Origin of the sequence: Pseudobacteriovorax antillogorgiicola (assembly GCF_900177345.1) — a bacterium.
GTDB classification, from domain to species: Bacteria; Bdellovibrionota_B; Oligoflexia; order Oligoflexales; family Oligoflexaceae; genus Pseudobacteriovorax; species Pseudobacteriovorax antillogorgiicola.
This window is the reverse complement of the sequence record NZ_FWZT01000034.1, coordinates 1-56003: the sequence shown is the minus strand read 5'-3', so window position 1 is coordinate 56003 and position 56003 is coordinate 1. Positions and strand designations below refer to the sequence as shown.

Sequence of the window (56003 nt, the reverse complement as noted above, 5' to 3'; positions counted from 1 at the left end):
TATATCAAGCTTTGAAATATCTCGTATCCTGCTGCAATTATGTATTTACTAGGCTATGGTTTTAAAATCGTTGAAAACAATAGTTCTCATAGTAACAAGATAGTCCTCGTGCTCATAGAAGCAAACCCGGTCGGGTATGGGCTTTAATTCTCGGCTGATGGCATCCCCTAGTTTGGCTTCTATTGCTTGGGCTTCAGCCTCTATATTCTTCGTGTAGCTAGCGCTGATAAGAACTTGGGATTGAATGTCAGCAAGGGTTTGAGTGGTTTGAATACTAAATCGATAGTGATGCAAGCTGCTACTAACGGGTAGATTCCCTATAATTGTAGCGGTCGTATTACTAGAAGGTATTACAGACCACTCTGCGGAAGCAGCCCGACTAAGATCCAACTGCCCTTGCTCGTCGGCGATCTGGCAACCGATGTCACTGTTATTGGCTGCGTCTGTTGAGATGATTTGGCAAGCGAGATAGGAGCCTGTTACATTTTGAGGAGGTTGTATTGCTTCGGCCTGTTCGGCATCCAGCTCGATTTCTATACTGGCTTCCGCACCATGATCAACACTGGCTTCGATTTGCTCATCTTTATCTTGCTTCTGCGTCCAGCTACCTGCGCTATTGCATGACACAGTAAACGGTGCAAATGCTAGTGCCCAGAAAAGGTTTTGTATGAATTGATTCATGGTCATGGCCTCCTGTTTTCCGGATCGGTTACGGCGCTGTAATAGTTGAAAAATGTTGTTAAATAGCTTGAATGCCTTTGGAAATACTCCGTTGATATCTCTGTTTCAACACTTGAAAGGAAATATTTTCTAGTCTTCAATTATGATCTGGCGTAATGATCAGCCTCCTAAAATCGCTCTAAAAAATAAGTCTTCCCTGCTAAATAGAAAGCATTAGCGATTGTAAGCGTTCAACTCCACCGCTGAAATTCGAATTAGAAACTAGAAGTCGAGAAAGAAATCTGCTGAGCCGATCAGAAATAAGGACATCGTTCAATCGAATTTGGGGCGCAGAATGAGGCAGTCGTACTTTATATTAATGGTGATCATAACTTTGGTAACGGCCTGTAACGAAAGCAGTCAGCTTTCTGGTGACATCAAGAGCCAACCAGGTGATTCCAGCTCGGCTGACCAAGCGGGAGTCACGGAGCCTGTGATGGTTGGAGGAGCCTTTCTCAGCTGTGTGTATGGAGAATCAGATAGTCCTGCCGATACCATGCGAGTTCAGTGTTTGGCTGCCAATGATGAAACAGAAATTTTAGACCTAGACGCAAAGTTCGTGGCAAACCAAGGTGGGGTTTCACAGGAGCTTTCATTTTATGTCGATCGTGATCAGGGATTGCCATATCAGCTCGAACTGTCGAGTCGAAACTTTGATAAGGGAAAGCCTATATTGGTAGCGATGAAGCTTGAAAAGGACCTTGTTTTAGAATATGTCTTGCCAGCTTATATGCCAAACTACGAGGCTGATCTTAGCGCTGTCGGTGCAGATGCTGATTCAAGCCTTGAGTTAGCCAGTACTGCCATGCTTAATACTAATGCTGCTTTTGGCGATGGCGGTAATTTTAATGCCGCTGCTAATGCAAACTGTAGCCAAGCTCAATTGCAGATCCTTTCTACTGCTGTTGGCACAACGTCAATCGCCACTGTGAAGGCAACCCGACCAACATTTATCAACCAAATCAAGCTCGTTAATATCTGCGGTCTATCAGCTTCCAGTGCCGGTCCTCTCAATCGTGTGGAAATTAGGATAGACGGTGAACTTGTTCGAACGGTCACGATTCCACCGTCCGCGACAGAGTTTATGGCTATGGAAGCGATAGAACTCGATCAACAAGAGCTTGAAATTCAAGTTGTGGCTGGAATGCCTTCTGGAAATAGCATTGATAATTTCTTGATTGGGGCGATCCAGGTTACATCTAACTATGATCTGGAGGTTGTAAGTCCTTGATCACCTCATCAGGTGTTCATGACCTGAGCACCTGTTCACGTAGCTTTCAATAGCCTGGCCGACTCATCCAGCTCCAGACACTAAAATATGAATGAAATTAGGGTATTTAGGGTAGAAATTCCTTTGGGTAAGGTTTTGCAATTTGGTTCATGACGACCGCTGATTACCCGGAGTTGCGCTGATGTTACGCTATCTATTTCTAGCCATTTTGATTATCTCTTGTTCTCCAGAAAAGACTAAACAAGACTTACAAAATACAAGTGAAGTTGTGGAAGATCTCAACTCACTCGATACTGGGACTGTTGAAGATCCTATCGATAAAGGTGTTATTGAAGAACCCGACCTAATAATTGATGACCAGCTAGGAGATGAGCAAGGGCAAGAGCAAGACCTTTCTAACGATGACGATGCTGACCTCAACGAAGATCCATATGAGGATGTTGATGATCAAGATCCCACCCAAGGCAATGATCCGGGGCAGAATGGAATCATGAATGGAGTAAGCATAGATTCTATCACCTTTGAAGGCGATGGCTGTCCAGCAGGGAGCACACTCGTAAATCTTGCAGAGGATGGCATGGCTTTCGATGTGGTATATTCCGAGTTTATCGTTGAGAAAGTACAAGGTGAACAAGGCCAATTACGGGACTGTGAAGTTTCCCTAACCTTAAAATATCCTCAGGGATGGTCGTTTACGCTTCTGAATACGGCTTATCGAGGAGCAGTGTTTCTAGAGGAAGGTGTATCTGCTCAGATATTAGCGAGCTATGGGACTAACGGTAGTAACTTTGGATCAGCAGAGCTTGTTATCCCAGGACCAATCGATGAGTCGTATACTGCACCTTTTGATTGGCAAGATTCTTTTAAATCATCTTGCGACGGCACTGAAGAACTGGTGATTCATACCGAGATTGGACTCAATGGCGGGTTGGATCGAGAAGGCTTTTTTACCGTTGATTCACTCACTGGGCAACTGGAAAGTACCACAGAGATTCTGTGGAGTCGCTGTGATGATAGCTCTCAATCAGACTAAATCAAGATATGCTTCCGGTTTAGAAGGATAAAAAGGGGACTCCTACAGAAAGTCCCCACATCTGAGCACTACGCTCGTCAAATTTCCAACCGATCCAATTCAGCTCCCAAAAGATCTTTCTTCCAAAACGAAGCCAGATATTCTCATAGCTCACCGTTGAGGACGTCGACAAAAACATACCATAGATCAAGTGATAGTTCTTCATGTCAAATGCATGGCGATACACCACTTCACCTCCTTGAGGGAAGATTCCCTGATGGAGCAGCTTTCCCTGTTCTCGATATCGAAACGAAATCTCTTGGAAGCCAAGTAAGGGTACGAAGCTAAGGCGACGATTGTTGGTGGAGCCTAACTCATAAGCGAAGTAAGCACCGAAATTGTTGAATACAGGGCCGGAATTAAGAAGGGCATCAAAGAAGCGAATCGATGTGGTGGGTGTTAGGTCATAGCGCCCATAGATCATGTACGCTGCGGTAAGGTGCTCAGGGACATCCTCATCGCCGTCCTGGGCCTTAAAATAATATGGTCCAAATCCCAGGGCTGTCTTCAGTTTAGCAACGTAAGTTGGTACTTTTGCCTTAAGCTTTACCTTAAAAGGCTTTTTATAGCGGAGTAGATTTATGTCGGTTTCACCCTGACCAGTGAGCTGTAACTGATAGGGTGGGGGGCTGCGATCAGGCAGTCGACTTTCTGCGGGTAGGTAGAAAACATCCAAGACTCCCCGCCTTGTGTGATTGGGGTAGAAATGGCAGCTGATCGATGTAAACAAATCTAGGGTATGATCCAGCTCCAATTGAAAAGGCGAACATGAATGATCGATATAGACATAACGCTGGGTGAAGAACTCAATGTCAGGGGAAACTTTGATCTCTCCGATTTTCCGCCCCTCTTGTACAATATCAACGGCATCTAAAGAAAAAACATCAACGGTGATGTAAATATGGTGGCTCTCTTTTTTCTCAGGGATAAACGATCGGCCCTGATAAACAAAATGTGTGGCTTCAGATTCTTCCATATGAATTGAAATGATGAGTTGTGGCAATTTATTGCCATCATCGAGTTTCTTCCAGGTTAATGAGCCTTGGGAGATCGAAATAAACATCGGAATGGTGTCTGGTCCTAGCCACTGAATATCGATGGAGAACTGATCGAGGGGAATCGCGAACTTGGATTCGTCTGACCTAAGGACCAAGTTTTTAGCTGATGCGCCGGATGACCAGGCTAATAGCAGTAATAGCCCAACAAGGTATTGCATGGATCGGCTTTCGCTGGGTGGAGGTTCACTTCAAGTAATTTTAGCATGGCTTAACTAGGCAGGAAATTCCCGATGAGATTGGAGCTTCCTAGAAAGTGGCAAGTTCGATTTTTAAAATGCGAATGAGGGGAGTTCGCATATTCTGCTCCCACAAGAGCCTTGACTTGGCCAGTTAATGTAGTAATAACAATAGCATATTAGTCTTGCTTGGTTTTCTTTTGATCAGAGAATCTCATAGAATATTTCTAAAAATAGATAAATTTTCTATGAAAGCGGAAAATAAACTTGAAAATGATAACGATATTCATTATTGAATACCTGTTCAACTTGACTAGGGGTATCCATGAATCGAGTTCGGAGTTCTGCGATTAAAATTCATCGTGGATTAGGGTTATTTGTTGCTCTTAATATGCTGGTTATGATCTTAACCGGCACTGTCTTGGTGTTTCGATCAGAGATTGAAGGCCAAGCTGCGAGCCCTAGCCAAGCACCTCAACTACAGCCAGAGCATTTGGAACACGCCTTGGCCCTAGGTCATGAGACCTTTCCAAAAGGCAATGCTCTAGCTGTTTTCTTAGATGACCATGACCCAGATCGCCTGTCCCTACGCTTGGGGAAGGATGGCTCTACAAAGTTTCGCGGTGCCCATCGAGTCGCGTACAGTCTAAGCCAGGAGACGCTTTTGTCCAGTACCTCATCCCAGGAGGACAGTAGCTGGTTGACTTGGGTCCTGGATCTTCATCGCAATTTTCTTATGGGCTCTACTGGCGAGCTGTATGTTTCCCTGATCGGAATTCTATACTTAATCGTTTTAGTCCTGGGTTTTGTCATTTATGGCCCGTATGCGCGGCGCTTGGGCTTTGGACATCTACGGAGCATTCCCAGCAAACCGAAAGTTTGGTGGCTGGATTTTCATAAGTTTTTAGGAACATCGATTTTCGCCTGGTCAGTCCTGATTGGCTTCACCGGTGTTTGCTTGGGTCTTGGGGATCAACTCATCAAATACTATCAGGTAACGGAGCTGCAAAGCTTAGAAGAAAGGCATCAAGAAAGCTACCCTCAAGATGTAGCAGACGTATCCGTGGGAGAAGCCTTTGCCAAAGCTAGAGAAGCAACGAACGGCAGGCTCAGCTTTCTAGCTTGGCCAGGCACACAATTCGCGATCCAGGGTCACTTCTTAATCCTTATGGAAACCCAAGATGGTTGGGCAGCAGATGTAAAGTTGGTTTTGATCGACCGAAAAAATGGCGAGGTAGACGAGGTCCGCTCCTTACCCTGGTTTCTAAGGGTTTTAGTGATCGCAGAGCCACTTCACTTTGGAAACTATGGGGGAACGGCCCTGAAAGTTGTATGGGCTATTCTAGGCTTGTCGTCCCTACTTGCGCCACTCAGTGGGCTCTTGTTCTGGTATTTGAAGCGTCGACCAAGAACTCGCTTACATCCCAGAGAACATGGTGTCCAAAAGGGATTTTTGATTGGCCGTGCAGCATACTTGATTCCCACAGTGCTTTTGGCATTGGGATTACTGGGAGTTTTCTTAACGTATCTATCGAGCGGGATGATGCAGGGCTTGGGTCTTACCCTTGTTGCTAGTCCGTTCGTCTTCATTTTGTATTCACTAGGAATGTCTTTACGTAGCAGAGGTTAGAATGAGTCCACTTACCACACGTCTTACATATTCAGCCCTGGCGGCTTTAATCCCTTCAGCGTCATTGGCTGCGGATACCGATCGCATGGTCATCACGGGTTCTCGGCAATTGGAATCTATCGATCGGATTCCGGCAAATATTCAGGTCCTTGGTGGCGATGAAATCAAGCAAATTTGGGGACCAGGAGATAACCTTAGCACGGTCCTTGGAAAGTTGGTTCCCGGTCTAGGTGCGCCCACCAACAGCGTTTCTAACTTCGGTCAAACCCTACGGGGCCGGAAGATCCTTCTAGTTATCGACGGAGTTCCTCAAACCGAGAATCGCCAGGTTTCTCGGCAGCTTAATAGTTTGCAAACTAAGGCCATCGAACGTATTGAAGTTGTTTCCGGTGCTAACGCTGTTTATGGTCCAGAAGCAACCGGTGGTATCATCCATGTGATTACCCGAAGCCCCGAAGCCGGCCTAGAGAGCATCAGTAGCATCGGTGCTTCTGCTTCGGAACAGAATGTAGGTGATTCAGCAGCTTATTCTGCAAGCCAAACCATAAGCGGAAAGGCTGCCCGGACTGCCTACCTGATCGACTTTAACTACGAGCAGCGCCAGAAAAACTTCGACGGCAATGGTGATCCCATTGCTCCTGAGCCGGCTCAAGTTGGGCGCCTCGATACCCGCTCCATTGATGCTAGCTTAAAACTTAGCTATGATTTAAGCACCGAAACCACTCTGAGCTTGGCAGCCAGAGCGTTTGACGAACAGCAAGACACCGATCAAGTTGTTCAGTCTCAACCGTATCGCTCAGAGGGTGGATTGGACTTAGACGATCAACCCTTTTCAAAATCGATTCAAGGGTCTGTTCGACTCGAAAGCGTTTTGCTAGGTCAGGAACTTGATCTGAATCTGTATACTCGTAGCCGCGAGTATCGCTTCTATCCTTTTAATTTTAACGTGCTCGGCCTTTTTGATCTAACCAACCAGTCGACTTCAAAGTCAGATGTTCTGGGCGCTAAGTTGACAGTACATAGTCCTGTGAGTGACAGTGCCTCACTGACCTGGGGTTTGGATTGGGAGCAAGAGCAGGGAGAGCAAACCGCCGTGGCCTATGATTCTCAAGCTTACGCGCAATCAGGCGGAAGGGCTTTTGAAGGCCAGACAGGCACTTATGACTACGGCCCGGCAGTAGAAACTGAAAAGGCCGCTGCTTTCTTACAAGGGCAATGGAGTCCACGCAGCGATCTGCATGTGAGGGCTGGTGCTCGGTATGAAACTATCACTCAAAAGGTAGACGATTTTGTTAGCCCGTATGAATCAGCATTCTCTCGAAATTGGGGCAATATTTTAGCGGTAGCGCAACAGTTGGAAGATGCAAATCGCATTCCGGCTGGAACAACGAACTTGCTGCCTGAAAGCTACAAAATAAGCGGACAATCGGGGGACACGCTTCAGTATGATGGCAATGCATTTAATCTTGGCTTTGTATTTGATATCAATCCTACACAACAGATCTACGTTAACGGCACCCAAGGATACGAACTGGCTGATACGGCTCGTATCCTTCGGGATAGCCTTGCAGAAGATAGCCAGGCACTCACCTTAGCGCGCTTATTCGGTGCAGAACTTACCAGTACTGGAACCGATGACTTGGACCTAGAGGTGATCAAGACCAACAGCCTAGAGCTTGGCTGGCGAGGCCGTGGGAATGGCTTGAGCTACGGTATCAATGGTTTCTACAATGAGTCAGATAAAACCTACCAGTTTAATCCAGACTTTTCCGTAAGCCTGCTATCTTCCACCAAGCGCATCTATGGTGGTGATCTTTTCATCGATGGTCAGATTGTGGATCGTGTCCAAGGGGGACTGAGCCTTTCTTATACTAGGGGTGAAGTCGAGCAAGAAGAGGCGGAAGGCAATGGTTGGGATACTGTGAGCCCCATAGAAGCTACACCACCGAAGGTGCTAGCCTATTCTGCCTATCGTTATCTTCCAAATCACCAAGTGCGAGCCCAAGTCATGCACCTATTTGCATCTGATAAAGTCGCAGACAATGAGTTTGTAAGTGAGGCCTACACTCTTCTCGATCTCTTCTTTAGAAGCGATATCAGCCCAGCTCAAAGCCTCTCACTTGGCATTCACAATGCAGCCAATACTCAGTATCAGAGTTTGTTCAATCAATGGGCGGAAGCTACTTACGGTGAAGCATCAGGTGCTCCTGGCCATGGGCGACGCTTTAGCCTTAATTATACCTTGAGCCTTTAGGGTAAGATCATCGTGATTCAGTTTATCAAGGCAGCACTGATTTTGTTCGGAACGGCGCAAGCCGTTCAGTTCATTCTCTATCCAGCTCTTGCTGAAGCGTTGCAATTGTCTATCAGCCAAGTAATTGGGGCTTATGCACTAGGGTCGTTCTGCTTTCTGTTTGGGGGACCATTCTGGGCCCTAAAGAGCAAGCAATGGGGCCGCCTAGTGGCCATAAGAATTGGTCTTGTAGGCCAAGTTCTAAGCCTTGGTGCCACACTTTGGCTAATGCTCCGGGGCAATGCTGATAGCAATGGGTTGCTACTGCTCGCTATCAGGATCTTCTATGGTCTTACTGCTTCTGCGATTGTTCCGGTGAGCCAGGCAATCTTGGCTGATTTAAGCGGTCAAGGCAAGCAGCGTCTCAGGGCGATGACGACTCATAGTCTTATGCTAAACATAGGGCGGCTAATCGGTCCGCTTCTTGTTTGGGGTTTGCTAAGCATTCAACTCGAACTCTTTTTTGGTTTGTTAGCCATACTAAATTTGGCCGTCCTTGGAGTCTCCTTGAGATTTAGCTGGGAGTCTGGTGTAGCTGAATTGAACAGCCGAGGGTTGTCCATCGATGCTCAACGGTTTCTCGGAATACCGATCTTGGCACTTCTACTAACCACAGTGGTTGGCATTGTTCAGTCGAGTTTGGGGGGGCTGTTAGAATTACGATTCGGTTTGAGTCCTCAAGAATCTAGTCATCTGCTTGCGCAGATGATCGTGGCTAGTAGTTTGATCATGATTGTCAACCAGCTCGCGCTCGGTCGCTGGGCTAAAAAGGCTGAAGGTTGGCCACTCTTTGGTGGGGTTTGCGGTCTTCTGCTAGCAACGGGCTTCTTACTCGTTGCACAAAATCTAATTCTGGTGTTCGCCAGTATTGTACTGCTAGGCTCTAGTGTTGCAATATTGGTCCCTGCTTATACTGCCCTCCATAGCCAAAGGATTGATGCGGATCAGGGAGGTGCAGCGGCGTCACTCAGTGTAAGTCATACTTTAGGCTATGGTCTAGGTGGGCTAATTGCTGCCATAGCCTTCGATTGGCTTCCTGTTGCGAGCTACTGGTCCGCTTTACTAGTGAGTCTCATTGGTCTCTTGTACCTTCTGTTTCTCGATAAATCATTCAGTTCTCAAGGAGCGGAGCATGAACTCCCCGACATCTCATAAATACTTAAACGACCTTGCATCAAAGGCTGGACTTACCTGTTTCATAAACTCCCTTTTGCGAGAGTATCGTGGATGGTCAGTAGGGATCTGGCAAGAAAAAGAGGCTGTGCTAATTGATTTAGCGCCGGATGTACAGGCAGTTCTGCCCCTGAGCCATCACTCACAACTAGGGCTGTTCCAGTATCAAGGTGAATATGTTCTCAAGAAAGGCAAAGTCTTAAGAGCCTTGTCTGCTTTAGAACTCATGGATCAAATCCTACGATATGCCCCTTGGTCTAAGCCATTGGCTGAAAGAGACCGAGAAGAACTGCTAGCAAGGATAGAAAATAGCAATCGCATTATGTTTCTCGCACTGCGGGAGCAGCAAGAAACATGTGGCAACCTTGAAATGAAACCAGAAAATTTTGTTCAGGGAGAACAATCCCTATGGATGGGCCATAACTTTCATCCTGCCCCCAAAAGCCGAGAGGGTTGGGAAGACCATGAGCTTGCGCTCTACAGCCCCGAGTTGAATGGGAAGTTCGCCTTGTTATGGCTTGAGGTCCATCCGTCGATTCTTGTTCGAAAGACTTCTAAAAGCTTCAGTGATCATGAGTGGTTGGTTCACATGCTAGCTTCCGAAGGGGCAAGTGGTGAAACAATCCTTGAAAAACGAGATCCTAACTTTTCTCTGCTGCCGTTTCACCCATGGCAGTGGCAAGCAATCAAAAAACAGGTAGACATTGCTTCGTATGTCGATGATGGCCTTATTCGGGAGATTGGTGAAACTGATTCTCCGTGGTTTCCAACCAGTTCCGTGCGAACGCTATATAATCCGAAGCATAAGTACATGCTAAAGTATTCTCTTAATATCATGCTGACAAACTCAGTTCGAAAGCTATACGAGCACGAGGTTGATCGGGGACTTCAGGTTGACGATGTTCTGCAATCGGACGTTGGAAAAAAGTGGTTATCGGAATATCCGGCGGCTAGTGTCATGGGAGAACCCTGTTATTTGGCTATAAAAGATCACAATGGCGACTTGATCCCAGACACCATTCTATCTGTTCGCTATAATCCCTTCTCAGAAGGCTCTGATGAGCGGTGCTTCGTGCTTGGTGCTCTGACCCAAGCAGACAGCGATGAAAAAGGCTCTCTTCTTAAGCGAATGATTGATCGTTTGAGCAAGTCTCGTAGTTTAACATTACAGTCTGCCGCTCAAGAATGGTTCGCTCACTATCTTGATGTGGTCGTTCAGCCGTTACTGATGGCACAAGCAGATTTCGGCATTTTGATGGGTGCTCACCAACAGAATATTGTGGTTAAAATCGATCCTACTGGAATCCCTGAGAAGCTATACTTTCGAGATTGCCAAGGAACCGGCTATAGCAAACTTGGCTATGACCTGCTGAGTCCGACGATCAAAAGTCTTGATATTGAAAACGGTAATATCCTACAGAACAATGAAGGAAATATTCTACTTAGCTACTACCTCATGATCAATGCTAGTTTTGCTGTGATAAATCGACTTGGAGTGGATTGCGGTCTCGGTGAAGAGCCGCTGATTCAACAGCTGCGGGACTATCTTTTAGAATTGCGCGAAAGAGGGGTACAGGATAGCTCCTGTCTTGATTATCTGATTGATTCAGCTGAGCTACTGAACAAGGGTAATTTCATCTGTACTGTAGAGCAATTTAACGAGAATACCTTGGAGAACCCACTGGCTATATATCAAGCCATTCCTAACCCTATCTATCAATTGGGAGTTCAAAAATGAGCCAACAAACGGTTGCCTATCGAAACTTATTTGAAAACCAGCACGTCCACGTCTACCTTGATGGCCCTGTATTAACGGCGTCTTGTGGTGGTCACAGGTTTGTCCTTAGCTATACTTTAGAGAATCAGGTGATTCGGATCGGCTCGCCGGAAGCTGAGATGCCTAAGGTGGTAGTTTTAACAGCCATGGAGCATCTTTTCGGCCACTTCAATGATGTGGGAAGCATTGAGCTACACCATGATTTCAAAAGCGTTTTGATAGGGTCGATGGAGTATTTTCGAGAGGGAAGCCGCCTAGTTTGTTATAAACACGAATTTATGCAGAACCCCTACCTTTGGCATCATCGCGGTCGCTACAGTGTTCGACCCGAATCGTGGGTAGAAGGGCCTCATGGTAGTCACCCCGAAAGACCTAGGGTCGGAGACGGAGAACTCTACCGACGATACATGCCAAAGATTGCAAAGACGATCAGCTTTCAGACCCTTTCCCCGGAAAAGCACTTGGATGTCTTCTACGAATGGCATCATCAAGATCGGGTGGCTAAGTTTTGGGAACTCGATAAAACAAAAGACGAACTAAAAGCTTACATCAATTCACTCCGTGAAGACCCGCGCACTGATCCTGTATTGCTGTCGTTTGATGATGTGCCGGCAGGGTATCTAGAGTTCTACTGGGTTTCAGAAGATCGATTGGCGCCTTACTATGACTGGTGTGAAGCCTACGATCGTGGAATCCATCTGCTGATTGGCAATGAGGATTGCCTTGGCACAGAAAACACTATGGCGGTTCTTGAATCGTTGACTCATTTTACATTTCTCGATGAAGCACGATGCCGTCGGCTCATGGGAGAACCTCGGGCCGATAATAAGAGAATGCTGCGTTATGTAGAGTCGCTCGGCTACTGGCAGTCACATTATGAGTTCGATTTTCCTCATAAGCGAGCTGCTTTGCTAGAAGCCACAAGGCAGAAGTTCTTTAGCCAGGAGACGTGGACGTGAGACACGAATTCGATCTTGTAAATCGTGAACTTGTTGCCAAGGCCATTGGAGAGTTGTGTTTCGAGCAGGTCCTGGTAGCTCGACCAAGGGACAAAAAAGCCGGGCAAGACAGTCGGGTCTTAGAACTGTCTTCTGGAGTTCACTATCGCTTCAACTCAGAGCAGGGCATTTGGGACTTCTTTGTAGTAGAGCCTGAAAGCTTAGAGCGCTTCGCTGATGGTCAATGGCGGCGCGACATCAATGCAGCTCAATTTTTTATAGACTGCCAAAGGGAATGCGATATCTCAGATATCAATTTAAGTAATTTTATTTCAGAACTAAAACTCAATCTCTATTCTGATCTTAAACTGCTTCAAGATCGCAAAGCTGGCGGCAAGGATCACTTCGATCTAGATCATCTCGCGAGTCAGAATCGGATCAATGGCCATCCGAAACTTCTAGTCAATAAAGGCAGGATAGGCTGGGAACCGGCAGATCTGAGCTTATATGCACCTGAATTCAACCCTTGCTTTCAACTGTTTTGGATTGCCGTGAGTCATGATTTGATCAAGTCTCATATGAGTCCTTGCTGGAGTCAGGACAAAGTGATCTCTAGCAGTATGGATCATGAGGAAGCACAGCGCTTTCATCAAGTTTGTCGGGAAAAGACTTTGAGTAGCGAAGAGTTTTTCTTTCTACCTGTTCATCCATGGCAATGGCAAAATGTTCTTCAGACAGAACTCATTGACTGGATTTGGGAAGGGCAAGTTTTCCCATTAGGGGTATTTGGAGATGACTATCGACCACAAGTGTCCATACGAACGGTGTCCAATATCACGCGCCCTGAGTGCCCAGATATCAAACTAGCTCTATCGATTATGAATACGTCTTGCTATCGGGGAATCCCGGCGAAATATATTGATATAGCACCCGAACTATCTCAATGGCTACAATCTGTCGTAGACTCGGATTCCTTACTCAGGGGGCGTGTCGCTGTTTTAAAAGAACCAGCGGCTTGTTCCTTTCAACACCCGCAATACGAAACTCTACCAGATGGAGCCTACCGGCTTAAAGAGCAACTGGGTTGTATCTGGAGAGATAGCGTCGCTAGTACTATCGATGATGATGAGGAGGCGATTCTCACCGCCTGCCTATCTCATATTCGCGATGATCGCCAGTGTCTCGGCAGCCATCTCATTGAATCGTCCGGCTTGAGCCCCGCTGAATGGATGCGATTGTATTTTGAGGTTGTGGTTCTTCCCTTGTATCACCTCCAGGTAAGCTATGGCGTTGGTCTTGTAGCTCACGGCCAAAATACGATTTTAGTGCTTAAGGAGAATCGACCTCATCGGCTCTTGCTGAAGGATTTGCAGGGTGATTTACGGTTTATTCAGGATGAGATCCCAGAGTTGGATAGAGTCAGTGGGACTATCAAGTCAACTGTTACCAGGCTTCCTCCAGAATATTTAATTCATGACCTAATCACGGGCCACTTTATCTCTGTCCTACGATTTCTTTCCTTGGATTTAAAGAGAGATATCGGTTTTGCAGAAGGAAGATTCTACAAAATATTGGCAGATGTCGTGAGAAACTATGTGGCAGGGCATTCGTATCCAGAAAGAATTAAAAGAATGGACTTGCTTCGCCCAAAAATTGAGCGAGTCTTAGTAAACAAAGTAAAATTTAAATTAGGGTATGGAGATCTTCAAGAGCGACCAGTTCCAGCCCTTGGTGATGATCTAGCTAATCCACTAGGTGGGGAGTGAACAATGGAAAGATATGAATTTTTAGGCATTGGCATTGGGCCATTTAATTTGAGTATCGCAGCCCTTGCAAGCCAGGTTCCCCACTATAAAACCTTATTTCTCGACAGCAAGGACTCATTTTCTTGGCATCCAGACCTTATGTTTGAAGATGCTTTTATGCAGACCTCTTGGTTGAAGGATCTCGTGACTCCGGTCGATCCAACCAATCCCAATAGCTTCCTAAACTACCTCGTCGAGAATAAAAAGTTTTATGCTTTCTTGAATACCAGCCGTTCAACGATCAAACGGATTGAGTTCGAACACTACTGTCGTTGGGTAGCAGACCGTCTAAGTAACACCAAATTCAATAGTCACGTGCTTGGTGTTCAAAAAGTTGACGATGGCTTTGTCGTGAGAACTGAAGACAATATTTATCATACCAAAAAACTCTGTTTAGGCACTGGGCTTCAGCCGAACATTCCTGCGGAAGCACAGGCTTTTCTTGGGTCTGATTGCTTTTTCGCGAGATCTCCGCATCTGAAAGCAATGGACTTGGAAGGCAAGCGGCTTGCTATCGTCGGTGGCGGGCAAACTGGAATTGAAATTCTCCTCAATGGCCTCCGTGGTCAGTGGGGTCAAGCGAAAGCAATTAACGTTTTCTCAAGACGTGATAATTTAGAGCCTCTGGATGAAAGCCCCTTCGTCAATGAGTATTTTATCCCTCATTACGTCAAGGAGTTTGCAAAGTTACCAAAACGTCGCAAGGGGGCTATTGTCGATTATCAGAAACTTGCTAGTGATGGTATCACTCCAGCATATTTGGAGGAGCTCTATCAAGAGTTATATGACCAAAGATATCTTCACGGCAGGGAAGGTCATGTTCATCTCTATCCCAATCGAGATTTTCGAAAATTATCGAAGAGCAGTGATTGCTACCGCTTAGAGATCAGTAATCGACACACAGAACAGACCGAAAGCTATGAGGCTGATGTGGTGATCTTCGCAACTGGCTTTCGGCAAGCTCTCCCTGATTTTGCTGAGGCCTTGATTGGTGATGCGGTCAAGGATAGCTATGGGCGCATTGATATTGACGAGAACTTTCAGATTCGCAGTGCTTCAGAGTCGGACTCCTCCCTTTATGGGCTTAATCTTGGCCGCCACTGTGTGGGAATTTCCGAGCCTCAAGTGAGTTTAATGGCTTGGCGAGCTGGGACCATTTTGAATCACGCCCTCGGTGAACAGAGATTTCGTTCCTTGGATGGGGATCAGAGCTTTTTGTCGATTGTAGGTTAAATGAAGATTCGAAGCGCGCTCCCCCAGGAGAATGCGTTTCGTATCTCAATTACCAGCCTAGGTTCGGAGACCTAACTGACCATAACCATAATTTCTACGTATAGAGCCCTCTGAGGGACATAGACACCGAAAACCAAGCCAAAAAGATCCAAATTTAGCTAGCCAAAGTGATGGATTCAGTGTTCCTTTAGCCCAAAATAAGATATACAGGAGCAGTTCGGTAGTTGAACCTACAAGGAAAGACATAAATGCCCGTAGATCTTAATAAAAAGAAAGCCAAAGCAGTTCTTGCTGGCCTCCACCTTCCCCACGAAAGCGAATTTGAGCACCGGTCCTCAATGGATGAGCTGGAGCGTCTAGTCACCACATTGGGATTTGAAACTCTGGGACGGGTGACCCAAAAGCGGCAGCGACCCTCGGTTGCCGGTGTTTTCGGTAAAGGAAAACTTGCAGAACTGGCATCATGGACCGGTGGTACGGGTGTCATTCATGGCTTTGGTAAGGGTTCTGATGATGAAGACTACGAGGATGATTTTATCGAATCGGATGTAGACGATGATGATCTTGAGAGAGATCAAGCAACCATCGTCATCTTTGATAGTGAGCTCAGCCCAACTCAGTTGAGTAATTTAGAAGAAGCTCTGGGAGTTGAAGTACTCGATCGAACCGGAGTCATTCTTGAGATCTTCAGTCGCCATGCGCAAAGTCGTGAAGCACGATTGCAGGTGGAGATTGCTAAGCTTGCCTATATGGCTCCCAGATTGCGACTGTCCCATGTTGGTGGAGATCGACAAGGTGGGGGCATTGGCGCGAAGGGAGCTGGAGAGTCAGCCCATGAGTTGGATCGCCGCCGGATTCGCGATCGCATTGCCGAGCTTAAAAACCAGCTGAAAGCGATCCAGGTAGAACAAGATAACCGACGCTCCCATCGCAAAGATGTGCCTCTAGTGGCACTTATCGGCTATACCAATGCTGGCAAGTCGTCCCTGATGCGTAAGCTGACCAAGACTGAAGTGGAAGGGGAAAATAAGCTGTTTGCGACCCTAGATACCACCATCAGAACCATGCAGCCAGAGACAACGCCGAGAATTTTAATCTCTGATACTGTGGGTTTCATAAAAAAGCTGCCCCACGACCTAGTCGCATCGTTTCGATCGACACTAGACGAAGCGTTAAATGCTTCGCTGTTGCTCTATGTTGTTGATGGCTCAGATCCCAACTTCAAATCTCAGTATGAAGTAACTCGTAAAGTGATGGCAGAGATAGGGGCTGAGGATCATCCTAGCCGGTTGATTGTTAACAAATCAGACCTTCTGTCCGAAATCGACCGAGCCAGAATTCAGCGCGATCTGCCGGATTCACACCTGGTATCGTCTCGCTCGAAAGATGATCTCAATCGTCTTCGTGACATCATTCTTCAGGTGTTTGAAGATGAGATGAACGATTTTGAAGTGCTTGTTCCCTACGAGAAAGGTGGAGTGATCGGGAAAATCCGGGCTCGGGCTAGAGTTCTGCAAGAGTCATACGATGAGGTGGGAACCACGCTAATGCTTCGAGCAAAGCCAGAAACCCAAGCCTGGATAGAAAAGCAATTGTCCTAGTACTTGACTTCTTGGCTTTATATTGAGGTGCGGATCAGCAGTGTTCAAACTTGGCTTTGGAACTGTATAGTAAGGGCGTCGACTACTTTGTTTTGGCGTTCTTGTGAAGTACCCAATCGCTTCATTACTGTGTGTTAGTAAAGTCCTTATGACTCAGAAAGCAGATGATTTTTTGGCTATGCCAATTGAAGAGCTATTAAAGCTGAAAGTGGATGTAGCTGGGCATTCAACATCGAGTTTCGACCTTGGTAATATGCCGGAGGGTGAAAATCCCTTTCGTACTCAGGTTTCTCAGCTACCTTTCAGTTCCTATCTATTACTAACCATAACCATGTATTTATTAGTATGATTCAAGAGGCTTTTTAGAACAAGAAAGAGTACTAAGCCATTTAAGAGATGCCATATAAAGTGGGTGCCTAGAGTAAAATACTCACAAACGATCGTATCAACTGTCCTAAAGAACAGTGACACCGGAAAAACCAGTGCTGCATACCATATGTATGGCTTAGATGTCTCCTGAAGACGATCAAGGTAGCCTAGGAATAGCAAAGAAAATAGAATTCCCATATAACCGTGAGAACCGTTGAGAGGGAGCCCTTTAAGAACACTTACAAATAAAGCCGTGGATAAACCCAACGCTAGGAAAAAGCCAGCAGCCCACAGACGGCTTTTTTGGGCGATCCTTAGAATCCAAACAGCCTTTGCGAATACCACAAAGATCAAAATAGATATGACATCAGCGGCACCTGACCATCGGTTTGCAAGGCTATGAAACAAACCCGAACAAATTCCTACGGAAATATCCAACACCGCAGCCGTAACCCAAGTCCAATGCCATGGAATCTGGCGCTTTCTAGCTTCATGAAAAATCCATAACCCACCAACTATGAAGGACAAGTTGGATAGAAAGTTCACGGGTTCCGCCCAAAAGCTAGGATCTAACCGCTCACAGTACGAATCTATTTTCTCTAACCAGTTCATTGCCTCTCCCTTTTTTGGACTTCTATTGTGAACTCAATCGAGCAACCCCGAGTGTCGGGATTATTAACTCTAAACCCATAGCTTAAACCGAATGCTAGCTCTGAAGCGAGTGCCGTCATAGAGTGAGCGACCTAAAGTTTTTGGCAGGTCTGGCGAAGACAAGCTTCGTGATGTGTTGTAAAATTACATATAAGATGCAATTAACTCGGTTAAGATGAAATAAAATTACATTATTGATTAGACACAAGCGTTTCGTTGATTCATAAAAACCTTGGAAACAGAGATTTAGGATGAGGAGGAGATAGGGATGTCACGTTTCATATTAGTTATCTTAGGAGTATTTTGGACCACTTCCGTCAGCTTTGGGGCAAATGAAGTTCGCCTCTTGAAAGCGTTTAGTTCAGTAGGTGCCAAGTACGGCGTTGCTTGGCAGAACGCTTACCTTGAAATTCTCGTTAAAGATATTGCTTATGACAAGGCCGTTGGCGTTCGTCTGAAGGATTGCGAGGGGCAATGGCGCGATGTGCCCGCAGCATATGATCGCAGTGTGGGGAATCAGATGGAGATCTGGCGCATCAATGGACTGACGGCAGATTTTCCAATTGATGAGCAAGCTGCGAACGATCATCAAAAGCAGATATGCGATCTGGAGTTTGCACTATACTATCGTGTCAACGAGCTGGCATTCTGGGATAATAATCGGGGGCAGAACTACACACTGTTCAAAAGCGAGGGAATGATGATGGGTCCCGATCTTTTGAGTGACGGTGCTCAGCTTTATGCATCTCTCCATGGAGACTCAGCATTTTTCTCGGGTCGGATTCACCTTCGCAATCTTGCGCCTCACAAATCCGTAAAAGTCATATACTCCCGAGACGGCTGGCAAAGCCAAGATGAAGTAAAGGCCACCTATCAATATCAACAGCATTACGGCTATTCAAACGTTCCGAGCCCCAATGTCTATGGTGTCGAGTTCTGGTCATTTGACCTGAGGGTTCCACCTTGTTCGCAGCTTGAGTATTACCTGATCTACGAAGTCGATGGGCAAGAGATAGTTGACGACAACTGGGGCAATCGCTACCAGGTTGCTGTTCAATAGCCCCTAAATTTTTTGGGAAGCCAGTGGTCGCTGCGCTTCTCAAAGCATTACTTCTCTTCTCGAAAGCTCAGAGCCAATGAATTGATGCAGTAGCGTAGGCCAGATGGGGGTGGCCCATCGTTAAATACGTGCCCAAGATGGGATTGGCAGTTATGGCAAAGAACTTCTGTGCGGACCATTCCGTGGCTACGATCCTCCTTCTCATCAATTTTTGAATTTAGCGACTCGCTGAACGAAGGCCAACCACAGCTCGACTCGAATTTTTGGCTGCCATCAAACAATTCGGCACCGCAGGCCCTGCAAAGCCATTTACCAGCTTTGAAATTGTCGAGATGCTCGCCAGTGAACGGGCGTTCTGTGCCCTTATCTCTTAAAACATAATATTCTTCAGGACTTAGTTCTTCTCGCCACATCTCTTCAGTCATGGTATTCGGATCGCGCTTTTGCATTAATATCTCCAGGTTATCTCAGAAGTTTACCAGCACCAGTGTTGCGGCCTAAGCACCAATTTCAGTTTGAGGCCAATCTGAATCTTATGGTTTTCATTAGGACTTTCAAGAGGCCACTTTGAGGCACTCAAGGCTGTGGCGATTGTTACGATGAGGGGTTAACGAGGGAGGACACCATGATTCCAAAGTCGATTTTAATCGTCGATGATAGTGATGACTTTTCGCTCTTGGTAAAAAACTTTATCCATCGGGAATTCCCCGACTGCGATATTTCCGTTGCGGGCAATATTGCTGAGGCCGTCGAGCTATTTAGCGACCACGATTTCGAAATTGTCGTGACAGACTATCTTCTTGGGCCTGAGTTGGGCTCAGATATCGTGCACCTTTGTAGTGGCACAAGCTCCTCGGTAATGGTGCTTACTGGCTGCGCCGTAGACGAAGTTAAGGAGTCGCTGCCCAATCATGTGTCAGTACTAAATAAATTCTCATCTCTTCAAAACGGTAGCTTTATGGAAGCTATCAAAGAAATGGCCTCTCAGGAAAGGGCTTTGTAAGCTTACATCGATTAGGTTTCGAAGCTCTTCATAGGCTGGAACAATCCTTTGGCCTAAGGTAGTCTTAGTATAAAGACTCACCAATCACGAGGCCATCCGTGGATGATAAAACCTACGATCAACATCGGCAAAATTTCACTAAACTTCTTGAAGACTTAGGTGAAAAACCTAGTCGCGACGGTCTGGTTAAAACACCTGATCGCTACCTGCAAAGCATACAGTTTCTTACCTCGGGCTATGAGGAGGACATCCCAACAATCTTGAACGATGCTCTATTTGATGTGGAATACCAAGACATGGTCATCGTCAGGAACATCGAATTCTACAGCCTTTGCGAACACCATGTAATTCCATTTTATGGCCAAGTGCATGTGGGCTATATTCCAGGCAAGCGGGTGGTCGGGCTTTCTAAAATCCCTAGATTAGTAGACGTATTCGCACGACGTCTGCAAGTTCAAGAGCGAATGACAAATCAGATTGCAGCTTGCTTACAGGAGTATCTTGAGCCTGAAGGGGTCGGAGTTGTCATCGATGCCTATCACTTGTGCATGATGATGCGTGGTGTAGAAAAACAGAAGTCTTACACCACCACCAGTAGCATGCACGGTTGCTTTCGGAATGTCGATACCCGTCAGGAATTTTTAAAATTGATTCACTCGCCGCGTCGGGATTTCTAGGAAGACATTTACTAGGGGAGGGCAAGTTTGTCGATCGTTGCAAGAATCTGCTCTCCTAGGAATGGTTTCACAAGCCAGCCTTTAGCGCCGTATTCTCTTGCCTTGCGAATAAGGTCCGCTGAACTTTCAGTCGTGAGCATGATGGTGGGGATTTTAATGTCTTTCTCCGCAAGGTTTTTAATCAGCGCAATGCCATCCATGTGGGGCATATTGATATCGCTGATGATGATCTGGATACCATGATTTTCTTGCTCTAAAATTTCTAGTGCTTCCTTGCCGTTGCTAGCTGATACTGGCTTATGACCTGCGGTGTGAATTACTGTCTCAAGGCTTTTACGCACCGTGGGTGAATCTTCAACGATGAGAACCTTCTTAGCCATTCAGTCTCCTAAAACCCTAGAAATTCAATGCTCAGCAAATTTAATCTGCACGTAGCAGTTGCCGCTGCACGAGAAATCGTTCTTCTTCCATAATCTTAGACAATGGCACTGGATCAATGAATTCAATAATAATTTTTCTTCCAATGACTCTGATGACCCGACCCTTAATAGTATGACTGACTCCGGAAACGAGCCTTACTTCCGCCGTGACCTTCTCAGTTTCCATGAATGTGTACTCAGGTGCAACCTGGAAACTTAGCCCACCTTCGGAAAGATCAAATATAGGAAATTTACCGATTTTATGAACAAATTCGGGTCTGTGGCTGAGAGGGTACTCAATACGAAAGTATCGGCGTTGCTCTTTAGCTTCCCCTTTTTTCTTGGTTTTTCCTTTGGATTTACCAATCATTCCATCACCTAAGGTTTTGCGCAGCACCTCTAGGGTATCGGATTGTTAAGGGAATGTATGAGTCATGATTTTTCGTTGGCATCGAATGGTGTTTAACCTAGGGAATATAGAAATAATATTAGTTAGATAAATGTATTACTCCCCAGTCATTTTTAGGCCAGCTCTAGGTCGAACATAACCCCGACATTGGATCATAGTCTTGCCCATGGATCAAACGGCAATATTTTTGTTCCATCGCCAAACCTGATCGTGGATCTACGATCGTTCCTCTGCAAGCCGTGATCTTTGTGCTATTAGACATGAGATAAACATAGAAGGTTTGTTTATAGAGCTGGCCCCGACGACCTTGCACTTTAAGGGTCAATCCCTGTAAGCTGTTGCTGGTATCGCTTGACGCTGGCTCCAATTGCTTGAATGAGATTCCAATTGAGTCTAGTTTGCTAGAAATGAGGCCATTTGGGTTAAACTGGTATTGATTGATGCTAGACTTTATAAGCTCGGTGCGACAGCGCTTTGGGTGCCTAAGAATCATGTTGATGTAGGCACTTGCATCCGCGAAAAGAACTTCCTCTGAGGACTTTGTCTGGAGATGTTGGGTCCTATTCATCCCTGCTCCTATCTTCATAGCGATAATCCCAAAAAACATAGCCATGAAAAGCATAGTGATCGTAGAAAAGCCTCGTTCGTTCAATTTCAACGCTCTATCCTCCAGCGAACTGTTTTAAGGCAAATGGGCTGGGGCCAGCACAACATGCGACGCATCGCGCACTTGAGCTGTCCACTTCGCTTAAGGCGTAAAGGCAGGTACAAGAGTTGCTATTATAGTCAAGTTGTACGACAGAGGCTGAGGGTTGGGTTGTAAAGCCGCCCTCAATAGCACGTTTCACACCAGAGAATTTATCTTCGATACCTTCTACTCGGCAGGATGAAATTGTCTCGTTGGGGTTCACACAGGAAGCTCCTCTCCGATTACCCTGGTAGCAGACTGTTTCAGTGAGGCTTACGCATTTACCAGTTGCTGGGTCATAGACTTTTTTGCCATTGCTCGACAAATGGCATATTTGTTCGTTGGCATCTGTACCAGCAAAATTGATATCCCGGCTGCAAGTTATGATCTCTCGACTGGTCGGGTCGATTTCAAATTGAATCGGAATCTTATGACTTTTCGAGAGAATCTTGCCATTAGGGGCTTGCTTGGCCAGTTTAATATTGAAGTCGCCCAAGGCTCGGTTGTTCGATAACTCCACATGATGAGATAGACTCAGACTTAAAACCTTCATAGACCCTTTGCCAGACGTGAGCTCTTGATCGGGGAAAATGAAATCTCGATCGTTGAGGTCGATGACTTTCTGAATGAGGATAGGGCTCTCATTGAGAGCAGGCAGAATCCGACCACCTAAGTTTTTCGTGCAAAACTTAACATTTGAAAAGCCCTTCTGAGCCGAACTGATCAAGGCAGTCCAAGAATACGTAGATCTCGATTGTCTCTCGACGAAGTTTGCCGTGTTGCCGAGTTTGGTTACTGCCAAGCTGATAATCCCAAGGATCGATACGCTAACGAGAAGTGATAATAGTGAATTGCCTTCCTGGTTCATTGGTCTCTAGTCCCCATCTGACGGGCGCTCGATAAGCTTAGCCCATATTGAATTAACTCTACTTCCGAAATACACTCCCTTATCGGATCTTCAGCCCCTCAATTCAGACTAACTGGATTTTTCAAGTCGTTTCTCTCGTATTTAATTAGCTAATTTATTTACTATATCTTGATTAAGATAGATTTTTCTAAGTGTTCGTTCCTGTGAGGGATGGGCTTCATGGAAGGAGGTATAGGGATCAGGAGGTACTATGATGTAGTATACAATATGTAACGCGAGTATTGATTTTGATGAAACCTCAATACTCGGTTGAGTCAAGTTGAAAGTAGATTTACGGGCCAGGTTCGAAGTCAGAGGAGATAGTTCCTTTAAGACAATTGATGACCCAGGGGAAGGTGGCAGTCACATAGTAGCCATAAACCCCATCCTTTGTCATGCCATTGCACTCGTCGAGGTCTCCTGATCCAGCTACGTAGACATAGTCATCTCTGTAGGTGCCGTCATAGGTCCCCCCAGGTGACGCCCCTTCAACTTTTCCTGAGCCAAGATCACTAACGTTTCTGGTGCCGCTTCTTAGCTCGTAGCTCGACGTTACGGTTCTGATAGTACCATTGTCATCGATGTATGGCCCAAATACTGGAAAGCCATCGGCTGCAAACCCTATGACTGGGGATGCTGCGGTCGCACCAGTCTGTGTGTACATCGCCAAAGGTGTGGCATGATAATGATAAAGACCAGATGGCTGGGCATGGGCATTATGAGTATCAGTTCCAAAGTTATTACCTGAGTACATGGGATCATAGCGCCATGCATAATCTTGATCGTCGCCACAGCCTATTTTCTCTTGACCAAGGGGCTCACTCCCCACCCCATAGCAAGCTGCTGGTAGGATATCAAGAACTGCACCGTTAAGGAAAATTACTGCTTGAAGACCCAAACTCAATTCTGTCGCCGAGCTTGCCGCCACGGGGCTGCCTTCGACTGTGTAGCTATCATCAACTTCTACGATATCGGTTACAAATGAGGTGCTTCCATCGTTGAAGTCGTGATTGGGGATTGAGTTGGTGGTAAATAAACAGTCAGTACCACTCAAGGCAATCGTTAGTTCGCCATTAAAACTCGTCGAGTTGTTGACATCAGTGACGCTGGATGTGTAGGTTCCCACATAATCCGCACAAGAGCTGTCTCTCGCAGTGAAAATAGCATCCGTGATATCTGTGGTGGTGCCGGAGCCACCGCCACCGTTTCCAGTATCATCAGAGCTATCGTCGTCATCGCTATCGCTACAGGAAAGCATCGCAATCAAGGCGAGATAGCATATTGCCTTCTTCATCTAGAACACTCCTATAGTTTTTTGAAAGATAAAATCATATTGCTTGGAATTGGTTGTCTTGTCTAATGGAAATGGTGGATTTTTCTAGCATACACCCAAAGGCTTTGCTGACAAGGCCTGCAGCTCTAAGGCATGAGTTCGATCCCAAAGGCTTTAGCAATTGCATCGGCTTTGGTGCCGGACTTAGCAGAAATCATACCACCGATGTGATGGTCCTCTATCTTATTGGTGAGTTGTTCTAACTCATCCTCTTGGAGTGGAACTTCTTGCCAATAGTCCAGAGTTCGTATTGTTGGGTCAAGAGCTTGGGGGCTATTAAGTTCACCTAATACATACTCGGCAAATATTCCGTAAAGAGTATATTCTGAAAACTGAATCTGCGAGCAGATCACTTCCTGCCACGGTTTTCGATGTTGCTTTTCGATGTATTGAAGCAGCTCATTTAAAAGCTGCTTTGACCAAAAGATACAAATCCCCACATAGCAACGTTGCTCAATACTGCTTAACGGGATCTTTAGGATTTTTGCTGAAACTCTGTTCCAACGTTGGAACATTTCAGGTAGCTCGTCGGTAGGCTCACAGTAAAGAGGGACCTTGGCCTGTGTTATGGACTGTTCTAGCTGAAATGGCTTAAGGAAGAAGCTATCGGAATCCATAAGAATGTAGTAGTCATGATTTATCTTTGCAGGTATTCCTAATTTGATTAGCTGTTGCCGAACCCAACCTCTTACGGGTGGGGTTTTAAAGCTATACCACCATCTTTTTTTGGTAAATGGAATGGGGTGTAGCCACGGTGGCATGAAGTCTTCTTGAAATAGAAATCGAGTCCTCGTCTGGCGAATCGCTTGAAACTGCTCTAGGTCTGCCTTTGGAATGATGAGGTAGTGAGGGATTTCTTTTGGAATAAATGATTCGATACTTGCTACGAGGATGCGACAAGACTCAAAATCAGCATGATAGCTAGGAGTGACGATTCCATAATCAAGCTTCATAGGTTGCTACTGCTCCATGGTAATCTGATCGAATAGTTTATGGGCTTGTTTCTGGGAATCGAAGTTCTCTTCCGCAAATGAACGAGCGGCGTCACCCAATCGCTTCACTAAGCTTTTGTCCTTAATAAATTCGAGAATTCTATCAGATATCTGCTGCACATTTTTCTGCTCCACTAGAAAGCCAGTCTTGCCGCTGTCAATCATATCAGCAGTTCCTCCAATGAGTGAGGATATCACTGGTCGCGCCGATGCCATCGCTTCCATGACACAAACTGGAGCGGCCTCACCGTGGCCAAAACTTGTCAGCAAGAGCACATGAGCATGAGATATCACTCGTTGGACATCATCTTCGCCAAGAGAGCCCGTAAATCGAACGATGGATTCAAGGTCTCGATCTCGGACTTCCCTCTCCAAGGATTGGCGGAGCTCACCGCCACCGACAATCTGATAGAAAACGGAATGCCCTTCTAGCTTGAGCCTTTGGATGGCTTGGAGTGCATAGGTATGCCCCTTCGAAGGGTTTAGCCGGGCAACCGTGACCAGCTTAAGGGTTTTATCTGACCACTGTGGAGTGGTGGGAGAGAACCGCTTGAGATCAACACCCATCCATATTACGGGTAGTTGTTTACGCTTCAAGTTTGTTGCCTTCAGCAGCTCTTCCTGAAGGGGACGGGTCACAGGAGCGACAAATTTCGCGAAGGCGGTTTTCTCTCGATGGTGACTTCCATAGACCGATAAGTTGCCATGGAGTGACAAGCTGTAGGAACACAATCGGCTTAAACCGACCAAGGCTAGAACATGGGCAACATCCGCACAGGAATGGCCGTGAATATGCTCAATGCCATTTCGTTTTACATACCTGGTCAGCTGAGCAGCCATCACAAGAAGGCCTAGAAGGCGCATCCGATATTTCAGTGAGACTCCTTTCAAGCTGGTGATATAGCTAATCGACCGGATGGTCCAAGAAGGCCGAGTGATAAACTCTATGGCTCCCAGGAGATCCCTTGGAGGGTAGAGATAGTGGGTTTGGTTTTTTGCTTCTGCGATAAATTGATGTTGGCCCTGATCGCTCAGTGCTGGAGAGCGAGTGGAGATTAAGCAAACCTCAGCCCCCAGAGTTCTAAGGGCGGTAACTTCTCGCCAAAAGAAAGCGTGGGTCTGTGCGGGAAATTCGGGTACCAAATAGCCCAGACGGATACGCTTCTTGAGTGACAAGTTAGTCTCCTATTGAACTCTAAATGAACGCTACAGGAGCAAAGTGCTCCATAGCACCCATTATACGGGACAAAGAGTTCATATGATAGCTTAGACCAAGTTCTTTATCGCCTTCATCTCTTAATTCTCAAGCTTAAGCAAGTACTCAGCCACCGCTAGTCGAACTTCCTCCGAGAGGTAATCTTGGGGAGGCATCTCGGGATAATCTGGCCGTTTTTTGTAGGGTCGAGCGATAAAGTCGGCTAGAGCCTTCGGGTTGTTGCGATAGAGCGATTGAATCTTCTCCACAGGAGGGCCTATCAAGCGTCCTGTGTAGCTATGGCAACCGGTACAGATCCCTAAATAGGTAAGCTTACCCTGATTTGTCTTATCGATGATCCTTGGCGGGGCAGGTGTGTCGAGCAAATATGTTTTGATACTATCCGTGTTAGTGAAACTACAACTAGGGAACGAATCTACGCCAACGGTGATGTAGCGATCTTTGTAGTTGATGCAGCTATCACGGCTGGGGCCGACGCGAACGATGTCTGGGTTTCCACTTTTGAACTCTGTTAAAAGCAGGGCTTTAACGTCGCTTATGGTGTCGTAGCCATTGTGCTCCATGAGATTGCTTAGGATCATAATCTTATCAGCATTCGGCTCACTCTCCTCATCGACTGTAATATTAGAAGCATGCCCATGATCGGTGATCAAGATCCCAGCAGTCTTATTATGGGTAATAATATTATTTTCAATGATGACCTCATCAGCGGCCATAACTAGAATACCAGTACCAGCGGGGATTCCTGCTACCGTCGAGCCAGGGGCACCGAAGTTCTTGTGATTATTTCGAGTGACAAAATTATTGCGGACGATCACATCATAGGTTGTTTTGATGGGAAGGCCAGGGGTTATGAATACGAGAATACCTCCCGTATTGTTGTAGACCATGTTGTTTTCGACAATGGCATGCCTGCTGTTTTCAATCTCTATACCAGCAACATTGTCAAAAACCTCGTTGTGAGCCACATGGATATGATCGCTCATACCCACATAGATTGCCGCATCTTCGATACCCGATAAAACATTGTATTCGACAATACCATTGGTGCCTAGCTGTGGGAAGATACCATAGACTCCCGTGTCGACAATGATATTATTACGGATTTCAAAGTTGTTACCGGCCTGGCCCATGATGCCGTTGCCCTTGTATTTCGTGATCCGAAAGTTTTCCACAATGATGTTGTTGCCCGAGTAGAGGATCGCATCGTTGAGCCTTTTTTCACCGTTTAGCTCGGGCCATTGACCTTTCTGAATCACGCCTTGCAAGCGAATATTGTCTTTGTCTATATAAACTGTTTCAGTGTAGGTACCAGGAAATACACGCACTGTATCGCCGGGCTGAGCTTGCTTGATGGCAGCCATTATAGATTGACCGTTGCGTACATCATGGGTGGCTCTCGGTGAGCTGTCTTCGGGGACTGCTCTTAAGTTCTGGTCCTTACTAGCTTTTCCAGCTTGAAATCCTCCATGGTAACTTGCTTCTTGAAGTGGTGCAGCAGGTTCACTCTGTCTGGATTTCTGATAAAACATGCCTCCTGTAAATGATAGAGCACCTAAAATCACTCCCGCGATCCAAAATTTCATGACAACTCCTCGTTTTCTTAGTGGCTAACTTTTCGATTCCCAATAGGCAGTCCAGAGGGTACCCGCTGTGGTATCTCTGGCATAAAAGTCTCGTCGCTTAGCGTTTTTAAAAAATCCACTAGGCGATCGATTTCAATATCACTTAACTGTGGTTCCCAGATATGCCAATGGATATATAGCCTCTCTCCTTCTGGGACAGCATGGCCGCGGCCACTGGTATAGAAGCGTACCGCTTCGTGCAAGGTTTTAAATTGGCCAGCGTGCATGTAAGGGGCAGTGTGTGCAATATTACGAAGGCTAGGTACTTTGAACCCTCCTCGAAGCATTGGTTTTTGAAACGTTTTCTCAGCACCAATATCGAAAGGAAGGTCCTCTGGCGGAGGAACCCCAATCACGGCGATTTGCTGGTTGGTAAAAAGTGGTGGCGTGTGGCATTCGGCACATCGGGCTACAAACGACCGGAATATATTCAACCCCTTCAACTCGGGTTCAGTCAAAGCATGACTGTAGCCATGGGCGTAGCGATCGTATCGACTATTGAGGGAGATCAAGCTGGATTGGAAGGCAGCGAGAGCTGTCGTGACCTGATCGATCGTGATCGATTGCATTTTAGGAAAGGCTTGCTCAAAAAGCTCTCGGTAAGCCTTATGGGATGCTAGGGATGTGGTTAGAGCTTCAGCGTTGTGGCCTAATTCGTTAGGATGAAACAGGGGGCCTTTAGCCTGCGTCTCAAGAGACGATGACCGGGCATCCCAAAATAGCTTCTTAAGAAAGCCAACATTCCATAATGAAGGAGCAGAACGAGGCAGCAGCTCTCCATTCAGCCCTGTGCTACGGGGCATCCCATCGCTAAAACCTAGCTCTGGTTTGTGACAGCTCGCGCACGACATGGATTTATCTTTTGATAAGATTGGATCAAAAAATAGATAGCGGCCCAAATCAATTTGTTCTGGGCTGTAGCCACCCCGATGCTGGGGAAGCGCTGTTCTTAGACTACCAACGCCCTTGCCATGAGGCGATGAATAGAGTTGGTAAAGGCTGGCGAGGTGGCACTCACGATCGCGGAGCTCAAAGCTGGGGGGACAAGTTTTCTTCAAAGAGAACCCAAATGAGCTCCCACCATAGATAAAGGCGCTGAGAAGGATGAGTAAATGATTCATAGACACTCGGCTTTGTGAAGCAAAACATAGGTAATTTATGCAAAATTGAGGTGATATTGAAATACGCTTTGGTAGGTCTTGTCTATTTACCAAATGTGAAAATGAACATAAATTTAGGGTTTTAGAATCGGCGATGAATAGCAGGATTAGAGATTAGGGGCATTCTGGAATGAATCCTTCCGCGATGATGTCTGCCTCGCACTGCTGCCGGCGGCTTAGGCTTTTCCAGTTAAAATCCCGATTGTCGTGGAGAATTGTGCCCTGTAGTTTGGTTGTTTCATCAAATATTGTTTCCTTGAGTGTAACTCCAGTAGCATCGACACCAGAAAGGTTCGCTCCCGAGAGATTGGTGCCATCCATATGAAGGTCGATGAGCTTGGTACCAGTGAAGTCAGCGCCGCTGAAGTTAGCCCCGGCGGCATCCCCATAGGTAAGGTCGGAGTAGACAAGCCGGGCACCCGATAGGTTTGCGCCTTTGAGGGATGTTTGAACAAGTGATGTTTCTGTGAGATCGGCACCTTCCAAATTCGCACCCTCAAGATCGGCATCTTTGAGGTTGGCTCCGGTAAGGTTAGCCCCTTTAAGATTGGCTTCCTTTAAGTCTACTAAAGCTAAGTCTAAGCCTGAAAGATCAGCGCCCTGGAGATTGCATTTGGGACACTGACCAAATTCTACCAATTGATTGAGATCCGTTGGAGAAAAGTCCTCAGTGGGTTTTGCTTGCTTGGATGGCTGAGCGTCACGGATCCGCTTCACAGGGCGCCTCTTTGCGCTCATGGGTGTTCCAGTTGGTGGAGCAGGATCAGCTCGATTGGTGGTTTCGTCTTTTACCTCAGTCTCGTTCGTTTCTTCGGCATAGGCGGGCTCAGGGCTAGATCTTTGAACGATCACTTCATTCTGCCCTTCTTGAGTCTTCTGAACATGGTAAATAACAGCCAATAACAGACAAATGGCTATCGCAAAGTACTTCATGGAGACTCCTTGTTTCTTTCTCTTCGGAAGGAGCGCCGAATCATTTAGTCCAAATCTACCATAACCATTATCAAGATACTAAAATTAAACTAGTTTTCAGGAATAAATCCGACCCCATGAAGCACCATTTTCGCAGGCGGATCGGCTCGTAAGCGGACTCTGAAATCATTGGTGAATTTGGCCTGGAATTCGATGAAGTTCGTGGCGTCAGGAGTCGCGGAATTGTTGGGACTGACAGCAATACTTATCGGGGCTTGGGCCTCGCCTGTCATTACCTCGAAAGTAACCGTTGTGGCTGTGGACATGAATAGATTTCCCAAAGAGACAGCCAAGCGGTAACTTCCGGTTAATGATCCTGCAATCTCGAAAGAATTCTCAGCACCAATTCCGGAACCTCCTAGCTCAAGCCAAGGGGTGGCACCAGCAGGATCACGAGGACCCTCTGGTGTGAGGTTGCCGTCATTGGGAATGACCTGATAATTCACAGATCCCAGAGGTGTTGTCATCTGAGTTGGTAGTGGTGTTGGTGTGGGGGTCGTGAGATCGAGCCCAAGCCATTGCTGAGCTCGTCCCGAAGAACCTGGACCAAACAGAATGCGAGCGGACTGAGCAGCTGTGAAAACCTCTACATTATTGCTAACAGAGGCTGGTTCTTCTGGGCCAGCATCTGGAGTCGTTGAATCCAAGGTTTCTGCAAGCGGGGACGACTTGGTCTTGCCATCAAAACTTGCGGTTACAACACCGCTGTCCAAACTTTTTTGAATAGCTTCATTGCTACCAGTGAGTTTGAAGTTTGCATGCCATGGCGAATTTTCTGGTAAAAGCGTTGTCTTCACCTGAATAGATGGGTCCCCCTCAAACGACCACTGATCGTTCTTGCCTGATAGATCGATCTTGTCATCATTTTCTGCTTGAAGGCGGCAATCGATTTCTGCGCTGGTATCCTCAGCGGAAGACTGACAGTGAAGATACCCTGGGAGGCCTTCTCCCGTTTCTTGAGGCCGAGTCTGCCGATTGTCGAGACTACCGTTAGCAGCTTCACCGGATTGTTGTTCCTGAGTTTGTTTCAAAGAAAGCTGGTTTTTACAAGATAGAGAGAGGGCGATAATCAGAATATAAGGTATTAATTTCATTGCAGTCCTTCTTTCAGCAGGCCAAGTCAAGATCCAGCCTTATTCTACCATGGTCCGTTTGAGAATGAGTTTGGTGCTCCTATATCGTCATATTTAGCGAATCCATTTAGCCAATTGAGCAAGAATTTTTGAACTTCTCACTACCTGAAAATATCTACTTTAATGGCAGTAAACTGAAATAATTAATTGCTTTGCCAAAGTAGACAAAAGTAGCAGCATAAAGTTGGATGCCACGGGGGGCATATAAATGTGACTTTGATGATACTCACGGCAGGTGAAGTTACTGGGTCTTTGTAAGTAAACAGGCTTAAACAATATTTTATGAAAAACGATAAGGCTTGATGTCGAAAGCAAATGAGTAGTAATAATAGGCGATTAAAACTCTTGATCAGTCTTTTGGAAGTTTATTTTATGTTATCGTCGAAAATTCCGAAATCTGACTCATGGGACAGAAGCTTTGGAGATACCATGAGCGTTCGGGGTGGAGCGATCAAGAATGACAGCAACAAAAGCCCACTGATTCGGCTAACCGCTTACTTTACACCAAAGCAGTATGTGGAAGGTGGTTTTGATGCGAGACGTCGGTCCCGACTTCTGATCATGTTCAGTGTGATCTTATTTCTGTTTGGGGGTATATACGCGACTCTATATGAGTTCCGTTATGGTGCCCATCGCCAAGCGATACAGATGTACCTATCTGCCTGTTTAGTTATCATCACACCGTTTGTTTTCAAATATAGTAAGTCAATATACGTTGCTGGCAACTATATGTTGATTTTGACATTTACGCTTTTGAATATTCTTTTGAACTCTACCGGTGCTTTATATGGCTCGACCTTTTTTTGGTTTCCCCTGATCCCATCTGTAGCTGTGATTTTACTCGGGCCACGCCTAGGAATACTTTGGGGAGCTTTATCCATCGCAGCCGTGAGTCGGGTTTTTATCATGCAGCTTGGTGGTGTCGAATTTATCCATGTGATTCCCGAAAATTTGCGACACCAGTCGAACTTCACCAGTTACCTAGGTCTTTCGACAATCATTCCATTGTTATTTGGGATCTATGAAAAGGCCAAGAACAAGATGCTTGCAGAAATTCATGATGCCAAACGAGAAATAGTAAAACAGCAAACCTTAGCCATGGAAGCCCATAAGAGCGCTAGGGTAGTGCTTGACAATGTATCCCAGGCGCTGCTCTTGGTGGACCGTGATGGCAAGATTCATCCTGAATATTCGAAGCCCCTAGAAACATGGTTTGGAGCGCCACAAGAAGGCGATGTTCTCTGGACTTTCATTGGGCGTAAATGTCCGGATTTCGCTAATTGGCTGGAACTCGCTTGGTTGCAAATGAACGATGGTGTTTTAGAGCCGAGTCTTTGCCTCAAGCAGATTCCTAAAGATGTGAAGATGAAAGATGGCTCTTACTTAGAGTTTGACATGCAAACTCTCGACGGCCAGCATCAGGTCAACCATCACGCCAATATATTAATAGTGATCTCTGATATCACAGATCGGGTGAAAGCCGAGATTGCTGAAGAATCCCGACGAGAACTGCTTGTGATCTTCGAACAGCTTACTCAAAATCGCGAATTTACCCGTGAAACACTTATTGAAATCGAAGATATGATTAAGGCTCTTAATAGCGATGAAACAACGCCAGAGACGGAACGGCGACTTCTCCACACTTTGAAAGGTAGTTCAGCAGTTTCTGGCTTAATTTCGATTTCGCGCTATAGCCATAGCTTAGAAGATAAGCTCATGGAATCCCGTGGTCGTTTATCAAAGAAAGAGCTGGATGCGCTCCACCAGAAGTGGAACCTCTTGATGCAGAAAGTTCAACCATTCCTAAGTCAGGATGATAAAGACATTGTTGTCACCGAGGAAGACTTAGAAAATCTGAGGTTGCTTGTTCATGGGGGCGAATCGGAAGCGGTGATCTTGGATGCGATTGATCAGCTGGTTCAAGAGCCATTAAGCCGGCGATTTAAACACTTAGCGGTGCAGATCGAGCAGATAGCCATGAACCTAGGGAAAGGCAAGATTGAGATCAAAATCGAAGATGGCGGCGTGCGGCTGCCACGTCAAGATTGGACTTATTTCTGGGGTAATTTTATCCATGCAATTCGCAATGCCGTGGATCACGGCCTTGAAACCCCAATGGAACGTAAGGAACAAAATAAGCCTGAATCTGGTCAAATCACACTCAGCTCAGCTCTTGAAGGGGACGAGATCGTGATACGACTGGAGGACGATGGCCGAGGTATAGATTGGGATAAGATTCGTGCCCGCGCCAAGGAAGCGAATCTTCCTTATAATTCGGATAAAGACTTGCTCGATGCTATGTTTCATGACGGAATTACAAGCAGAGACAGCGTTAGCGATGTATCGGGGCGAGGGGTCGGGCTTGCCGCTCTCAAACAATGTTGCGACAACATGGGAGGACGCATCGTCGTTGCTTCTGAACCCACGAAGGGTACGCGCATATCATTCTATTTCAAGCGCACGGTGAGCAGTAGCAACGCTGCCTAAACACTCTAATCTGCCAAATTCAGGCCTTGACCATCAATCATTTGCTATCTATGAATGAATCTGAGCAAAGTTTCCCTATGTCATAATGATAGAGAGTCTAAGTATGCGCATTGTGTCCCACCCAGATAGTAATCTAGAGCTGGATAAGTTCGGTATTACGATTCCGCTTACAGATAACCGCGTTCAGCAGGTCAACCGTTTCTTAAAGGAAGCCAATATTCCTGTAACTCCTATAAGCGAGTTGCCAATGGTGCAGATGGATCGGAAGATGCTTCGTTTAGCTCATAACCCGGATTATGTAGAAATGGTCTTTGGAGACCCCTCCTCGATAGAGAAGGCTTTGATTGGCACATTTGAACTCTATGACGAGCAAGGCAACCCTAACCGCTTCTTCCCTGAGCGAGCCAGCTATCCTCTTCACAAGCTTGGAAAAAAGGCACTAGATCAAGCAAAGGGAGCGATTGCAGCAGCAGAACTAGCCCATCGAGAGGGGGCGAGCTTCTTTCTGGGCGGTGGGTTTCATCACGCAATGTCTTTTGCAGGTCGTGGCTTCTGCTTTGTTAACGATATTGTCATGGCGGCCCGTCATGTTCAGGCTCTTGGTGACTACAAGAATATTTGGATCATCGATATCGATGTCCATAAAGGCGATGGCACAGCGGAGCTAGCGGTTAACGACGATTCCTTAAGAACATTTAGCATCCATATGGCAAAGGGCTGGCCTTTAGATGGACCAGAAAAAGATGAGAATGGCGATATTAATCCTTGGTTTATCCCAAGCGATGTGGATGTTCCCATTGGTGAAGGAGAAAGCTCCAGCTACCTTCAGCAACTAGAAGAGGGACTGAGCAAACTTCTGTCTTTGGGAAAACCCGATTTTGTGATCGTGGTGCAAGGTAGCGATCCATACGAAAAAGACCAGCTACCCAGCGCAAATCTGATTAAAATTGATCTCGCTGCCATGCTGAAGCGGGACATGATGGTGTACGATCTTTGTAAGGAACTTCAGGTTCCCCACTGCCACCTGATGGCAGGCGGCTACGGAGAGTTTGCTCACGAGCCATTCAACCAGTTTTTTGGGGAACTTAAAAGCCGCGGTCACCTATAGGGGTTTGGGCTGGGATCTGAAGATACAGAGATTGCCACCGTCGACATATACAGGAGTAGGCCAGGAGTGAGCTTGTGCGATGTCTAGCAGCCACTCCCGGGCGTTGCCCTTTGTTACAACGGTAATCGATCGACGTTTGCTAACAGCTATAATCTGCCTCAGAACATGTTCATAGGTTTCTTTCGTGAACGGATCGTATAAGTAGTAGGCATCCGCCTCAGGAATTTTAAAATCCTCAAGGGACAAGTCCTGTTCTATAAAAGTCAGGTTAGATTCTAGCTGGAAAGCTCGCCCGGTATCGTTTGCAAGGGCCACCCGATGGGGAACATACTCGTAGCCTATGAACTTTATATCCGGCCTTAAAAGAGAAAATGCCAGTCCCACGCGACCATAGCCAGACCCTAGATCAACGACGCAACTGTTCTTAGGTAGATTGCTAAAATGGAGGGCTAGCAAGATTGTCGAATACCCAGACTGAACCCCTACCCCTGAGCCCTGATAAAGGCGTTCAGGGTTCTTTTTATCCACGATCATGGTTTTGTCGCAACTATAGTCTAGATTAAAAATGAGATCGAGCCCATCAAAGGCTCGGTACAACCTAGGACCAATAGGCTCATCCGAGCTTCCTTGTCGTCGCTCTTCATCTTGAAAAAGCAGAGACATAGCTTGCAGTGACTTGGTGGTAAAGTCTTTCCTATCGGTGTCCGATCGCATCTTGATACATTCAAGAAGCGCTGATTCGATGACTAGTATCTTCTTGAGTAGAGGCTTTAGGGCTTTGGATTCGACAGTTTCAAAAAAACTTTTCAGGAAAGAGAGGGCCAATAATTCATCGATAAAAAATGGAGCTATAAACTCTGCGTTTGTCTTTTTGATCCCTGATATGTTGTCATCGCGATTCTTCAGCCAGTACTTCTCTTGCAGGAACTCAATCGCAGCACCAAGAAAGGCTACCTTTGCATAAAGCTCAGCCATCTCCGCTGAGCTTAAATAATTTGGAGCACCTTTAGAAACTTGAAAGCGATTCTCCGTAGAGTTCAATAGTAAGGAGAGGAGAGCTTGCTCAGCAATATGCATGGTTTTCCCGTGGTAGAATAATCTGGAAATTAGTGGTGCAGTAAGGGGCGCAGGCCTTAAGCATTATCTTCTTCGAGGCGCCGATCGATGAGATCCACGAAAACTTTGATCTTGCTGGAAATTTCAGGGGGTACCAAAGCTTCCCAAGATTCATCTTTATCTCGGATTTTTGAAAGCACCGTTTTTGAGTGAATGTTCAAAACATCCGGGTCGTAATTATGAAAGTCCTTGATCAAGCCTTGGCACCATAAATTTAAGAACAAGTACTGTATATGTTGAGGAAACTGGATATCTTCGCCTTTCACAAGTTTTCCGCCGTCGCCCACTTTGGGGTAAAGGTAAAGTTGAAACTTATTTTTAAATAGTCGTCCAATAGCTTCTAGCGTTCCCCCCGGAAGGTCTTTATAGTGCTCCTCCCTAAATAGCTCTGTGAGATTATCGATCCCTAGAACGAAAGCAATATGAGAGTTGGCAAACATGTTCAGATATTCAGATAAGCGGTAGTGATACTCGAAGTTAGTAATCATGGTTTGCATATTCATTGCTGATATCATCTCTAGCCTGAATATCAAGTCCTCTTCGTTGGCTTTTTCCTGGTTGAAGATATTATTGAAGGTGATTTCACAAAGGGGCAGAACGACCCAGCCTTTGGCTTGTTCTTGCAATTGCTTTACCCCTTGGCAAAGCATGTCCTTTGTTTGTAAAGTTGGCGGGCGAAAGCGACCCCGCGCAACGAGAAGAGCTTGATTGTAGAACTTGTCCGTGACTGTTTGAATCTGGCCCTTTTCATCGAAAAGGATGGCTTCTGCAAGGCCTTGAGAGATCAGCTTCAGGTTGAGCGCTCGATTATCCACATCTTCAAAGGACTTGCCAGTAACTTTGATCACATCGATATCGAATTTTCGGCCCATCAGGCCATCCTTCAGGCTTTCAAGGAGGAGCGGTAAGTCTGCGCTATAGCGATAGGCTGCATAGAGTAGATTCACACCCAAGACACCGATAAGGTTTTGTTGTGATTCGATCATCGACTCGTATAGGTGAACGTGAAGAATAATCTTATGCACCGGCCCTTGGGGTTCAAGTTGAAACTTGCATCCTAACCAGCCGTGTCCGGGTCGACCATTCTTTGGAGACTTTGTGGCCATGGTATTGGCAAAAACGAAAAATCGCCTTTCGCACATTTGCTCGCCAATGCGCTCCTCCAACAGTCCAAACTCGCGATCGAGCATCTTGTTCAAGCGATTTTCAACTACGTATCGACCAGACTTTTCTTTGCCGTAGATGGTATCTGAAAATGTCATATCGTAAGCTGACATAGTCTTGGCGACTGTTTTGGAAGCACCTCCCACCTTGAAGAATGCTGAGGCAACTTCTTGACCTGCTCCGATCTCTGCAAATGTCCCGTAGATTGTTCGATCTTCGTTAAGGTTCTTCGCTTTGACTCGGGTCGTGAGCGGCTGGTGCTGGATGGTCTGCATGGAATCTGATTCTCCCCACTGGATGCCGGTATCAATTGGTACCGGCTTATCATTCTTAGTTATCACTGCGCTTGTGTGCCAGTTATTGAGCCGGTAGGCAGTTGGAACCAGCTGTCGTAAGCCCTGCTGTTTCTATATCGGCTGCGACGAAATAAACCTGATGATACAGGATCTTAAGCTCCGATTTCTTGACAGAAATCTTGAGATCCATCATATATGTCCTCGGCCTTTTTAAAAGGCCTTTTCGTAGCAAATTTTTGCCAAAATACCGGCAAAATTTCTGAGTTAAGTTAGTAAGATGCCGGCAGCTATCAATTACCCGTACTATTTGACCGATAAGCGCTATGCCGAGCCATTTAAGGGGAGATAATTGCAGTGAAAAGAATTTATACTTGGAAAGAAAAAAATTCAGGAAAAATTGTCGAGGTCCGGCGGACGATTGATCAATATAACGTTCCTCCCAGCTTGGAAGAGGCGGGGCTGACCAATCAAGATCATGATCTCCAGTGGATCAAGTTTGTGGATGTCGCGTTAATCGGTGGCAACCTCCAGAAGGGTAATTACGGCCGATGTTAAAGTGACCTATGTGTTGTTTGACGAGAGTTGCTAATTTGGTGCTTTGGCCACATTTCTTCAAAAAATCATAAAAAACTTGTAACTATTCCTATCGGCTAACGAATCGTCGTTAAAACCCTTAACAAAGGAGAAGACGATGCGTTTAGCTATCCTGACATCCCTGTGTTTGGCCATGGCGTCCTGTGGAAATGATGACGATGACGATAATAATGAGGTAGCGCCGTCCGCAGATGCTGGCTTTACGGAAACCATTACTGATGTGCCAAGTGACTACAAGTCATCGAGCCAATTTTTTACGCTGACTGAAGGGCTTGTACCTGCCGCAGAAAAAAGCCCTCATGGTGCAAACCAAATCTGGTATAGCACTGCTGTGCAAGGGTTTGTGGGTCAAGCAGGCTTTACCGCTCCAGTGGGAACCATCGCAGTCAAAGAGTATGACGCATCTGGTGACGGAGAAGTGGATGGTATTGCAGTCATGATCAAGCAAGCCGCGGGATACGACCCAGACAATAATGACTGGTACTACGACTATCGGGATGTTGACGGTACTATCAAAAGCCAGCCTAGCCCAGGTGCCAACCAAACCTGCATTGGTTGCCATGCAGTATGGCCTGAGCAAGATTATTTACCCGGCCTCCTCATTCTTAGTGAATAATCCTTTTATTGGCTGAGTCTAAGAAGGCTCAGCTTTTCCCCGGAGTTTTCATGGCAAGTGATCAGCGGAACCCTCCCAGCCTTGAAGAGAAGTGGCATGGCTGGATGATGGCGGCGCAGAATGGCGAGCGCAATGCCTATACTTTATTGCTGCGAGAATTGGCCCACTTTCTGCCACGCTATGTTGTGAAACACGTTCAAAACCAGCAGATGGCCGATGATATTTGCCAAGAGGTATTGGTTAGTATTCACAAAGCTCGGCATACGTGGAATTCTGAGAGAGCTTTTATGCCCTGGCTTATGGCGATTGTTAAACACCGAACTATTGATGAAATCAGAAAATGGGCAAGAGTGAAAAAAGCCGAGATCATTGATGAGCGTTACGATCAATTGCTGAGTCCTAGCAATACCGAGGATGAAGTTCTTGCGGCAGAGCTTGGGAACACTTTAAACGAGGCCATAAAAAACTTACCAGAAAAGCAGAGGCAATCGTTTAGATTACTGAAACTTGAAGGGCATTCTGTTAAAGAGGCGTCCACAATAACTGGGATTAGCCAGAGCGCAATCAAGGTTTCGGCCCATCGCGCCTATAAATCACTAAAGAAGTCTATTGGGTGGTTTCATGAAGCATGACAAATTGATTGAGCAGTTAACAGCAAGCGCACAACCGGTGCAGGTGATACGCTCCCCGTTAAAACCAACGATACTAACGTTTATACTTGTTGCTTTGGCTCTAAGTCTATCTCTGGCAGCTTTCGGGCCCACGGTATATTGGTATCATGTTGAGAGTGTCTGGTTTAAGCTTGAGTTGCTGGGAGGGGGAGGAGCTGCCTTTGCAAGCCTTTGGCTAGCAATCAATAGTGCACTACCCGGTCGGAAGCCAGAGATTTTCGCGTTTCCTCTGTTCTTGGCTAGTCTTGGGATCTTTATGGGCTCCCTTGCGATCAATTCATGGTCCCATCATCAGTCTGATTTTTTAGTTGGCATCGATCACTGGCAATGCGTAGCTCCTACAGTTTTGTTAGCTTCTTTAGGAGCAGTTCTAACTCGTTGGGCCGTGCTCCGTTTGGCTCCTGTAAATCCACGGGCGGTACATTTTTTCTCGTCAACCTTTGTTATCTTGTTGGCTGGGAGCTTGGTGACGCTCTGTTGCCCGGCGACGGGGTTTGTTCACTTGCTTCTTTGGCATTATTCGCCAGTTCTCTTAGCTTGGGTTTTGGGAAACTATAGTGGCCGAGCGATGCTTCGGTGGTAGTTTATGGCACCTAGGAGGGAAAGCTCTGAATCTTACGATTCAGAGCTAGGATCGTTATGCAGGCTCAATTAGTAGAGCGAGTCCATCGCTGCGAACTTCTACGTCAAAAAGCTCTCCAGCATACTCGTACCAAACCTCTAGCAGTCCATTGCTAGCAGGACGAATGCTCTTTTCGACTGCTGGAGTTTCCTTCGCAGGAAGGAAGTTTGGCAAGTAGGTTTGGATTGCTGTACGGATTTTGAAAGGCACTGCGTTTGATGCAATCTCTTCTTCGATTTCAAGAACCTTTCCACTTGCAGAGATGTCTGCTTCTAGACGGCGGCCATCTGCTGTGAGTGCGCTAATCTCATAGACAGCTTCGATCTCATCACGGTCGAGCTCCACCGACACCAACTCATTTTTTCCAACATAATTTTGAAGCGCAACTTGCGCTGCATGGAGGATCGGGCCAGGAACGGCTTCTAGGGTCATAGCCATGGAACCTGCGGCGGGTGCTTCGACAAAGCCTAGATTACTACTAGAATCTGTCTGCGTGTTGTCTGCTAACGCGATGCTTGAAATCATGCTCAGAACTGCAATCGATGTGAACTTCATAATATTCTCCTTCTCATGGTGTGAAGCGTCAGCGAAATAAGAGCCGAAAACGAAAATTAGAGTCCTTTGCAGAAGCACCATGTTTTGCGCGACATGCGATGACCTTCGCAAAGATCGCATATTCGCTTAAGACTCTCATTTGCTGACCGTTGTTTGACTGCAAAACTAATTGATTTACAAAAACGAAAGGCAAATGATTGGTAATGATTCGATAAATATAGGTCGTATTGATATGGTATTCACCTACTAATCATTGTGCTGTCTGAAGGTCTGCGAACTTCCATTAAGGAGGGAACCTCTAGGAGTAACTACGCGTTAGGTTTATCAATGGGTTGCTATTTCATAAGTTCGATAGTCAAGCCAGTTTAGAAATTTCAAGAACAGCAACACTATGGTTGGATGCATTAAATGGTCTTACGAACTTTTTAAAATCTTTCTGCGACTGCGTTTCAGCTATAAATTCGTATGCTGAGATAAAGTAAGATCTGCAAAGATCTAGAAAGATTAAGAAAAAATAGTAAAACCAACCATTAATAATTTGACAAAATAGGTGAGTTTGGTTTTTTTGTTGTTAGTTTATACCAATCCTTAAGGCCTTCAATGGGCCGATTTTAAAGATACCGGAGACTGTAATGAAATTAATCCTAGCTTGCTTTGGCCTGATAACTTCATTTAGCGGAGTCTATGGATCGGCACCGGCATATGTCGTCATCGAATCATTAGAGGTCAATGGAACAGGTTGCCCGAAAGGCTCTGTCCAGAGATCCATTTCGGGAGACCGTAGATCGTTCACCTTATTTTTCAACGAATACCTGGCGGAGATTGGTGCTGGGACAAGCTTGCGCGACCAACGAAAGTCTTGTCAGATTACGGTGAACCTAGCGACACCAGGTGGCTGGAGATTTGCTGTTTCACGCTTTACTTATCGTGGCTTTGCCGATTTAGATAAGGGCATAGAAGGTAGTCATGACACGAACTACTACTTTCAGGGGGAAATTGATGGGGGCTCGTTTCAGCATGTGATGCAAGGACCGCGAAACTTTGGTTTTGACTTTACTGATTCTGTGCCAACAGCTGAAGAAGTCTGGTCGTCGTGCAGTCAAAAGAGGGCCTTAAATATCCAAACAGTGATGAAGTTAAGCAACACGAATAAGGCAGCATTCCCTAATGCCAGCGGTGCCATGGGGACTGATGCCCTTGATGGCACCATTGGAGAGCAGCGCTGGGATATTAAATGGGAAAGTTGTAATCCTTAGATATAAGGCTGGCAAGATCGGGTCACGCTGCACATGAGAATACTGGTCAGTTCTGCCAGCCTTAACGCTTCCAAACCATAATCCTGGGAACAGGGTGCCATCCACTGAAGAAAACTGGCAGCGACATTCTCGTGCTCGCCAGCATCATTGATCTCCATGTGTCGATTGATCTGCTTGGCAGCCTTGTCAAGACCTCCTCTTGCTAATAGTTGAGCTAAGGGATCCATGTCTTCATAAGAGCTACGTTCAAAGAAATCTACGCACATTGCGAATGCTAGCAGATTGCGACTGGCGGCATACTCCAAACACATCATTAGGGCTTGGGTCGATGGTGTGACTGGTACATTCTCTGGTTCGTCTACAATAGACTTCAGAGCTACACCGAGAATGCGATCGTGGCCATTCTCTTCCTGGATAAACTCGTTGACCGTTGCCTTTGCTGATTGAGCTATATCAAGGGCAGGCTTCAGAGCTTGTTGGCATTTTTGGGTCACAAAATGATTTTGTCTTACGATCACGCTTGCAGCCTGATGGAACTCTGACCCTTCAAGTTTGTTAATATGAGCGAAGACTTCGTTGCCACGATCTTGCTCTAAGACTTCCAAAAGATGAAAGCGTCGGGCGACAGAATGCAGACTTTCCGGATCGATACCATTGTCAATCGCAGCAAAGCCTAGAGCATTACTTGTGTCCCACTCCCATTCATTTCTATCGATAACTTTCATGACCTGATCAAAAAGATCTTGGTCACCGGAACCAACAATCTCTTCGAGGAGTTTAGGAAGAGCTAAGCTATGAATGTTAGGTTTCTGAACCTCATGTATATCAGTCTGCGCTTCATGCTTGATCGAGGGAAGCGTATAAGCTATTGGGTATTGATGGGTTAATTGCAGAAACTGATTGAGTAGACCCAAATCATCTTGATTAAACTGCCCCGATTTCTCAGCAAGGCTTTCGAAATAAGCTTGGTTGCTGGGGTCAATGGGAAGATCGAGGCTTAGCCAAGGAGTTTTTGCCGTAAAAGAATTCTTGTTTATAGAGAAAGAAAGCTCATCATATGGCCAATACACTGCCTGAGACATAATATGCTCCCACAATAGTAGTAAAGAGTTGCTGCAAGCAGCAACTCTCCATCGCAAATGGAATTCATAGCCTTAAGTTTGGACCTGGGTCCAGTTTAGCAAGGCTCTGTCTTCGAATTACAATTGAACAACGTTTGTAGGAAGACAGCTTCTTACGTTGATATCAAACTTGCCGTTAACAAGCTTAGTTTTAAGAGCGATCTGACCTTCTGCACAACCATTGTCAAGGATTTCACGTTGATCGTAGTAGTTGTTGTCAGACTCATCACAAGTGCCAGCGTTTACGCTGCCATCGCGAAGTTCATAGCTGTTCAAGCAAATTGTTTTTGTTTTAGTTGGCTGTGGTGCAGGCATGAAAGCGCTTGCGGAAGCAGAAACAGCAAGAGACATAACGGCGATTGTTTTTTGTACTTTCATTCTATTCTCCATTAAGTGTTATGGATTCGTTATAAAATCCTGGTGGTTGTAATATGGAAGTTGAATACTTGTCAAATGAAGTTATGACTATCGACGAAACTTTTAAAGTGATAGGTCTCTTTATGAGATGTGGTCTCTAGTATTGGTTTCTAATTTTTATGATGGAAGGTGCTTGTGAGATTAAGTAAACTTAAGATGGCGGTGGTTACTGTTATTTTTTTCTTAAGTGGTAAAAGCTTTGGCCGAGACTTACAGGACGTTGTTAATCGCTTAAACCAAGATCAATTAGAACCATTGTTCGGAATAAATTACCTTATGGATAAAGGGAAATATGAAGATCTTGGGAAGCAATATCAAAGTGAATTGCGCACTATTAATCAAAGGTGGCAGCTAAGTGATCTTAGAAAAAGGTACAGCAATAAGCGAAAGCAAGCTTTAGCCAAGAATACGTTTTTTCATGAAGAGATGAATTTACTAAATCAGAAATTATTACGGGTAAGTCAGTCGGCAAACCGCGTCGACCTTTTTGAAATCTATGATTATTACGATAAGGCTCAAGCAGTGCAGGGCATTATGCTGAACCACCCGATAGCAAGTCCTCACCGAGTATCGTCGTTTGATCGTGGTAATGAGATTGGATTTTGTTTTTTAAGGGCCTTTCTAGTTCATCACTATTTAAGAGGTCTAGGTGTTTCACAGGATCACATTGTAAAAGTATTTGCCGTCGGTGATCTATATTACGCTACACAACATTGGAACTTTCATGTCGCGGTGATGATCCCTACCGTCGAATTAGGTTTCCTTGTAATCGATCCTATCCATGAACATCCTCTCCCATTGCGAGCGTGGATCAGATCAACACGATCGCTAGGAATAAAACATCCCATAGATCGTGTAAGATTTTTTCTGAGTTCCCCGAAGCGATTTCTGCCGAGTGAGAATTCTCATCGTATCAGCACATTGGAACACCCCGTTCTTCGAAACTTTGTTGAGGCGTTAACCCCATACTTGTCCTTAGACGACGCTAGGGTGTCTCACCGTTTCATGAGAAACTGAGACCGTTTCTAGCTTCTTGGGGGCGAGCTTGGATGATTTCGTCTGGGAAGAAAAGTGGCTGAGGTGAGGTTTTTGAAAAAAATGTACTCCTGTAGGGAGTATTTAAAAGAAAGGCACGCTCTGTCGGTTCAAAAAAGCCACTCTTACACGTAGACGAGTCAACGGGGTCGAGTGGACATTGAGTGTTAGTCTATGCTTCTTTACATTTAGCCTCGATAACTTGTCGCAAGTCTATTGGCCTTGGACTTTTCCCCAGCGTTGCTCCTAGTCGCTAGTGACACAAGTATAATCGACAGTAGGGTGGCTAGCATGGCTATCGTTCGCATAGGATATGCTAAGTTGCCAGAACTGTCGAGCCAGAAGCTCAAACTTGGAATACCAAGTAAGCTGAATCCGCCAGTTAATCTAAGGCAAAAACCTAAAATCAGTCCAGCAACAGCCCCTTTTACATTGACTTGTTTGAAATAGATAACCATCAAAAGCTGAGGGAATAGAATAACGTAAACTAAATCTGAACAGAAAAACCAAAGGTCATAGACACTTCTTACCGAAAGAGCTAGCGCAGTTGCGATACAGCCAATAATTAGGATAGTGAGTTTGGACGCCAGAAGCAGTTTCTTTTCACTATGACCTCTGATCGGCCTGTAGACGTTCCACACAAACATTGATGAGGCTGATAGGATTGAAGAATCAATCGAAGACATGACAGCAGCAGCAACTGCAGATAGACCCAAAACGCTGACTACAGGTGGTACAAGATACTTGAGAACAGCCGGTAGAATCATTGCGCTTTCGGGAGTAAAGCCAATAAGACTATTCCAGTCTGTTAGTTTGGCTGCCATTCCTATAATCATGGGGGGAATTGCAAGGAGGATGCACCCAACAGCTGCCAGGATAGAGAGGTTTTTAGCAGCTTGAGGGCTTCTGGCTGATAAGACTCTTTGGAAATATACTCCCCACGGAATTCCACCAAAGACCAATAGAAGTCCAAAGTCTAGCCATGTTGATAACGAGAAGTCAGCGGCTTTCAACGCGTCTTTATCTGGAAATAGTTTTGCTGCATAGCCAAAAGCGCTTTGGTAAGAACTCCACATAGTATCCCAACCGCCGGCTGCATTGATTAGAGCTGGTACAGCTAGGCCTAGACCCAATCCTATAAAAACTAATTGTGCAACATCAGTAGCTGCAACAGACCACAAACCGCCTAATAAAGTATAACTAATAGCTATGGCTGCTGAAGTTAGGATAGCTACACTAAAAGGGATCTCAAGAATCGTACTAAAAGTGTAGCCAAGGGCAGTAAGAATCGCAGCGGACCAGAAAACCTCACCGATAAGAGCAGGAATGAATAGGAGCCCAGAAACCTTCGCACCATATTTTTTCTCGAACGGATCGAGCATTGTCACATAATTTTCTTCTCGCATCTTCTTAGCGAAAAAGAGACCTCCTAAAAGCAATGAGCATGCATAACCCCATGGAGCTTGAGTCCATAGCAGGCCAGATCCGAAACTAGCTTCCGCTGTACCGTTAATATATCCACCCCCAACCCAAGTCGCAGTCATTGTAAAGACTCCGACAAACAAAGGAATTTTTCTATTTCCAACGAACATGGTTTCGGCACTTTTAGAACTATCTTTTTTATTTGCAACCCAATAACCTAACAAAAATGTGACTAGGTAGAACACGATAGTTCCGATGATGTATGCTGATGTCATTAGATTCCCTTCCCACTGAGCCATACTCCTGAGGCTCGAAAAATTAGATTTATTTTGAATGCGGAGCTGCTTAGATATTAGAAAAAGAGAAAAATATCTAGATTCTTTTAGGTAAAGATTTCTTTCCTGATTCTGAGTGTAGTTGCTAGTTGACAAAGTAATTTGGCTTGTGAGAATTTCCCGAAACTTTCATTGTCTCATTGGAGTAAGAACATGAGCGAACCGATTATTCGGGACTTACCTACACTTGATGAAGTTATAGTGCAGTATCAGCGCGCATTTGAAGCAAGTAATATTGATCTACCTGAAGATTGGCAATCCATAACAACTGAGATGAGTCAATGCTGGTGTGAGTTTAAGTCGCGATACAACTGTGACACTTGGCAAGACAAGGCCATGATCCAGGCCTATTTAGAATGCCCCGATTCTTTGGGTATTGCTGTAAATTGCCAGCGATACTTTGAAGCGGACCCAGCAACATCTGTACAATTAGAGAGAGCGGTGAAGCTTTGTGTGGCGACCTATGAATTATACCGAAGCATGGAACAGATATCGACTTGTGAAGAGAGAAATATAAAGCTGGACTCGACTCCATTTCTTAGGATCTTGGGTTCTGAACGTGCTCCAGGAGTATCTAAAGATCTGCATAAAAAAACTGAATACTACTCTCACTTTATGGCTATGTACCGGGGCAACTTTTTTAAGATCCCCCTTTCCGTTGATCCAGGCGACGTAATGTCTTATCTACTAGGCGTCATGGAATGCCAGTCTCCAGAATGTTATGTTGGCTTGGGAACGATTTTGGAACGTCCTCGATGGGCGTACTGGAAAGAAAAAATATCTAACTCACACTTTATAAATAGCATTAATTTTAAGGAAATTAGCAATTCATTATTTGTTCTATGTCTTGATAATAACAAAATAGTAAATACTCATGATTTTGTTAAGTGTGTAAGAGATACCTATAAAAATAGGTACTTCGATAAGAGTATGCAGCTTATATGCTTTGCCAGTGGTGATGCTGGATTGTCATACGAGCACTCATTTGCTGACGGACATCATATTAATCAGTTTGCGAGAGAAGTCTATCGAAGGTCATTGCAAGTAGAGGTTGATAACGCTGAAATAAAACGCGTATCGCCTTTGCATTGGATCGATGTTCCTGATGAGTTTGTGAGACTGGTGCAGAGAAAAGAGACCGATGCGAAAGAGGCTATGAAACATTCCTTTTTCTTTGACAGTACGATAGATACAAATTTGTGCCAAAGACTGAAGATCCTTCCAGATGCTGTCTTGCAGCTCTTATTGCAAACAGTAGCATTACGTTGTTCAGGTAGAATGGTATCAGCAAGTGAAGCTATTCACATGCGTCATACGAAAGGCGGTCGCTACGAAACTATCAATACTTTAAGTCAACATAGTAAAGAATTCGCAATTGCTTGGAGTGAATTTATAGAAAGTTCTAATCAAAAACAACTTGCATCTGGGATATTGCAGCGTCTTCAGGCTGCTTCAGATAGCCATAAACTAAAAGTTATTAGGTGTAAAAAGGGACATGAAGGTTTGCTCGCACCCAGATCATTTTTTACTTTCTACAAGTGTAAGGTCAACCGAGACCTTAGGGTACTTGAAAGCCTCTTATACCCAGAGCTGGCTACCTCTAACCCTGGTTTCGGGGGCGGGATTGCTTTAGCTACAATGAATGATAGCGGTGATAAGCTACTGGCGAGCTATGGGATTAATGGTGAGAAACTTCAGATTGAAGTTAAGGTGCAAGGATCGTGGACGCGATATTTCAGTTGCATCAAGGAAACTCTTCACGCTAACTGGGAGGAAATTTCTAGTTTTATTAAAGATAGGCACAATGACCATGGCTAAATCTAGTATTGCTGCATTGTTGATTCCATTAACTTGGGCATTTTCCATAATTCTCGCTAAACTGGGTAGTGAGTCAGCCACTCCTCTAGTGGCTAACTCAATTCGATATACAATGATCTTTGTGCTTTGTCTCCCGCTGTTTTTTCTTTCAAGGAGAGTTTTTCCGCCTACTAAATACTTTATACCGGTATTATTAAGCAGTATGCTGCTATATGGTAGCCTACTTCTTTCATGTATTGCGGTCACAAGCACTACGGTTATGAAAGCAGTTTTTTACGGTACCTTCTATTGTTTTTTTATTCCTATTATAAAAATAGTAATGGGGTCCAGGTTTAGTGTCTCCCTTGTATATGTCTACGGTCTGTCCTTATTAGGTGCTCTATGCTTGGCTCGATTCGAGTTAGATTACTTCAATTATGGTGATCTTTGTGCATTGGGAAGCGCTTTGCTGTATGGTTTCTATACCGTGTCGATTGAGAAATATAGCAGACAAATCAAGCCTTCGTTTTTACTTTCTTGGCAAGCCAGTTTCTGGTTTTTTTTCTCCTTAGTCATGTTTCTATTCGACTATTCAAATCATGTTGCCGTCAAGAACTTGGATTCAAAATTCATAGGATATATCGTTATCTGGTCCATACTCACTTTCTTTGTATATTGGCTACAAAACAGAGTTCAACAACAAGTTAAGGCGTCTACCCTTGGATTCATCATGATTCTCGATACGCCCCTTGCTGTCCTTCTTGCGCTAATGATCTTTAAGGAACAGCCAATTTTTATCGAAATTCTTGGGGCTTTCATCATTCTATTAGCTGTATCTCTCGCCCCTCGGCTCATTCGCGAAAGTAACTTGCAAGAATTAGCATCGAGTTGCATGAAAAAAAATGTAACGACGAAGTTATCTGCTAAGAACATATAAATTTTTAGACACGAGGAGATTATTAATTGATTCTACGCACCTGCCTGACCACTTATTTTTGCGGAATACTAGCTTTGAATGCCCAAGGAGCTCAAGAGCCGATTGGTCTTTCCATCGATCTAACCAGCTCTTCTTCCTACATTTTTAGGGGGTATAATCTATTTCAAGATTCTAGACAACGAGACCAAAATGCCATGGTAGCTCCAACCATAATATGGAATCTCCCAAACAACCGAACAAGCATTACTTTTTTTAGTGCCTATCAGACGAATGGAAAAAGCGTATCTAGGAATGTCAAAGGAGGTGTTGGTGCGGAGCAGGATTTGATTTTGAATCATAGTTTAGTGATTGACTCTAACACTCAATTGAACCTAGGGTTTTCAGTATACTCTTATCCATTGGCTGAAGAAGATGAGGCAGGAGTTTCTACTCCGATATATCTTGAGCCGTCAGTTTTTCTTACTGATTCTAATTACTTTGACTACTCTATAGGTCTCAGCTATTTCCGCGGTCAGCAGGAAGAAATTAAGCAATACAGCTACCTTTATTGGGGTGGCTCCATCGGTAAAAGCTTCGTTGTTGAAAAAGGGCAGAATTTAGACATGTTGCTTTCAGCTGGGTACAAATCCTACGATGATCAAAACGTGAATCAAGATAAGGACTACGATGTTCAATTGGCTGCTGCACTGCCAATTAACCTTAAGGATGGTTACTACATTAGTCCAAAAGTAGGGCTTGCTTGGACAAATATATCTGATTTGGAATTTTCAAATGAGCTTGCCTACTTCGTTGCGGTTAGCACTGGAGCAAGTTTTTAGGCATTCATTGCTATTAGACTATTTGCCTGCGTAGAGAGCCCCGATATCTTGCGAGTGCCTAGTCGATTTGAAGCCTCGATGTTGTTAACTTTGTCACTCGCTCGTCACCGTACCAGCTAGCTCCTTGTCGCCTAGCCGATAATTTAACTTGACTAGGCACTAGTTTACTGGAGAGAACTTCTATCGGTTCTCAGATTTTCTTCAACTTGCCGCAAGAGCTTTTAAGGCATCAGTGTAGGTAAAGATCCCAGATAGCTTGCCATCTTTACCTTGAACCAGAGTTGAGCCAATTTTCTTTTCAACCATAAGCGAGCAAACGCTCTTTAAATCTTGATCTTCAAGCACTGTTACGGGCTCCTCCGTCATAGTATGGCCCACCTTTACCTGACTGATGTCGATCGCGTTCATGCCTTTTAAGTAAAGAATATCCCGTTCGGACAAGATGCCGATCACCTTTCCACCTGACATCACTGGGAGGTGAGTCACACCAAGTTCGTACATCCGTTCTTTGGCGTCTTGCACGGTGCAGTTGGGCTCGATGCTATGGGGAACTTTCGTCATGTATTCGGAAATCTGGGTCATATTCCTTCTCCCTATTTGAAACCTGTCTTGCTTCACACCTGATACAAAGCAAAGCTCGTGCCTAATGGAGAATCCGCTACGATAGGGGAAAACCCAGAGATGAGTCGCCTGGTTTGGCTGATATGGGGCAAGTCGTGTGGGATTTAGTACAAAGGGAGGAAAGTAGGCTAGGGGGAAAGCCCTAGCCCTAAATCAGGAGGAACTTAGTCCCAACGATTGAAAACCATGAATGATTTGCTGCTGTCTTCCATCCACAAGTAGACAAAATAGCCAGCACCTTGAGGGGCTAGTGAGCAATAATCAACTCCTGAATCCCCAAGAGTCTCGCAACGAGTTTCTTTAGCAGCGAAGCGGGTTTCAACGTATTTGCAGCTACCAGGATAGGAGTATTTAGCTTTGCTTTCTACAAGATCTCTCATATGCATCGATATAACAAATCGTCGATCGTAGGCCCTAACGTACTGATTAAGGTCATAACTATAAACTTGGCTATCCATACCGCCATCAAGCAAGCTATCGTAGCACTCTCCGGAGTTTGGAAGGTAGAGCGTCTTCCAATTTTGGTTAGATCTTACGGGAGCAAGCTTGCCCTGAATATCATTTGAAGGTTTGCTAACAAACATGCGAGCTGAGTCAACGTAGTCCTAGACCACAGCGATGTTGAGGCCGTCTAATTTAGCGCCGCAAACTGGATAGCTTACTCCAGGATTAGCACAAGAAAAAGCAGGGGTAGCATCATTGATCACACACCCTGTTTTACTATGAAGCTGGGCTTGCTTCTGAGCAAAGAACTCAGCTGCAAAATCTTCATGACTCTCAGTTTCGTAGAAAAAATCCGCAAACATCTGGCCTGCTTTAGGGTTGCGAGCTACAATGTCGAGACACTGAGTCTTTTTGAGAGATTGAGGAGGAAGACTTACAGGATACATGTATGGTTCGACATCAAAGCGAATACAATCGGTGATGCGGTCTTGAAGTTTCGATGTTGCACGAGCAGCGTAAGGGCCTTCCTCTACAATATCTTCGCGCTTTGAAAAGCCACCAAGCCTACACTGAAAATTTTCTACTGGGAAGTTATAGCCTTCATAACCCCACACTTGAGCAGTCAGGGTTAGATCGCAACTCCAAGCTCCTTCAGGGCATGAAAGCTTTGTAAATCTGAAGCCAAGATCGCCGCCACACCAGGTGTCACCACAGATCGCACCCAAAGAGTTCAGAACTTGCTGAGTTTCCTCGATCGAAAGCTTATCGTTTACTGATACTTTTGCCTTACCATGGCCAGAATAGGCAGTGCCGCCAATAACAGCGTAATTAGTTTCATAGATTTTTCATCTCCTTTTAAAAACGGATTAATGAAGATAAAGACAAAGGCAACTGTTTGCAAATAAAATATTAATATTATATAAATAATACGTATTATCAGTCTGTTATGACTCTGTCCGCAGGAGCGATGCCACTTTAATCGCTTGCTAGTAAGTTGTTGAGGTCGTAAGTTTATCAGTATTTCTAAGATGTTGACGAAAGGATAAAGATATAAATGGCCAATGTAGCAGTGATTGTGAGTGTTGATTGGGAGGGCCGCGACCTGGTCCCAGATAGCATTGACGCCATGGAAGCTTTCCGAAAGCGTTATCCTTTTATTCCAATGCAGCAGTTTCTTAATGCGGCATACTATACAAAACCTTCTGCAAACCCAGAGCAACTTACCATCGATACCCGACGAACCCTTTTAGAGGACGACATTCTCGGTTTACATATCCACGCCTGGCGAAGCTTATTTGAGGCCGCAGGTGTTGAACCCAAGCGAGAGCCAAATTTTCGCGAGTATGGCGGACCCATGAGAGTTGTGGACGGCGATTGGGGGCATGAGATCGCGATCGATGCTTTTACGAGAGACGAGCTGTCTCGGGTGATTCAAACTAGCATTAAGATCTTAGATGAGCAAGGCTTTGGACAGCCAACGGAGTTTCGCTCGGGAGCTTGGCTGAGTGGGCCGTCGGTGATCGAAGCTCTGATCGATAATGGTTTTAGGCTTGATGCTTCAGCAGTCAATCGTCGCTTCATTAAGCGGAGATGGGGGACGAGTCCCCTCTATAAGCGACTTTCTGAACTTTGGGATGATATTTCCGATACAAGCCAACCGTATTATCAGCAATCGGAAGAAGGGCGAATCCTCCAAGTGCCCAACAACGGCTGCCTTGCTGACTACACAAGTCCCAAAGATATATTAAAAGTGTTTGAGGCGAATCTTCAGGAAGCGAAAAAAAATCCTGCACAAACTAAGTATGTATCAATAGGTTTTCATCAGGAAACAGCAAACAAATTCTTACCCAATATAGAGAAGGGTATCAGGCTCATCATGGAGAAGGCTGATAAAACTGGGGCAAAGCTCTCCTTTGTTGCGAGCCCGTTTCATTAGCTTGGAAGCCACGCTCTAAGCGGGCATTTGCAGCTGTTGAGTTGTTTGGAAAGATTCCCACCACAACTCCCGAGGTATCTGCAGCTGCAAAGTGAAAGGCCGATACTGGTCACCCGATTGGCTCTCACCGAGAATAATCAATGCACTTCCCCCCTGCTCATTCAAATAAGATCTAATGGCTGCCATGCCGACTCCTCGTCCTGAAATACTTGTGATTTCATCACGAGAGCTAAATCCTGCCTCAAAAATTAATTGCACAATATCTTTCTCAGCGTATTTGCGTTTTTCATTGATAAGGTTTCGTTGCCGGGCAATTTCCTCAATCTGCTTAACTTGTAGTCCATAGCCATCGTCTGAAATATCGATGTATAAAATATCTAGTCGGATCCGGCAGTCGATTGTGATGGTTCCACGAGGAGGTTTACCCTGGCTTTCACGAATCGCAGGCCTTTCAATGCCATGATCCATGGCGTTGCGGAAAACATGAGTGAATATAGAGTGGATCACGGTTTCACCAAGCTCATTAAAAGCGATAGGCGGACCAAGAAACTTGAGGTGTGGAACTTCCTTTTTTAATTTTCTAGCCAGGGACTCAAGCTCATCTTGAAAACCCAACAGTATTTGTCGAAGCTCACATTGGGAGAATCGCTCTAAAGTCGCTAAAAAAGATTGAACTTTTCGGCTGACCACACCTTGCTCTTCGAGGTAGCTTTCCAAAAACTGTAAGCCAGCCAATATCGTGTCTCGTGGGAAAGATATCTTTGTCTCTGTAAGATCCCACGAAAGTTTTGCCTCGCAGAAGCTTTGTAGATCGGAAAGACTTTGTTCTAGGGTTAAAAGCTTACTTTGAAGGTTAGTAATGTCTTTAGTCTCTTGGTTCAGGAGCAGGTCTAGCTGTTCTTCAGCCTCGTGGCACTGACTAGACAATTCGACAAGTCCCACAGATCGAGCTAATCCCTTCGCGGTGTGAATGTTTAAGAAGATTTCTCGCAAACCTTGCTGCATATCGTCTTGTGTTTGCTGGGAAAGCAATAGACAGGTTTTGATACTGTCTGTGATGTAGAGCGAGATCTTTTGAAAGAGGGTCGAAAAATAGCGATCGCCCATTTTTATTATGCTATGGATCAATGCCGACTCATATCTCTGCTGCTCTTTTTCCAATTCTAAAGCATGCATCTCAGTGAGGTCTTTGATGCTAAGCAAGATTTTCTCGACACTATCACCCGTTTGGGAATACATTTTTACCCATTCCAGTTCCAAGTCCATAAGTTTGCCCTGATGTTGGATCGTCAAGGACCGGGGTAGTAGGTGCTCATTGCAATCGAAAGCTAGCTCATCATGATCAATGGATGCTCGTAAAGCCTCCACCACCTGATTGATCTCATCGGCCTTTAGTTGACTGTGTTTGAGCAATTCAGGAATAGTCTCAAATTGAAAGCCTAGGGACTCTTGGAAAGCTTTGGATCGCTCAATTCCAAATGAAAGTTTTTCAGGGGATTCGATGGTCACAACCCCTTGATTGATAGTATCGAGAATAGCTCGAATGTCGCGAGTGCGTTCCTGAACCATCAAAGCGAGGGTCTTTTGGCTCTTGCGGTTTAAGTATAGTAGGTAAACGATCATAAGAGTAATCGAACTGACTACGATAATGATAAGATTCCTAATAAAGGCATTTTTCTGATTACTCAGTTGGGTTTGGGCTAGTTGGGTGCGAAGAGTTTCTGTTTGGAGGTCGAGCTGAGTTCTAACCTTTGCTATTTCTGATTCCATGTCCTTTTTACGCGAAATTTCAGAGTATTCAGCGAGTTTCTTATAGTAGTCTATAGTTTTTTCTAGGTTACCTGAAGCTTTCTCGACCTCTGCTGCAACCTTGTAGTAATTCGTTATCAAGAGGTAGTTTTTGAGAACATCGACGTCGATGGTTTTCAGAATTCTAGCTGCCATTTCAGTTTCTTCTTGTTTGAGTCTTGCTTCCATAAGGGTAGTTTGGCTTGCTGCGACCATAGAAGGCTCTCGGTTTTTTCTGAAATGTCCAATAGACAACGTCGCCATGTTGATTGCTTCTGATAGGCGGCCTGCGTCGACATAAAGCTGCGCGAGAGTTTGATAGGGGTACGCCATCAAGCGATCGTCCCCTTCTGCGAGTTCGATTTTTAGCATCGCTTCAAAGTTTTGAATCAGCGATTCAATGTCTCTACTTTGATCTTTGGCTTTAGAAAGATTGAAACGAACAAGAAATGTAAAGTATCGGCTACCCTGCTTTTTGAAGAAGTCTAAGCTTTCGTGTAGAAGTGGTACGGCTTGATCCGAGTATCCTAGAGTGTCGAGCATGACGGCTTTACTATTTTGAATGTGATAGTAGAAAAAAAGGTCGGTTTGCCCAATATGTTCCACCGCACTTAAGATTGTTGAAAGTGCTAGAGAGGACTTGCCGTTGTCTAAATAGTAAAAAGCCTTATTCTCAAGGGCAAAAGGGAGCAAAAAATTATCTTCAGCCTCATAGGCGTGTTTTTCACAGAGATCAATATAGCCTTTAGCGGTTTCCATTTTTCGCTCAAGCTGGTAGCCGTAGCCGGTAGTGCATGAGAATATCACTGCTAAGTCGGTTCTGCCATGGGCTAGAGCCTCTTCATATGCAGGTTCTCGGTATCGATAGAGCTCTTCAGGAATGCCGAGGATGTAGCTAGCAAAAGCACTAACAGCTTGCAACTCAAGGCGTCGTTGAGGGTCCGTAGTAAGCAGAAGTTTTGCTTCCATCTCTTCGATCGTCTGAGTGGGGGAATCGTAGGCACGCATCAGCAACTCAGACGGAAGCCGACTAAAACTCGAAGCCTGCAATTTGCAGCACAGGCAGTAAAAGCATAGGATCAGAACGTATCGAATGACGGTACCCCGACTACTAGGATTCACGTGTTTTATCGGTTATGAGCTGCTTTCATCAGAGGTAAGCCTTGCCTAGCATCGAGGTGATATGGGTATATTCAGGTATTTTGAAGGCTAGTGCCTAGTCAAGTTGAATTCTCGGCTAGGAGACAAGGAGCGAGCGAGGAACAGTACGTGCTGGGTACGATGACGAGTGTGTGACAATTTCAACAACGCCGAGTCTTCAAATCGACTAGGCACTAGTCTATAAGCTTTGCCGTTTTGTATTTTTTCTGGTTATGTCTCGAGAGTGTTAGCATGAACTACATCCCCCTAATCCTCACACGCCATAACGAACGTGCTCCGGTATAGGCGGAGTTTCGTGCTTCAACATCCAGGTAACCCCAGACTCCACACCTAAGGTCAGTTCCTGACCCGTGACCTTTTCACCC

Annotated in this window: 51 protein-coding genes; 25 read left to right on the top strand and 26 right to left on the bottom strand. The window is 45.3% G+C overall.

All coding sequences use genetic code 11. The features are described 5' to 3' along the window. Positions 1 to 48: 48 nt before the first annotated feature. Complete coding sequence (locus B9N89_RS28985) at positions 49 to 681, bottom strand: hypothetical protein (RefSeq protein ID WP_132325736.1); 633 nt, start codon at positions 679 to 681, stop codon at positions 49 to 51. 334 nt (positions 682 to 1015) lie between these two features. Between B9N89_RS28985 and B9N89_RS28980 the strand changes: the two genes are divergently transcribed. Together B9N89_RS28980 and B9N89_RS28975 are read left to right on the top strand one after the other, a co-directional pair. Then, positions 1016 to 1951, top strand: a complete 936-nt coding sequence (locus B9N89_RS28980) for a hypothetical protein (protein ID WP_132325738.1) — start codon at positions 1016 to 1018, stop codon at positions 1949 to 1951. A gap of 181 nt (positions 1952 to 2132) precedes the next feature. After that, positions 2133 to 2984, top strand: a complete 852-nt coding sequence (locus tag B9N89_RS28975) for a DUF4360 domain-containing protein (protein WP_132325740.1) — start codon at positions 2133 to 2135, stop codon at positions 2982 to 2984. Between the two features lie 19 nt (positions 2985 to 3003). Here the strand turns inward: B9N89_RS28975 and B9N89_RS28970 are convergent, their stop codons facing one another. After that, positions 3004 to 4239 carry a hypothetical protein gene (locus B9N89_RS28970; RefSeq protein WP_132325742.1) on the bottom strand — a complete coding sequence of 412 codons (1236 nt, stop codon included), beginning with the start codon at positions 4237 to 4239 and terminating at the stop codon, positions 3004 to 3006. A gap of 343 nt (positions 4240 to 4582) precedes the next feature. Here B9N89_RS28970 and B9N89_RS28965 point away from each other — a divergent pair, with 343 nt between their 5' ends. From B9N89_RS28965 to hflX, 8 genes are all read left to right on the top strand, one after another. Beyond that, positions 4583 to 5887 (top strand): PepSY-associated TM helix domain-containing protein, encoded by a 1305-nt coding sequence (locus tag B9N89_RS28965; RefSeq protein ID WP_132325744.1) that lies wholly within the window; start codon positions 4583 to 4585, stop codon positions 5885 to 5887. Between the two features lies 1 nt (position 5888). After that, entirely contained in the window at positions 5889 to 8141 is a 2253-nt protein-coding gene (locus tag B9N89_RS28960; protein WP_132325746.1) for a TonB-dependent receptor, read from the top strand. A 12-nt stretch (positions 8142 to 8153) separates the two neighbouring features. Continuing rightward, positions 8154 to 9335, top strand: a complete 1182-nt coding sequence (locus tag B9N89_RS28955; protein ID WP_159455721.1) for an MFS transporter — start codon at positions 8154 to 8156, stop codon at positions 9333 to 9335. Then, complete coding sequence (locus tag B9N89_RS28950) at positions 9313 to 11091, top strand: IucA/IucC family protein (RefSeq protein ID WP_132325750.1); 1779 nt, start codon at positions 9313 to 9315, stop codon at positions 11089 to 11091. Before B9N89_RS28955 ends, B9N89_RS28950 begins: the two co-directional genes overlap by 23 nt. Next, on the top strand, positions 11088 to 12089 hold the full coding sequence (locus B9N89_RS28945; protein ID WP_132325752.1) for a GNAT family N-acetyltransferase: 1002 nt from the start codon (positions 11088 to 11090) through the stop codon (positions 12087 to 12089). The genes B9N89_RS28950 and B9N89_RS28945 overlap by 4 nt, the downstream gene beginning before the upstream one ends. Then, positions 12086 to 13834 (top strand): IucA/IucC family protein, encoded by a 1749-nt coding sequence (locus B9N89_RS28940; RefSeq protein WP_159455720.1) that lies wholly within the window; start codon positions 12086 to 12088, stop codon positions 13832 to 13834. Before B9N89_RS28945 ends, B9N89_RS28940 begins: the two co-directional genes overlap by 4 nt. Before the next feature lie 3 nt (positions 13835 to 13837). Further along, positions 13838 to 15106, top strand: coding sequence for a lysine N(6)-hydroxylase/L-ornithine N(5)-oxygenase family protein (locus B9N89_RS28935; RefSeq protein ID WP_132325756.1), 1269 nt, complete (start codon positions 13838 to 13840; stop codon positions 15104 to 15106). A 248-nt stretch (positions 15107 to 15354) separates the two neighbouring features. After that, entirely contained in the window at positions 15355 to 16707 is a 1353-nt protein-coding gene (gene hflX / locus B9N89_RS28930) for a GTPase HflX (protein WP_132325758.1), read from the top strand. A gap of 309 nt (positions 16708 to 17016) precedes the next feature. Here hflX and B9N89_RS28925 read toward each other — a convergent pair whose 3' ends face one another. Next, complete coding sequence (locus tag B9N89_RS28925) at positions 17017 to 17688, bottom strand: ceramidase domain-containing protein (protein ID WP_132325760.1); 672 nt, start codon at positions 17686 to 17688, stop codon at positions 17017 to 17019. 307 nt (positions 17689 to 17995) lie between these two features. Between B9N89_RS28925 and B9N89_RS28920 the strand changes: the two genes are divergently transcribed. Then, entirely contained in the window at positions 17996 to 18787 is a 792-nt protein-coding gene (locus tag B9N89_RS28920; protein WP_132325762.1) for a hypothetical protein, read from the top strand. A gap of 47 nt (positions 18788 to 18834) precedes the next feature. Here B9N89_RS28920 and msrB read toward each other — a convergent pair whose 3' ends face one another. Further along, the gene (gene msrB, locus B9N89_RS28915; protein ID WP_234996192.1) at positions 18835 to 19236 is read right to left on the bottom strand and encodes a peptide-methionine (R)-S-oxide reductase MsrB; all 402 of its coding nucleotides are present in this window, start codon (positions 19234 to 19236) and stop codon (positions 18835 to 18837) included. A gap of 176 nt (positions 19237 to 19412) precedes the next feature. Here msrB and B9N89_RS28910 point away from each other — a divergent pair, with 176 nt between their 5' ends. Both B9N89_RS28910 and folE read left to right on the top strand, forming a co-directional pair. Then, entirely contained in the window at positions 19413 to 19790 is a 378-nt protein-coding gene (locus tag B9N89_RS28910) for a response regulator (protein ID WP_132325764.1), read from the top strand. A gap of 98 nt (positions 19791 to 19888) precedes the next feature. After that, entirely contained in the window at positions 19889 to 20467 is a 579-nt protein-coding gene (gene folE / locus B9N89_RS28905) for a GTP cyclohydrolase I FolE (RefSeq protein ID WP_132325766.1), read from the top strand. An 11-nt stretch (positions 20468 to 20478) separates the two neighbouring features. Here the strand turns inward: folE and B9N89_RS28900 are convergent, their stop codons facing one another. The 11 genes from B9N89_RS28900 to B9N89_RS28850 form a co-directional block, all read right to left on the bottom strand. Beyond that, complete coding sequence (locus B9N89_RS28900; RefSeq protein ID WP_132325768.1) at positions 20479 to 20847, bottom strand: response regulator; 369 nt, start codon at positions 20845 to 20847, stop codon at positions 20479 to 20481. A gap of 40 nt (positions 20848 to 20887) precedes the next feature. Then, positions 20888 to 21256, bottom strand: coding sequence for a PilZ domain-containing protein (locus B9N89_RS28895; protein WP_132325770.1), 369 nt, complete (start codon positions 21254 to 21256; stop codon positions 20888 to 20890). A 163-nt stretch (positions 21257 to 21419) separates the two neighbouring features. Beyond that, entirely contained in the window at positions 21420 to 21863 is a 444-nt protein-coding gene (locus B9N89_RS28890) for a hypothetical protein (protein ID WP_132325772.1), read from the bottom strand. A gap of 94 nt (positions 21864 to 21957) precedes the next feature. Beyond that, the gene (locus B9N89_RS28885) at positions 21958 to 22851 is read right to left on the bottom strand and encodes a hypothetical protein (RefSeq protein ID WP_132325774.1); all 894 of its coding nucleotides are present in this window, start codon (positions 22849 to 22851) and stop codon (positions 21958 to 21960) included. A 331-nt stretch (positions 22852 to 23182) separates the two neighbouring features. Then, positions 23183 to 24184 carry a YHYH protein gene (locus B9N89_RS28880; protein ID WP_132325776.1) on the bottom strand — a complete coding sequence of 334 codons (1002 nt, stop codon included), beginning with the start codon at positions 24182 to 24184 and terminating at the stop codon, positions 23183 to 23185. A 125-nt stretch (positions 24185 to 24309) separates the two neighbouring features. Continuing rightward, positions 24310 to 25176: a DUF6492 family protein gene (locus B9N89_RS28875; protein ID WP_132325778.1), complete on the bottom strand. Its 867-nt coding sequence runs from the start codon at positions 25174 to 25176 to the stop codon at positions 24310 to 24312. Positions 25177 to 25182: 6 nt separating this feature from the next. Further along, entirely contained in the window at positions 25183 to 26391 is a 1209-nt protein-coding gene (locus B9N89_RS28870; protein ID WP_132325780.1) for a glycosyltransferase, read from the bottom strand. 120 nt (positions 26392 to 26511) lie between these two features. After that, entirely contained in the window at positions 26512 to 28017 is a 1506-nt protein-coding gene (locus B9N89_RS28865; RefSeq protein ID WP_132325782.1) for a parallel beta-helix domain-containing protein, read from the bottom strand. Positions 28018 to 28034: 17 nt separating this feature from the next. Beyond that, positions 28035 to 29177, bottom strand: coding sequence for a cytochrome-c peroxidase (locus B9N89_RS28860; RefSeq protein ID WP_132325784.1), 1143 nt, complete (start codon positions 29175 to 29177; stop codon positions 28035 to 28037). 153 nt (positions 29178 to 29330) lie between these two features. Further along, positions 29331 to 30149: a pentapeptide repeat-containing protein gene (locus B9N89_RS28855; protein WP_132325786.1), complete on the bottom strand. Its 819-nt coding sequence runs from the start codon at positions 30147 to 30149 to the stop codon at positions 29331 to 29333. Between the two features lie 89 nt (positions 30150 to 30238). After that, positions 30239 to 31282 carry a hypothetical protein gene (locus B9N89_RS28850; RefSeq protein ID WP_132325788.1) on the bottom strand — a complete coding sequence of 348 codons (1044 nt, stop codon included), beginning with the start codon at positions 31280 to 31282 and terminating at the stop codon, positions 30239 to 30241. A gap of 468 nt (positions 31283 to 31750) precedes the next feature. Here B9N89_RS28850 and B9N89_RS28845 point away from each other — a divergent pair, with 468 nt between their 5' ends. Both B9N89_RS28845 and B9N89_RS28840 read left to right on the top strand, forming a co-directional pair. Continuing rightward, complete coding sequence (locus B9N89_RS28845) at positions 31751 to 33808, top strand: ATP-binding protein (RefSeq protein ID WP_159455719.1); 2058 nt, start codon at positions 31751 to 31753, stop codon at positions 33806 to 33808. Positions 33809 to 33911: 103 nt separating this feature from the next. Then, entirely contained in the window at positions 33912 to 34916 is a 1005-nt protein-coding gene (locus tag B9N89_RS28840; RefSeq protein ID WP_159455718.1) for an arginase family protein, read from the top strand. Here B9N89_RS28840 and B9N89_RS28835 read toward each other — a convergent pair. Genes B9N89_RS28835 through B9N89_RS32210 form a run of 3 tightly spaced genes read right to left on the bottom strand, consistent with a single transcriptional unit; the run spans position 34911 to position 37682 of the window. Further along, complete coding sequence (locus tag B9N89_RS28835) at positions 34911 to 35993, bottom strand: methyltransferase domain-containing protein (protein WP_132325794.1); 1083 nt, start codon at positions 35991 to 35993, stop codon at positions 34911 to 34913. The two genes, B9N89_RS28840 and B9N89_RS28835, sit on opposite strands and share 6 nt — an antisense overlap. A 56-nt stretch (positions 35994 to 36049) precedes the next feature. Beyond that, a complete protein-coding gene (locus B9N89_RS28830; RefSeq protein WP_132325796.1) occupies positions 36050 to 37537 on the bottom strand; it encodes a TonB-dependent receptor in 1488 nt (495 codons plus the stop codon). 16 nt (positions 37538 to 37553) lie between these two features. After that, a complete protein-coding gene (locus tag B9N89_RS32210; RefSeq protein ID WP_268808940.1) occupies positions 37554 to 37682 on the bottom strand; it encodes a hypothetical protein in 129 nt (42 codons plus the stop codon). A 164-nt stretch (positions 37683 to 37846) separates the two neighbouring features. Between B9N89_RS32210 and B9N89_RS28825 the strand changes: the two genes are divergently transcribed. The 4 genes from B9N89_RS28825 to B9N89_RS28810 all read left to right on the top strand — a co-directional run bounded on the left by B9N89_RS28825 (position 37847) and on the right by B9N89_RS28810 (position 39956). Further along, the gene (locus tag B9N89_RS28825) at positions 37847 to 38047 is read left to right on the top strand and encodes a hypothetical protein (protein ID WP_132325798.1); all 201 of its coding nucleotides are present in this window, start codon (positions 37847 to 37849) and stop codon (positions 38045 to 38047) included. Positions 38048 to 38183: 136 nt separating this feature from the next. After that, the gene (locus B9N89_RS28820) at positions 38184 to 38702 is read left to right on the top strand and encodes a hypothetical protein (protein WP_132325800.1); all 519 of its coding nucleotides are present in this window, start codon (positions 38184 to 38186) and stop codon (positions 38700 to 38702) included. 50 nt (positions 38703 to 38752) lie between these two features. Beyond that, positions 38753 to 39334, top strand: coding sequence for an RNA polymerase sigma factor (locus tag B9N89_RS28815; protein ID WP_132325802.1), 582 nt, complete (start codon positions 38753 to 38755; stop codon positions 39332 to 39334). Then, positions 39324 to 39956 carry an NrsF family protein gene (locus B9N89_RS28810; protein ID WP_132325804.1) on the top strand — a complete coding sequence of 211 codons (633 nt, stop codon included), beginning with the start codon at positions 39324 to 39326 and terminating at the stop codon, positions 39954 to 39956. The genes B9N89_RS28815 and B9N89_RS28810 overlap by 11 nt, the downstream gene beginning before the upstream one ends. Positions 39957 to 40010: 54 nt before the next feature. Here B9N89_RS28810 and B9N89_RS28805 read toward each other — a convergent pair whose 3' ends face one another. Further along, complete coding sequence (locus B9N89_RS28805; protein ID WP_132325806.1) at positions 40011 to 40550, bottom strand: PepSY domain-containing protein; 540 nt, start codon at positions 40548 to 40550, stop codon at positions 40011 to 40013. 632 nt (positions 40551 to 41182) lie between these two features. On the opposite strand from B9N89_RS28805, the gene B9N89_RS28800 reads away from it, so the two are divergent. Beyond that, the gene (locus tag B9N89_RS28800) at positions 41183 to 41806 is read left to right on the top strand and encodes a DUF4360 domain-containing protein (RefSeq protein WP_132325808.1); all 624 of its coding nucleotides are present in this window, start codon (positions 41183 to 41185) and stop codon (positions 41804 to 41806) included. Here B9N89_RS28800 and B9N89_RS28795 read toward each other — a convergent pair. After that, complete coding sequence (locus B9N89_RS28795; protein ID WP_132325810.1) at positions 41803 to 42888, bottom strand: hypothetical protein; 1086 nt, start codon at positions 42886 to 42888, stop codon at positions 41803 to 41805. The two genes, B9N89_RS28800 and B9N89_RS28795, sit on opposite strands and share 4 nt — an antisense overlap. A gap of 117 nt (positions 42889 to 43005) precedes the next feature. Next, positions 43006 to 43305 carry a hypothetical protein gene (locus B9N89_RS28790; protein WP_132325812.1) on the bottom strand — a complete coding sequence of 100 codons (300 nt, stop codon included), beginning with the start codon at positions 43303 to 43305 and terminating at the stop codon, positions 43006 to 43008. A 174-nt stretch (positions 43306 to 43479) separates the two neighbouring features. Between B9N89_RS28790 and B9N89_RS28785 the strand changes: the two genes are divergently transcribed. Beyond that, positions 43480 to 44361, top strand: coding sequence for a hypothetical protein (locus B9N89_RS28785; RefSeq protein WP_132325814.1), 882 nt, complete (start codon positions 43480 to 43482; stop codon positions 44359 to 44361). Positions 44362 to 44567: 206 nt separating this feature from the next. On the opposite strand, the gene B9N89_RS28780 is transcribed toward B9N89_RS28785, so the two are convergent. Next, positions 44568 to 46076 (bottom strand): high affinity choline transporter 1, encoded by a 1509-nt coding sequence (locus tag B9N89_RS28780; RefSeq protein ID WP_132325834.1) that lies wholly within the window; start codon positions 46074 to 46076, stop codon positions 44568 to 44570. 213 nt (positions 46077 to 46289) lie between these two features. Between B9N89_RS28780 and B9N89_RS28775 the strand changes: the two genes are divergently transcribed. From B9N89_RS28775 to B9N89_RS28765, 3 genes are read left to right on the top strand one after another with little or no spacing between them, the layout of a single operon-like run. After that, complete coding sequence (locus B9N89_RS28775) at positions 46290 to 47954, top strand: choline/carnitine O-acyltransferase (protein WP_132325816.1); 1665 nt, start codon at positions 46290 to 46292, stop codon at positions 47952 to 47954. Further along, positions 47941 to 48870: a DMT family transporter gene (locus B9N89_RS32580; protein WP_459550697.1), complete on the top strand. Its 930-nt coding sequence runs from the start codon at positions 47941 to 47943 to the stop codon at positions 48868 to 48870. Before B9N89_RS28775 ends, B9N89_RS32580 begins: the two co-directional genes overlap by 14 nt. A gap of 26 nt (positions 48871 to 48896) precedes the next feature. Beyond that, positions 48897 to 49688 carry a hypothetical protein gene (locus B9N89_RS28765; RefSeq protein WP_132325820.1) on the top strand — a complete coding sequence of 264 codons (792 nt, stop codon included), beginning with the start codon at positions 48897 to 48899 and terminating at the stop codon, positions 49686 to 49688. 201 nt (positions 49689 to 49889) lie between these two features. Here B9N89_RS28765 and B9N89_RS28760 read toward each other — a convergent pair whose 3' ends face one another. From B9N89_RS28760 to B9N89_RS28750, 3 genes are all read right to left on the bottom strand, one after another. Continuing rightward, a complete protein-coding gene (locus B9N89_RS28760) occupies positions 49890 to 50270 on the bottom strand; it encodes a CBS domain-containing protein (protein ID WP_132325822.1) in 381 nt (126 codons plus the stop codon). 203 nt (positions 50271 to 50473) lie between these two features. Then, positions 50474 to 50893, bottom strand: a complete 420-nt coding sequence (locus tag B9N89_RS28755) for a hypothetical protein (protein WP_132325824.1) — start codon at positions 50891 to 50893, stop codon at positions 50474 to 50476. Positions 50894 to 50914: 21 nt separating this feature from the next. Continuing rightward, on the bottom strand, positions 50915 to 51478 hold the full coding sequence (locus B9N89_RS28750; RefSeq protein ID WP_132325826.1) for a hypothetical protein: 564 nt from the start codon (positions 51476 to 51478) through the stop codon (positions 50915 to 50917). Between the two features lie 329 nt (positions 51479 to 51807). Here B9N89_RS28750 and B9N89_RS28745 point away from each other — a divergent pair, with 329 nt between their 5' ends. After that, the gene (locus tag B9N89_RS28745; protein WP_132325828.1) at positions 51808 to 52689 is read left to right on the top strand and encodes a polysaccharide deacetylase family protein; all 882 of its coding nucleotides are present in this window, start codon (positions 51808 to 51810) and stop codon (positions 52687 to 52689) included. A gap of 15 nt (positions 52690 to 52704) precedes the next feature. Here the strand turns inward: B9N89_RS28745 and B9N89_RS28740 are convergent, their stop codons facing one another. Next, positions 52705 to 55485 (bottom strand): ATP-binding protein, encoded by a 2781-nt coding sequence (locus tag B9N89_RS28740; RefSeq protein WP_132325830.1) that lies wholly within the window; start codon positions 55483 to 55485, stop codon positions 52705 to 52707. Between the last annotated feature and the right edge of the window lie 518 nt (positions 55486 to 56003).

What these genes read in the sequence shown, in the direction of transcription:
- B9N89_RS28865 (WP_132325782.1), bottom strand. Translation starts at nt 28,017, where the DNA reads ATGAAATTTTGGATCGCGGGAGTGATTTTAGGTGCTCTATCATTTACA.
- hflX (WP_132325758.1), top strand. Translation starts at nt 15,355, where the DNA reads ATGCCCGTAGATCTTAATAAAAAGAAAGCCAAAGCAGTTCTTGCTGGC.
- B9N89_RS28855 (WP_132325786.1), bottom strand. Translation starts at nt 30,149, where the DNA reads ATGAAGTACTTTGCGATAGCCATTTGTCTGTTATTGGCTGTTATTTAC.
- B9N89_RS28845 (WP_159455719.1), top strand. Translation starts at nt 31,751, where the DNA reads ATGAGCGTTCGGGGTGGAGCGATCAAGAATGACAGCAACAAAAGCCCA.
- B9N89_RS28780 (WP_132325834.1), bottom strand. Translation starts at nt 46,076, where the DNA reads ATGACATCAGCATACATCATCGGAACTATCGTGTTCTACCTAGTCACA.
- B9N89_RS28850 (WP_132325788.1), bottom strand. Translation starts at nt 31,282, where the DNA reads ATGAAATTAATACCTTATATTCTGATTATCGCCCTCTCTCTATCTTGT.
- B9N89_RS28810 (WP_132325804.1), top strand. Translation starts at nt 39,324, where the DNA reads ATGAAGCATGACAAATTGATTGAGCAGTTAACAGCAAGCGCACAACCG.
- B9N89_RS28980 (WP_132325738.1), top strand. Translation starts at nt 1,016, where the DNA reads ATGAGGCAGTCGTACTTTATATTAATGGTGATCATAACTTTGGTAACG.
- B9N89_RS28790 (WP_132325812.1), bottom strand. Translation starts at nt 43,305, where the DNA reads ATGAAAGTACAAAAAACAATCGCCGTTATGTCTCTTGCTGTTTCTGCT.
- B9N89_RS28895 (WP_132325770.1), bottom strand. Translation starts at nt 21,256, where the DNA reads ATGATTGGTAAATCCAAAGGAAAAACCAAGAAAAAAGGGGAAGCTAAA.
- B9N89_RS28760 (WP_132325822.1), bottom strand. Translation starts at nt 50,270, where the DNA reads ATGACCCAGATTTCCGAATACATGACGAAAGTTCCCCATAGCATCGAG.
- B9N89_RS28970 (WP_132325742.1), bottom strand. Translation starts at nt 4,239, where the DNA reads ATGCAATACCTTGTTGGGCTATTACTGCTATTAGCCTGGTCATCCGGC.
- B9N89_RS28815 (WP_132325802.1), top strand. Translation starts at nt 38,753, where the DNA reads ATGGCAAGTGATCAGCGGAACCCTCCCAGCCTTGAAGAGAAGTGGCAT.
- B9N89_RS28935 (WP_132325756.1), top strand. Translation starts at nt 13,838, where the DNA reads ATGGAAAGATATGAATTTTTAGGCATTGGCATTGGGCCATTTAATTTG.
- B9N89_RS28840 (WP_159455718.1), top strand. Translation starts at nt 33,912, where the DNA reads ATGCGCATTGTGTCCCACCCAGATAGTAATCTAGAGCTGGATAAGTTC.
- B9N89_RS28985 (WP_132325736.1), bottom strand. Translation starts at nt 681, where the DNA reads ATGAATCAATTCATACAAAACCTTTTCTGGGCACTAGCATTTGCACCG.
- B9N89_RS28740 (WP_132325830.1), bottom strand. Translation starts at nt 55,485, where the DNA reads ATGCGTGCCTACGATTCCCCCACTCAGACGATCGAAGAGATGGAAGCA.
- B9N89_RS28880 (WP_132325776.1), bottom strand. Translation starts at nt 24,184, where the DNA reads ATGAAGAAGGCAATATGCTATCTCGCCTTGATTGCGATGCTTTCCTGT.
- B9N89_RS28900 (WP_132325768.1), bottom strand. Translation starts at nt 20,847, where the DNA reads ATGGCTAAGAAGGTTCTCATCGTTGAAGATTCACCCACGGTGCGTAAA.
- B9N89_RS28965 (WP_132325744.1), top strand. Translation starts at nt 4,583, where the DNA reads ATGAATCGAGTTCGGAGTTCTGCGATTAAAATTCATCGTGGATTAGGG.
- msrB (WP_234996192.1), bottom strand. Translation starts at nt 19,236, where the DNA reads ATGCAAAAGCGCGATCCGAATACCATGACTGAAGAGATGTGGCGAGAA.
- B9N89_RS28860 (WP_132325784.1), bottom strand. Translation starts at nt 29,177, where the DNA reads ATGAATCATTTACTCATCCTTCTCAGCGCCTTTATCTATGGTGGGAGC.
- B9N89_RS28890 (WP_132325772.1), bottom strand. Translation starts at nt 21,863, where the DNA reads ATGAATAGGACCCAACATCTCCAGACAAAGTCCTCAGAGGAAGTTCTT.
- B9N89_RS28920 (WP_132325762.1), top strand. Translation starts at nt 17,996, where the DNA reads ATGTCACGTTTCATATTAGTTATCTTAGGAGTATTTTGGACCACTTCC.
- B9N89_RS28875 (WP_132325778.1), bottom strand. Translation starts at nt 25,176, where the DNA reads ATGAAGCTTGATTATGGAATCGTCACTCCTAGCTATCATGCTGATTTT.
- B9N89_RS28975 (WP_132325740.1), top strand. Translation starts at nt 2,133, where the DNA reads ATGTTACGCTATCTATTTCTAGCCATTTTGATTATCTCTTGTTCTCCA.
- B9N89_RS28950 (WP_132325750.1), top strand. Translation starts at nt 9,313, where the DNA reads ATGAACTCCCCGACATCTCATAAATACTTAAACGACCTTGCATCAAAG.
- B9N89_RS28805 (WP_132325806.1), bottom strand. Translation starts at nt 40,550, where the DNA reads ATGAAGTTCACATCGATTGCAGTTCTGAGCATGATTTCAAGCATCGCG.
- B9N89_RS28775 (WP_132325816.1), top strand. Translation starts at nt 46,290, where the DNA reads ATGAGCGAACCGATTATTCGGGACTTACCTACACTTGATGAAGTTATA.
- B9N89_RS28945 (WP_132325752.1), top strand. Translation starts at nt 11,088, where the DNA reads ATGAGCCAACAAACGGTTGCCTATCGAAACTTATTTGAAAACCAGCAC.
- B9N89_RS28885 (WP_132325774.1), bottom strand. Translation starts at nt 22,851, where the DNA reads ATGAACCAGGAAGGCAATTCACTATTATCACTTCTCGTTAGCGTATCG.
- B9N89_RS28755 (WP_132325824.1), bottom strand. Translation starts at nt 50,893, where the DNA reads ATGTTTGTTAGCAAACCTTCAAATGATATTCAGGGCAAGCTTGCTCCC.
- B9N89_RS28925 (WP_132325760.1), bottom strand. Translation starts at nt 17,688, where the DNA reads ATGAACTGGTTAGAGAAAATAGATTCGTACTGTGAGCGGTTAGATCCT.
- B9N89_RS28795 (WP_132325810.1), bottom strand. Translation starts at nt 42,888, where the DNA reads ATGTCTCAGGCAGTGTATTGGCCATATGATGAGCTTTCTTTCTCTATA.
- B9N89_RS28800 (WP_132325808.1), top strand. Translation starts at nt 41,183, where the DNA reads ATGAAATTAATCCTAGCTTGCTTTGGCCTGATAACTTCATTTAGCGGA.
- B9N89_RS28835 (WP_132325794.1), bottom strand. Translation starts at nt 35,993, where the DNA reads ATGCATATTGCTGAGCAAGCTCTCCTCTCCTTACTATTGAACTCTACG.
- B9N89_RS32580 (WP_459550697.1), top strand. Translation starts at nt 47,941, where the DNA reads ATGACCATGGCTAAATCTAGTATTGCTGCATTGTTGATTCCATTAACT.
- B9N89_RS28960 (WP_132325746.1), top strand. Translation starts at nt 5,889, where the DNA reads ATGAGTCCACTTACCACACGTCTTACATATTCAGCCCTGGCGGCTTTA.
- B9N89_RS28745 (WP_132325828.1), top strand. Translation starts at nt 51,808, where the DNA reads ATGGCCAATGTAGCAGTGATTGTGAGTGTTGATTGGGAGGGCCGCGAC.
- B9N89_RS28820 (WP_132325800.1), top strand. Translation starts at nt 38,184, where the DNA reads ATGCGTTTAGCTATCCTGACATCCCTGTGTTTGGCCATGGCGTCCTGT.
- B9N89_RS28910 (WP_132325764.1), top strand. Translation starts at nt 19,413, where the DNA reads ATGATTCCAAAGTCGATTTTAATCGTCGATGATAGTGATGACTTTTCG.
- B9N89_RS32210 (WP_268808940.1), bottom strand. Translation starts at nt 37,682, where the DNA reads ATGGATCTCAAGATTTCTGTCAAGAAATCGGAGCTTAAGATCCTGTAT.